The 57,671-nt window shown below is 58.3% G+C and carries 49 protein-coding genes (2 of these 49 cut by a window edge); 12 read left to right on the top strand and 37 right to left on the bottom strand.

Annotation, left to right across the window (positions count from 1 at the left end; genetic code table 11):
• From ndk to GVK32_RS11240, 3 genes are all read right to left on the bottom strand, one after another.
• Positions 1-138, bottom strand: partial view of a nucleoside-diphosphate kinase gene (gene ndk / locus GVK32_RS11230; RefSeq protein ID WP_041146713.1) — the start only. 294 nt of this gene lie to the left of the window's left edge; 138 of the gene's 432 nt are visible here — the first part of the coding sequence; it begins with the start codon at positions 136-138; its stop codon lies off the left edge, out of view.
• A 159-nt stretch (positions 139-297) separates the two neighbouring features.
• On the bottom strand, positions 298-2,622 hold the full coding sequence (gene pbpC, locus GVK32_RS11235) for a peptidoglycan glycosyltransferase PbpC (protein WP_159867912.1): 2,325 nt from the start codon (positions 2,620-2,622) through the stop codon (positions 298-300).
• Complete coding sequence (locus tag GVK32_RS11240; RefSeq protein WP_159867915.1) at positions 2,623-7,572, bottom strand: alpha-2-macroglobulin; 4,950 nt, start codon at positions 7,570-7,572, stop codon at positions 2,623-2,625.
• 626 nt (positions 7,573-8,198) lie between these two features.
• On the opposite strand from GVK32_RS11240, the gene GVK32_RS11245 reads away from it, so the two are divergent.
• From GVK32_RS11245 to sseA, 3 genes are all read left to right on the top strand, one after another.
• Positions 8,199-9,410: a hypothetical protein gene (locus GVK32_RS11245; RefSeq protein ID WP_159867918.1), complete on the top strand. Its 1,212-nt coding sequence runs from the start codon at positions 8,199-8,201 to the stop codon at positions 9,408-9,410.
• A gap of 37 nt (positions 9,411-9,447) precedes the next feature.
• Complete coding sequence (locus GVK32_RS11250; protein WP_159867921.1) at positions 9,448-10,632, top strand: amidohydrolase; 1,185 nt, start codon at positions 9,448-9,450, stop codon at positions 10,630-10,632.
• A 122-nt stretch (positions 10,633-10,754) separates the two neighbouring features.
• A complete protein-coding gene (gene sseA, locus GVK32_RS11255) occupies positions 10,755-11,600 on the top strand; it encodes a 3-mercaptopyruvate sulfurtransferase (protein ID WP_159867924.1) in 846 nt (281 codons plus the stop codon).
• Positions 11,601-11,630: 30 nt separating this feature from the next.
• Here sseA and sseB read toward each other — a convergent pair whose 3' ends face one another.
• The 11 genes from sseB to trmJ all read right to left on the bottom strand — a co-directional run bounded on the left by sseB (position 11,631) and on the right by trmJ (position 20,737).
• Entirely contained in the window at positions 11,631-12,407 is a 777-nt protein-coding gene (sseB, locus tag GVK32_RS11260) for an enhanced serine sensitivity protein SseB (RefSeq protein WP_159867927.1), read from the bottom strand.
• A gap of 83 nt (positions 12,408-12,490) precedes the next feature.
• Positions 12,491-13,777: an aminopeptidase PepB gene (gene pepB / locus GVK32_RS11265; protein ID WP_159867929.1), complete on the bottom strand. Its 1,287-nt coding sequence runs from the start codon at positions 13,775-13,777 to the stop codon at positions 12,491-12,493.
• Positions 13,778-13,956: 179 nt separating this feature from the next.
• Entirely contained in the window at positions 13,957-14,157 is a 201-nt protein-coding gene (gene iscX, locus GVK32_RS11270) for a Fe-S cluster assembly protein IscX (RefSeq protein ID WP_041146721.1), read from the bottom strand.
• 1 nt (position 14,158) lies between these two features.
• On the bottom strand, positions 14,159-14,494 hold the full coding sequence (gene fdx, locus GVK32_RS11275) for an ISC system 2Fe-2S type ferredoxin (protein ID WP_041146722.1): 336 nt from the start codon (positions 14,492-14,494) through the stop codon (positions 14,159-14,161).
• A 1-nt stretch (position 14,495) separates the two neighbouring features.
• A complete protein-coding gene (hscA, locus tag GVK32_RS11280; RefSeq protein ID WP_159867932.1) occupies positions 14,496-16,346 on the bottom strand; it encodes a Fe-S protein assembly chaperone HscA in 1,851 nt (616 codons plus the stop codon).
• Positions 16,347-16,421: 75 nt separating this feature from the next.
• On the bottom strand, positions 16,422-16,937 hold the full coding sequence (gene hscB, locus GVK32_RS11285) for a co-chaperone HscB (RefSeq protein WP_041146724.1): 516 nt from the start codon (positions 16,935-16,937) through the stop codon (positions 16,422-16,424).
• A 182-nt stretch (positions 16,938-17,119) separates the two neighbouring features.
• A complete protein-coding gene (gene iscA, locus GVK32_RS11290) occupies positions 17,120-17,443 on the bottom strand; it encodes an iron-sulfur cluster assembly protein IscA (protein ID WP_041146725.1) in 324 nt (107 codons plus the stop codon).
• A gap of 15 nt (positions 17,444-17,458) precedes the next feature.
• Positions 17,459-17,845: a Fe-S cluster assembly scaffold IscU gene (gene iscU / locus GVK32_RS11295; protein WP_004866383.1), complete on the bottom strand. Its 387-nt coding sequence runs from the start codon at positions 17,843-17,845 to the stop codon at positions 17,459-17,461.
• 26 nt (positions 17,846-17,871) lie between these two features.
• Entirely contained in the window at positions 17,872-19,086 is a 1,215-nt protein-coding gene (iscS, locus tag GVK32_RS11300) for a cysteine desulfurase (protein WP_041146726.1), read from the bottom strand.
• A gap of 173 nt (positions 19,087-19,259) precedes the next feature.
• Positions 19,260-19,751: a Fe-S cluster assembly transcriptional regulator IscR gene (gene iscR / locus GVK32_RS11305; protein WP_159867935.1), complete on the bottom strand. Its 492-nt coding sequence runs from the start codon at positions 19,749-19,751 to the stop codon at positions 19,260-19,262.
• A gap of 251 nt (positions 19,752-20,002) precedes the next feature.
• Complete coding sequence (trmJ, locus tag GVK32_RS11310) at positions 20,003-20,737, bottom strand: tRNA (cytosine(32)/uridine(32)-2'-O)-methyltransferase TrmJ (RefSeq protein ID WP_159867938.1); 735 nt, start codon at positions 20,735-20,737, stop codon at positions 20,003-20,005.
• A gap of 120 nt (positions 20,738-20,857) precedes the next feature.
• On the opposite strand from trmJ, the gene suhB reads away from it, so the two are divergent.
• Complete coding sequence (gene suhB, locus GVK32_RS11315) at positions 20,858-21,661, top strand: inositol-1-monophosphatase (protein WP_123710355.1); 804 nt, start codon at positions 20,858-20,860, stop codon at positions 21,659-21,661.
• Between the two features lie 43 nt (positions 21,662-21,704).
• Here suhB and GVK32_RS11320 read toward each other — a convergent pair whose 3' ends face one another.
• Both GVK32_RS11320 and GVK32_RS11325 read right to left on the bottom strand, forming a co-directional pair.
• A complete protein-coding gene (locus GVK32_RS11320) occupies positions 21,705-22,685 on the bottom strand; it encodes a nickel/cobalt transporter (protein WP_159867941.1) in 981 nt (326 codons plus the stop codon).
• Entirely contained in the window at positions 22,676-23,314 is a 639-nt protein-coding gene (locus GVK32_RS11325) for a DUF1007 family protein (protein WP_159867944.1), read from the bottom strand. Before GVK32_RS11325 ends, GVK32_RS11320 begins: the two co-directional genes overlap by 10 nt.
• A 124-nt stretch (positions 23,315-23,438) precedes the next feature.
• On the opposite strand from GVK32_RS11325, the gene csiE reads away from it, so the two are divergent.
• Positions 23,439-24,716, top strand: coding sequence for a stationary phase inducible protein CsiE (gene csiE / locus GVK32_RS11330; protein ID WP_159867947.1), 1,278 nt, complete (start codon positions 23,439-23,441; stop codon positions 24,714-24,716).
• On the opposite strand, the gene GVK32_RS11335 is transcribed toward csiE, so the two are convergent.
• The 7 genes from GVK32_RS11335 to GVK32_RS11365 all read right to left on the bottom strand — a co-directional run bounded on the left by GVK32_RS11335 (position 24,713) and on the right by GVK32_RS11365 (position 34,896).
• Positions 24,713-25,846, bottom strand: a complete 1,134-nt coding sequence (locus tag GVK32_RS11335; RefSeq protein ID WP_128877430.1) for a 3-phenylpropionate MFS transporter — start codon at positions 25,844-25,846, stop codon at positions 24,713-24,715. The genes csiE and GVK32_RS11335 overlap by 4 nt on opposite strands.
• Positions 25,847-25,937: 91 nt before the next feature.
• Positions 25,938-26,819 (bottom strand): aldose 1-epimerase, encoded by an 882-nt coding sequence (locus tag GVK32_RS11340; protein ID WP_159867950.1) that lies wholly within the window; start codon positions 26,817-26,819, stop codon positions 25,938-25,940.
• A 9-nt stretch (positions 26,820-26,828) separates the two neighbouring features.
• Positions 26,829-27,890, bottom strand: a complete 1,062-nt coding sequence (locus tag GVK32_RS11345) for a zinc-binding dehydrogenase (protein ID WP_159867953.1) — start codon at positions 27,888-27,890, stop codon at positions 26,829-26,831.
• 27 nt (positions 27,891-27,917) lie between these two features.
• Positions 27,918-28,916: an ABC transporter permease gene (locus GVK32_RS11350; RefSeq protein ID WP_132514325.1), complete on the bottom strand. Its 999-nt coding sequence runs from the start codon at positions 28,914-28,916 to the stop codon at positions 27,918-27,920.
• Positions 28,917-28,943: 27 nt separating this feature from the next.
• The gene (locus GVK32_RS11355; protein ID WP_159867956.1) at positions 28,944-30,458 is read right to left on the bottom strand and encodes a sugar ABC transporter ATP-binding protein; all 1,515 of its coding nucleotides are present in this window, start codon (positions 30,456-30,458) and stop codon (positions 28,944-28,946) included.
• 32 nt (positions 30,459-30,490) lie between these two features.
• Positions 30,491-31,474: a substrate-binding domain-containing protein gene (locus tag GVK32_RS11360; protein ID WP_159867959.1), complete on the bottom strand. Its 984-nt coding sequence runs from the start codon at positions 31,472-31,474 to the stop codon at positions 30,491-30,493.
• Positions 31,475-31,614: 140 nt separating this feature from the next.
• Complete coding sequence (locus GVK32_RS11365) at positions 31,615-34,896, bottom strand: DUF5107 domain-containing protein (protein ID WP_159867962.1); 3,282 nt, start codon at positions 34,894-34,896, stop codon at positions 31,615-31,617.
• A 115-nt stretch (positions 34,897-35,011) separates the two neighbouring features.
• Here GVK32_RS11365 and GVK32_RS11370 point away from each other — a divergent pair, with 115 nt between their 5' ends.
• From GVK32_RS11370 to tnpA, 3 genes are all read left to right on the top strand, one after another.
• Positions 35,012-36,205, top strand: coding sequence for an ROK family transcriptional regulator (locus tag GVK32_RS11370; protein ID WP_159867965.1), 1,194 nt, complete (start codon positions 35,012-35,014; stop codon positions 36,203-36,205).
• A gap of 74 nt (positions 36,206-36,279) precedes the next feature.
• Positions 36,280-36,702: a DoxX family protein gene (locus tag GVK32_RS11375; protein ID WP_159867968.1), complete on the top strand. Its 423-nt coding sequence runs from the start codon at positions 36,280-36,282 to the stop codon at positions 36,700-36,702.
• Positions 36,703-36,868: 166 nt separating this feature from the next.
• Positions 36,869-37,303 carry an IS200/IS605 family transposase gene (gene tnpA / locus GVK32_RS11380; RefSeq protein WP_041162689.1) on the top strand — a complete coding sequence of 145 codons (435 nt, stop codon included), beginning with the start codon at positions 36,869-36,871 and terminating at the stop codon, positions 37,301-37,303.
• 95 nt (positions 37,304-37,398) lie between these two features.
• Here tnpA and glyA read toward each other — a convergent pair whose 3' ends face one another.
• Complete coding sequence (gene glyA, locus GVK32_RS11385; RefSeq protein WP_041146738.1) at positions 37,399-38,652, bottom strand: serine hydroxymethyltransferase; 1,254 nt, start codon at positions 38,650-38,652, stop codon at positions 37,399-37,401.
• A gap of 322 nt (positions 38,653-38,974) precedes the next feature.
• Here glyA and hmpA point away from each other — a divergent pair, with 322 nt between their 5' ends.
• Positions 38,975-40,165 carry an NO-inducible flavohemoprotein gene (gene hmpA / locus GVK32_RS11390; protein ID WP_159867971.1) on the top strand — a complete coding sequence of 397 codons (1,191 nt, stop codon included), beginning with the start codon at positions 38,975-38,977 and terminating at the stop codon, positions 40,163-40,165.
• 37 nt (positions 40,166-40,202) lie between these two features.
• Here hmpA and glnB read toward each other — a convergent pair whose 3' ends face one another.
• From glnB to purL, 5 genes are all read right to left on the bottom strand, one after another.
• Positions 40,203-40,541: a nitrogen regulatory protein P-II gene (gene glnB, locus GVK32_RS11395; RefSeq protein WP_041146740.1), complete on the bottom strand. Its 339-nt coding sequence runs from the start codon at positions 40,539-40,541 to the stop codon at positions 40,203-40,205.
• 160 nt (positions 40,542-40,701) lie between these two features.
• Entirely contained in the window at positions 40,702-42,039 is a 1,338-nt protein-coding gene (gene glrR / locus GVK32_RS11400) for a two-component system response regulator GlrR (RefSeq protein WP_115192112.1), read from the bottom strand.
• Entirely contained in the window at positions 42,026-42,730 is a 705-nt protein-coding gene (gene qseG, locus GVK32_RS11405; protein WP_200842867.1) for a two-component system QseEF-associated lipoprotein QseG, read from the bottom strand. Before qseG ends, glrR begins: the two co-directional genes overlap by 14 nt.
• Before the next feature lie 17 nt (positions 42,731-42,747).
• The gene (locus GVK32_RS11410; RefSeq protein WP_159867977.1) at positions 42,748-44,184 is read right to left on the bottom strand and encodes a sensor histidine kinase KdpD; all 1,437 of its coding nucleotides are present in this window, start codon (positions 44,182-44,184) and stop codon (positions 42,748-42,750) included.
• 639 nt (positions 44,185-44,823) lie between these two features.
• The gene (purL, locus tag GVK32_RS11415) at positions 44,824-48,711 is read right to left on the bottom strand and encodes a phosphoribosylformylglycinamidine synthase (RefSeq protein WP_159867980.1); all 3,888 of its coding nucleotides are present in this window, start codon (positions 48,709-48,711) and stop codon (positions 44,824-44,826) included.
• Positions 48,712-48,885: 174 nt separating this feature from the next.
• Between purL and mltF the strand changes: the two genes are divergently transcribed.
• Complete coding sequence (gene mltF / locus GVK32_RS11420; protein WP_159867983.1) at positions 48,886-50,502, top strand: membrane-bound lytic murein transglycosylase MltF; 1,617 nt, start codon at positions 48,886-48,888, stop codon at positions 50,500-50,502.
• Here mltF and tadA read toward each other — a convergent pair.
• Positions 50,499-51,005 carry a tRNA adenosine(34) deaminase TadA gene (gene tadA / locus GVK32_RS11425; RefSeq protein WP_159867986.1) on the bottom strand — a complete coding sequence of 169 codons (507 nt, stop codon included), beginning with the start codon at positions 51,003-51,005 and terminating at the stop codon, positions 50,499-50,501. The two genes, mltF and tadA, sit on opposite strands and share 4 nt — an antisense overlap.
• A 60-nt stretch (positions 51,006-51,065) precedes the next feature.
• The gene (yfhb, locus tag GVK32_RS11430) at positions 51,066-51,689 is read right to left on the bottom strand and encodes a phosphatidylglycerophosphatase C (protein ID WP_165973086.1); all 624 of its coding nucleotides are present in this window, start codon (positions 51,687-51,689) and stop codon (positions 51,066-51,068) included.
• A 220-nt stretch (positions 51,690-51,909) separates the two neighbouring features.
• On the opposite strand from yfhb, the gene GVK32_RS11435 reads away from it, so the two are divergent.
• Complete coding sequence (locus tag GVK32_RS11435) at positions 51,910-52,758, top strand: MurR/RpiR family transcriptional regulator (RefSeq protein ID WP_159867989.1); 849 nt, start codon at positions 51,910-51,912, stop codon at positions 52,756-52,758.
• A gap of 56 nt (positions 52,759-52,814) precedes the next feature.
• Complete coding sequence (locus GVK32_RS11440; protein ID WP_041146749.1) at positions 52,815-53,075, top strand: YfhL family 4Fe-4S dicluster ferredoxin; 261 nt, start codon at positions 52,815-52,817, stop codon at positions 53,073-53,075.
• Here GVK32_RS11440 and acpS read toward each other — a convergent pair.
• From acpS to lepB, 6 genes are all read right to left on the bottom strand, one after another.
• Entirely contained in the window at positions 53,072-53,452 is a 381-nt protein-coding gene (acpS, locus tag GVK32_RS11445) for a holo-ACP synthase (RefSeq protein ID WP_123710377.1), read from the bottom strand. The genes GVK32_RS11440 and acpS overlap by 4 nt on opposite strands.
• Positions 53,452-54,183 (bottom strand): pyridoxine 5'-phosphate synthase, encoded by a 732-nt coding sequence (gene pdxJ, locus GVK32_RS11450; RefSeq protein WP_123710378.1) that lies wholly within the window; start codon positions 54,181-54,183, stop codon positions 53,452-53,454. Before pdxJ ends, acpS begins: the two co-directional genes overlap by 1 nt.
• A gap of 8 nt (positions 54,184-54,191) precedes the next feature.
• Positions 54,192-54,932 carry a DNA repair protein RecO gene (recO, locus tag GVK32_RS11455; RefSeq protein WP_159867992.1) on the bottom strand — a complete coding sequence of 247 codons (741 nt, stop codon included), beginning with the start codon at positions 54,930-54,932 and terminating at the stop codon, positions 54,192-54,194.
• 131 nt (positions 54,933-55,063) lie between these two features.
• The gene (gene era / locus GVK32_RS11460) at positions 55,064-55,969 is read right to left on the bottom strand and encodes a GTPase Era (protein WP_041146752.1); all 906 of its coding nucleotides are present in this window, start codon (positions 55,967-55,969) and stop codon (positions 55,064-55,066) included.
• Positions 55,966-56,646 (bottom strand): ribonuclease III, encoded by a 681-nt coding sequence (rnc, locus tag GVK32_RS11465; protein WP_041146753.1) that lies wholly within the window; start codon positions 56,644-56,646, stop codon positions 55,966-55,968. Before rnc ends, era begins: the two co-directional genes overlap by 4 nt.
• Positions 56,647-56,940: 294 nt before the next feature.
• Positions 56,941-57,671 carry the 3' portion of a signal peptidase I gene (gene lepB, locus GVK32_RS11470; protein ID WP_159867995.1) on the bottom strand. 244 nt of this gene lie beyond the right edge of the window, so 731 of the gene's 975 nt are visible here — the last part of the coding sequence; its start codon lies off the right edge, out of view — the gene reads right to left on this strand; it ends in the stop codon at positions 56,941-56,943.

Genomic DNA, 57,671 nt, shown 5'->3' on the forward strand with positions numbered 1-57,671 from the left:
CTGCTCAACGGTCAGGTGCAGCATTTTGGTGCCAACGATTTTGAACCCTGCCGCTTCGAAGCGAGAAAAGATGCCGCCAATAACGTTTTTTGCCACCGCGTTTGGTTTAATGATGGAAAAAGTACGTTCAATAGCCATGATTACCTCTAATAAAATTTTATGTTGTTGGGCATACGATCGTATGGCCTGGCGCGCATTATAAAGAGCAACTCAGGCGCTGCCTATGGATGAAGGTAACATTTTGTTAAAATAAGACGAGTTTTAGCAACACAAACCGCAGGGCCTTGTATCTCCGACTTATTGCAGAGTGAAATTCGCCGCCGCAACCTGCCCCGCCTCATCCATCACCACCAGCTGATAGCTATCCAGCCGCTCCAGCGTCAGGCTCGCACCGGCCCCCGCCGCGTCCAGCGGCTCGCCGTTGAGGAACCACCAGCGTCGCCCTGATCCGCCGGTGGTCTGCAGCGGTACCACCACCCGCGCCGCGCCGGGTAAACGTTTAATGACCGCGCCATCGCGAATGCCGGAAAGCACCAGCGGCGCGGCATCGGCGGCCTGCGGCGGCGGACACTGCGTCGATGCTGGGCCCAGCCTCGCCCGACGGCGTTCGTTTGCCGGCAGCCACGGCTCCAGCGGCAGCGGCCAGACGTCGACGGTTTTCTCCATCGCGCCCGGACAATCGGCCGCCACCCGCAGCCCTTGCTTATCTACCCATACCGGGAAACGGATACCGCGCACGTCCTCCTGACCCGGCAGCAGCAGCGTTGGCGGCTGGCTATCGTCGAGCAGCCAGGTGGTCAGCCGACGGCGGCAGTTGGCGTCTCCCGCCGGCAGGCTCTGCCCGCCGGGCCAGCAGACGGTGGCGGCCCTCACCGACGACGGGCGCGGATCGGCGGGCAGCCCGTCGCGCCCAGACATCGGCCGCGCCAGCAGCATATTGTTGACCTGATTGAGCAGCGGTACCGCGCTGGCGAAGCCAAACTGCCCGACCACCGGCGTACCGTCCGGCCGTCCGGTCCAGATCCCGATAAGATAGCGGGCGTTAACGCCAATCGCCCAGGCGTCGCGATAGCCGTAGCTGGTGCCGGTTTTCCACGCCAGCGGCACCACCTGAACCAGCGAGTCGTCGGGTACGGGCTGGGATTCACCGGCCAGAATTCGCCGCACTATCCACGCCGCCCCCGGCGACAGCAGCGGCCGCTCCACCAGCGGCGCCTCAGGCGTCATCCGCAGCCGCCCCGCCCTGCCGTGACGGGCAAACGCGCTATATGCCGCCACGATATCCGCCAGCCGGGCGCCGGCGCCGCCAAGGATCAGCGACAGGTTGGGCTCGGCGCCCGCCGGCAGCATCAGCGGCAGGCCAGCGTTACGCAGCGTGGCGGCAAACCGTTTTGGCCCGTAGGCTTCCAGCACCTGCACGGCAGGCAGGTTCAGAGAGCGCACCAGCGCGTCGCTGGCGCTGACCGGGCCGTGAAAGCCGCTGTCGAAGTTACCGGGCCGGTAATCGCTAAACCGTCGCGGGACATCCTGCAGTAAAGAGGCCGGATGAATCAGCCCCTCATCCAGCGCCATGCCGTAGACAAACGGCTTCAGTACCGAGCCCGGAGAGCGGATCGCCGATACCATATCGATGTGCCCGAAGCGGCTGTCGTCGCTAATATCAGCCGAGCCGACCCAGCCCCGCACGCGCATATCGGTATGATCGACGACGACGATCGCCAGCGAACTGCGCGGCGGCAGGCGCGATTTCCAGTTGAGGGCTAAATCCTCCAGCTGGCGCTGCAGCCCGGCATCAAGGGTCGTCACCACCTTGTCTTCGCGGCTGCTGGCCAGCATCCGCCGGGAAAACAGCGGCGCCAGCTGCGGCATCTGGCGGGGGAACAGCCAAACCGGCTCTTCCGTCGCCTCGCGCACCGTCTTCTCCGACCACACGCCCTGGGTTTGCATGCGCGCCAGCACCTTATCGCGTGCCGCCTGGGCCCGCTGCGGCCAGCGGTCAGGACGCAGACGGCTCGGCGCCTGCGGCAGCACCGCTAGCAGGGCCGCTTCGCCGTAGCTGAGCCGGGCCGGCGGTTTCCCGAGGTAAGCCCAGCTGGCGGCGCCGATCCCCTGCAGCGTGCCGCCGAACGGGGCGCGGTTGAGGTACAGGGTCAGGATCTCGTTTTTCGACAGATGCCACTCCAGCTGCAGCGCACGCCACAGCTGGCGCAGCTTGCCGCCGAAGGTTCGGGGATGAGGGTCGAGCAGGCGCGCAACCTGCATAGTCAGCGTGCTGCCGCCTGAGATGACGCGCCCGGAGGTGAGGTCCTGCCAGGCCGCGCGGGCAATGGCTAGCGGATTTACGCCGGGATGATCCCAGAACCAGCGGTCTTCATACTGGATCAGGGCCTGAAGATAGCGTGGCGACACATCATCTAGGGTCACCGGATAGCGCCAGACGCCCTGCTTATCGGCAAAGCGCCACAGCGGCGTACCGTCCTGCGCCACCACCACCCGGGCCGGAGCCACCTCGTGCAGCGGCAGGGGCCACAGGCGATCCGCCGCCAGCAGCGCCAGCCACAGCAGAAACGGCGTCGCCGCCAGCCATCGCCAGCGGCGCCTTATCTTCACCAACCGCCGCATTTACGGGGTAACGTTCAGCGGGCCGCTGGCCGTGCCGGTTGCCCGCCACTGCGGAACGTACATCGACTCCACCTGCGGCTGCGGCACCTGATAGGTTCCAGGCGTTACCGCCCGCGCCAGATAGACCAGCGTCACCGGCTGCCCTTCGTTTACCGCTACCGCAGCAACAAAGCGATCGTCGCGGAATTCGATATGCTGAATATCCGCCTGCTGCATCTGATTGAGCAGGTTCTGCACCGCCTCACCGTTCTCCTGCAGGCTGGCGCTGCTGTTTGCCAGGTTCTGATTTTCCAGCTCAAGCCCCGCCGGCAGCAGATCGACGACCAGCGCATCCGGCACGTTGCGCGTAGCGGTAATTTCCAGCTTCACCAGCACCAGCTCGCCGCTGCGCAGCGAGGTCAGCGATTTTTGCTGGCCGCGGGTGTCGAAGACGTGCCGTTCAATACCCAGCACGTTGCCCGCAGGCTGCGGGGCGCTAAGCGGATAGCCGCTGCTGTCAAGACGCAGCCAGAGCGGCTGGCTGCCGGTATTGCTGACCTGCAGCGCCGCCAGCTGGTCGCCGGTCAGGCTGCGGGTCTGCGCCTTATCCGCCGCCAGCGGCTGCGCCTGCAGCGAGGTTTGCGCCTGCCAGCTGCCGGGGAGATCCTGCAGCGTGCGGCCGGCAAGGAACAGGGCGTTGGTCTCCTGAGTAGAGAGCCAGCGCTGGCCGTAGGCCTCCTCGGCCAGGCTGCTCAGTAGCGCGGTTTGCGCCTCCGGCAGCAGCTTATTCTCCTCCAGCAGGGCCAGCTTCAGGGCATCATCGCGCAGCGCGCTGCCGTAATCCCCCAGCCAGCGGTCCCGGTCCTGGCGCGGCGTGGTCATCGCCAGCTGCAGCGCCTGCTCGCCGCGCGTCGCGTCGCCCATCGCCTTCAGGGCAATGCCGAGCTGCAGCAGCGGCAGGCCGGAACGCGCCTGCTGGTGGCGGGTCCAGATTTCACGCAGCGCGCCAAGCGGGGCCTTTTGCTGACGAGCCAGCACCAGAGCGGCGTAGGCCTGGGCGGCAAAGCGGCTGGCCGGCGCGTCATCGCTGTAGCGCACGGTCATCAGCCCCGGCTCCTGCAGATAGCGCAGCAGACGCTGGTTGCCGTTATTGATGGCGTTGGTCGGCACGCTGTAGCCCTGCTCGCCCGCGCGCACCAGGAAGTCCATGGCGTAGGCGGTGAGCCAGTACTCCTCCGGACCGTTTTTATCCCATAGTGCAAAGCCGCCGTCGTCGCGCTGCATTTGCAGCAGGCGTGCGATGCCGATATCCACCGCCGCGCGGCGTTTTTCATCGCTGTCGCCGGTAATGCCCAGCGTTTTTAGCTGCGCCGCGCTGGTGTAGAGCGACGGGAACAGTCCGCTGGCGGTCTGCTCCAGGCAGCCGTAAGGATAGGCCTTCAGGTCGCGAATATAGCGGGCCAGATTGAGCGGCGGCTTGCCGCTGAACACCAGCTGCCCCTGCAGGGTCGCCGGCGAGAAGCCGAGGGCTTGCTCCGGCGGCGCCTGCCAGCTTTCGCCAGGCTGCAGCACCGCGCCAGCGTTAACCGTCCGCGCCGGGAAGGCCGGACGGACGCCAATTTTCCACTGTTTCTGCATCGGGGTGAAGGTCTCCCCCGGCAGATTCAGGCCGCTAATGGTCGCACTGAGCTGACCGTCGCCAAACCCCTCTTTAGCGCTCACCGGCACAAACAGAGTGCGACGCGCGCCCGGCGCCAGCTGAACCGGTGGGATTTCCGCCTGCGCAAGCTGCAGCAGGCCGCCGGCGCTCAGCGCGACGTTCAGGGTTTGCGGCCTGTCGGTCAGGTTGCTGAGATCCAGCGCCAGCCGCGTGGTATCTCCGCTGGCGAGGAAGCGTGGCGTATTCAGCTCGGCAATCACCGGCGCGGCGACCACCACTTTGTTTTCACTGCTGCCAAAATCATCGGCGGTCCACGCCTGGGCCATCACCCGCAGCTCGCCGTTAAAATCACCGATCGGCAGCGTCACGGTGCCTTCGCCCTTGTCATCGAGCGCCACCGGCTGAGCCTGCTGGGCAATAATCGTCACGTGGTTAACCGGCGGCTTGCCGCCGCGCTTGAGCTCGTCACCGTCGCCGCCGAAGCGCAGGCTCGCCAGTCGTCCCTGCCCCTCAATGACCTGGCCGTAGATATCGTAAATATCCGCCCCGTAGCGCTTCTGACCAAAAAAGGCGTTCCACGGGTCCGGCGTCGCGTAGTCGGTAATGTTCAGTACTCCGCTATCCACCGCTGAGAGCAGGACATTCACCTGCTTCGGCGTCTCGCCCTCTTTGACGCTGGCCTTCACTTTGACCGTCAGCGGCCGGTTGGGACGCATTTTTTCCGGCGCATCCAGCGCCAGGGTCAGGCGGCGGTTTTCATCGCCGAGCGGCAGATGCAGTAGCCCCACCGCCCGTTTTGGCGTCGCGGAGCGCGATTTGTCGCCCGGGCGGATCACCAGCGTGCTGAGATAGAGATCGTGGCGGTTCCAGGCTTTATCGACCGGAATGGACAGATCCATCCCCGCGGCCGGAACGTCGATTTCCTGCCACCACAGCGGGCCTTCGCTGGACTCGACCAGCGCATAGCCTTTGCCTGCCGCCGGTGCGGCGATATGCAGCTTAATGGTGTCGCCGGGCTTGTAGGCCGGTTTATCCAGCTTCATGGTGACCCGGTCCGGACGCGCGGCTCCCGCGCCGTCGCTGTTATCCTGCCAGCTGTATCCGGCCCAGAAGCGCACGCTGCTGACCGCTCCGTCCGGATCCTTCACCTCCAGACGATAGGAGCCCCACTCCACCGGGAAGCTCACCTTCGCCGTTTGCCCGGCCTGCAGATCCAGCGACTCTTCGCCCTCCTGCAGATCTTTCTGATCGAACTGCGACTGCCAGCCTTCACTATCCGACCAGTTCCAGTAGTAGTCGCGGCGTTCGCGAATGAGGCGCACCTGCAGTCCGGAGACCGCTTTTTTGTCTCCGGCAGCGTCGGCGTAAACAATCTCAAATCCGGCGTTGCTGTTTTCATCCACCACCGGCTGCTTCACCGTGCTGTCGGTGCGGTAGTCGTACACGTCCTTCAGGGCGAACCCAGGACGGATGCCCGACAGCGCCTCGGCAGGCCAAATGGCCTGCTGCACGGTGCGGGTCACCGGACGACCGCCGGACTCCAGCAGGCTGGCCTGTAAAATCACCTGCAGCGGCGAATGGCTATCCTGCCACTGGCTGGCGGTCGTCACTTCCCCGTGTCCTTTTTCGTCCAGCGTCATCTGTACTTCATCGAGGCTGCGGGAGAGGTTTTCTTCAGCAATATCGCCAAACTGGAAGCCCGGCAGCGCGGCAACCGCATCGCGCAGCGGGCGCAGGAACAGTTTCCCCTGCAGCTGATTGCCGCTGGCAGGCGCGCCATATAGATAGGCCCCAGCGACGGCAAAGGTCACGTCGGCGTTCGGCGCCACGGCGCCCTTTTGCCCGCTCAGGTTCAGCGCCATACGCTCGGGCATAAAGTCTTCGACGTGGAAATCCCACTCGCGCGGCTGATTGTCGCCGGTGCTGGCGCGGATATGCCACATGCCGGTCGGCGCGCCAGCGTCGAGCGGCCAGGTAAACTGATACAGGCCGTTCACCGGCTGGCTCATCCGGGAGCTAATCACCTGGCCGTCCGGCTGAACCACCTCGAGCTTCACCGGCTGCTCGGCCAGCGGCCTGCCGTCGCCGTCGCGCAGCAGGGCATTGAGGATCACCGTCTCCCCAGGGCGGTAGAGATCCCGAGGGCCAAACATAAAGAACTGCTTGCTAAAGCCGGGGGCTCCGGCAATGGCGAACTCCGCCAGATCCAGCGCGGGCAGCTTGAGATCCAGCAGGGTAGTTTGCCCCTCTTTGCGCGCCAGCAGCAGCGCGGCCTCTTTATCGGTTTGCAGCGTCACGTGGCCCTGGCCGTCGCTTTTAGCCTGCGCCAGCGTCTGCCCTTTGGCGTTGAGCAGCTGAACCTCGATATCGGACTGCGCGGCGCCGTTTTCGAGACTTTGGGTGAAGACGTCCAGCCGGTTGTGGTAGCGATGCGCCGAGACGCCGATATCGCTGAGGGTAAACAGCGTCGCGGCGTTGCTGTAGCTATAGTGGCCCGCCTGGTTCATCACCGCCACGTAGACGCCCGGCTGCTGCAGCGGTTTGATATCCGCCAGCGGCAGCAGCAGCTTTTCCCGCGTATTGCGCGCCGGGTTGAGGTCAAAACGCCCGCTGTAGACCAGGTCGGCCATTTTCAGCAGCTCGTCGGACTCCCAGTTGCTTAGCGAATTCCGGTACTCCCACTGGCTAACGAAGGCGGACAGCGATTCGGGCTTGATGCGAAAGAAGTTAACGTCGACGTTATCAACGTTCAGGGCCATCACCGGCAGCCCGGCCACCACTTTACCCGGCAGCAGCGAGCCCCGGCTGGCAAAGCCGATGCTGGGAGCCACGTCGCGGGTGGCGATGGTTTTTTCAAAAGAGGTGCCGAAGGTCGCGGTATTCAGCGCGGTGAGCGTAGGGTCAACGGAGACAATCAGGTCGCGTTTCGGCTCAAGATGGCGCAGGCGCAGCTCTTTCAGGTTCGGCGCCAGCTCCCAGGCGCCGTCAACCTTACCGCTTTTTTTATCGACGAGGTGCACGCTGCGGGAGAAATCCTGATCCGGCTGCAGCGGAATGGAGAAGGTCAGGACCAGCGTCGCCGCCCCGTCCAGCTGGACCTCCGAGGCGTCGAGCAGCGTCAGCGCCTTGCCTTTACTTTTCTCCGCCAGCTTAGCAAGCTGGGCGCCGTCCGGCTTCGCCGCGTTCTGCTTATCCGCGGAAGAGGCGGCGGCTGGCCCGGCGGTCTGAGTTTTGCCGCCGTCGTCGCAGCCGGCAAGCGAAAGTGCGGCAAGCAGCGCCAGCGACAGCGTCGCTAAACGAAATGGTTTCATCCTTTAACCCCTCGGCCCAACGGCCTGATATCTGTAGTGAACATATTATTATGCGTCAACGGCGGAATTACCAGTTGCTTATAATATCCGCAGCGCGTCGACGGCCTGATTTCCCCGATGATATAATTTCAGCGATACATTTTACCCGGCAGATGAGAATAATAACGACGGCGTATTTAAGTCCAGTCAGTGCGAAAAATGACGGCGAAGTTCGCACGACAAATACAAAATACGCTGCAAATCGCACTTAAAAATAAGAGAGACTGATAATACACAGGCTTAATTATAATGTGAAAGCGCATACTTCCGCCCGGCTTAATTCTGAAATTAACATGAGTCCCCACCTATAAATTGACAACCAGCTGGTTTTCTTTTACTTGAACGCTATACCGTGATATGTCATGCCGCCCTTACCTTCGCGGCGGCCGTCCATTCTCAGCTTCAGATGGAGAAATGGTTTCATTGCCGCGGCCCGGCAGGCGCATGATTGACGGTATATATTAATGCCCACGTCGGCTAAAAAACTTCTGGTGGTAGCACTGACTGCCCGTTCTGCGGAATCAATAACGGCACAACAGTCATCCGTTCCGTATTGACATATAAAATAAGTAACATGGGAATTATCTATGTCACAAATGAGCGCTCTTTTAATTATTCTTTTCATTCTTTATACAGGCGATGTTATTTCGACCCGGACAAAAGCCTGGGTCCCTTCCGTCTTTGTGTGTGCGGTGCTGTTTCTGGGCGGATACTGGACATTTTTCCCGGCGGATATTATCAGCCGGGCGGGAATCACGGCGCCCGTCGCCATCATGCTGATGTATCTTCTGATTACCAATATGGGGACCTTGCTGTCGCTGAATGAGCTCATGCGTCAGTGGAAAACGGTGATCGTCGTGCTTACGGGTATCGCCGGGATAACGGTGGCCGTCTTCGCGGTGAGCCTGCTGCTGTTTGATCGCAACACCGCGCTGGTTACCATCCCGCCGCTGGTCGGCGGGATCGTTTCATCATTAATTATGTCGCAAGGCGCAAGCAACGCCGGGCTGGTGGATCTGTCGGTGCTGGCGATTCTGATTTACGTGATGCAGGGATTCGCCGGCTATCCCCTCACCGCCATCATGCTGCAACGCGAAGGAAAAGCGTTGCTTACGCGCTACCGCAGCGGCGAACATCATCCTGATAGCACAGAAGATGAACGGACCCTCCTCGCCTGCGGTGAAGAAATGATGCCGCGGTTGTTTAGCCGCATCCCCACAAGCTACAACAGTACCTATTTTAAATTCCTGCGCCTGGCGATGGTGGGCTGCCTGGCCTGGTTTGTCTCCGAGCTGGCAAAACCCATAATCAGCATCAGCCCGTTCGTACTGTGCCTGTTTTTTGGCGTGGTCTTTACTTCATTGGGCTTTCTTGAAAAACATACGCTGCAAAAAGCGAACGGGTTCGGCTTTGCCGTAATGGCATTGATGCTGTTTATCTTTGATACCTTGAACAAAGCCACGCCGGATATGCTGCTGCGCCTGCTTTATCCGATGGCGGTGCTCATCGCCACGGCGGTTATCGGCATGTTTATCGTTTCCTGGGCCGTAGGGAAAGCGATCGGCATCAGCGGCGCCATGTCATTCGCCATCTCCCTGACCGCGCTGTACGGCTTTCCGGCGGATTACATCATCACCAACGAAGCCATTAACTCCCTCACCCAGGATGAAAAAGAACGCCAGATGCTGACTCAGCACATGCTGGGGCCAATGCTGGTCGGCGGGTTTATCTCCGTGACGATTGTTTCCGTCATCCTGGCCGGAATACTGGTGGGCTATCTGGTGCCGGTTGTTGGCTGAACGCTTTCATTTTCTACGTACCTATGGAGTCCGTTTTATGATTAACCCCGCTATTACCGCCATCATCGCCAGAGAAGAGCAGGCGACAATCGCCTTTCGCCGCGATCTACACGCCCACCCGGAGCTGCCCTGGGAGGAACGGCGAACGACGGAGCGCGTCGTGGCGGAACTGGAGAGCATCGGTATCGCCTGCCGTCGCACCGTTCCGACCGGCGTCATTGCAGACATCACTGGCGGCAGGCCGGGCAAGACGGTCGCCCTGCGTGCCGATATGGATGCGCTGCCGGTGCAGGAACTCAACGATCGGCTCAGCTATAAATCGCAAATCGCCGGGAAAATGCACGCCTGCGGGCATGATTCCCATACCGCAATGCTGCTCACCGCCGCCCGCGCGTTGTATGAGGTTCGCGAGCAGATGGCCGGTAACGTGCGTTTAATTTTTCAGCCCGCCGAGGAGATTGCCGAGGGGGCGAAAGCCATGATCGACCAGGGCGCGCTCGATAGCGTCGACAACATTTTTGGCATGCACATCTGGTCCGGTTCGCCTGCCGGTAAAATCTCCTGCAACGTGGGGTCGTCGTTTGCCTCCGCGGATTTACTCAAAGTCACTTTTCGCGGTCGCGGCGGTCACGGTTCAATGCCGGAGGCCTGCATCGATGCGGCAGTCGTCGCCTCCGCCTTCGTGATAAATTTGCAGGCTATCGTGGCGCGTGAAACTTCGCCTCTGGAATCCGCGGTAGTCTCTATCGGCCGAATGGAAGTCGGCACCCGGTTCAACGTGATTGCCGAAAATGCCGTTCTTGACGGCACCGTGCGCTGTTTCAGCATCGAAACCCGCCAGCGCCTGGAGGCCGCAATAGCGCGCTATGCGCAGCATACCGCGGCGATGTATGGTGCCACCGTTGACGTCGACTACTGCTACGGCACGCTACCGGTGGTTAACGAAGAGCACAGCGCACGGTTGGCGCAATCGGTGATCCGCGAGGCCTTCGGCGACGACGTGCTATTCAGCGAACAGCCAACGACCGGCGGAGAGGATTTCAGCTTTTATATGCAGGACATTCCCGGCTGTTTTGCCCTGCTCGGCTCCGGCAATAAAGAGAAAGGGAGCGACTACGCCCACCATCACGGATGCTTCAATATTGATGAGCAGGTGATGAAAACAGGCGCCGGGCTGTACGCCCAGTACGCCTGGCGCTATCTGCATCAAAACCGCTTCTGATCGTTTCTCCCCGGCGTGCGCCGGGGACATATCACATTACGATATGTATTACGTGAAAATGCCTTGTCGGTAAGGGCAAAAGCATCAACAATCTATCTATTGTTGATGACACGGAGATAGCCATGTCCACTTCGTTTTTTGTCGCCGCCGACTGGTTAGCGGAACATATTGATGACCCGGAAATCCAGATTATCGATGCCCGAATGGCGCCGCCCGGGCAGGAAGATCGCGATTTGCACGCCGAATATCGTGCGGGTCATATTCCCAACGCCGTATTTTTCGATATTGAAGCCCTATCCGATCGCACCAGTCCGCTGCCGCATATGATGCCGCGGGCGGAAGCCTTCGCCGTGGCGATGCGCGAGCTGGGCGTCAGCAGCGATAAGCATCTGGTGGTTTACGATGAGGGCAATCTCTTCTCGGCGCCGCGCGCCTGGTGGATGCTGCGGACCTTCGGGGTCGAAAACGTCTCTATTCTCGCCGGCGGGCTGGCCGGCTGGCGGCGCGATGAGCTGCCGCTGGAGCAGGACGAGCCGCAGCTGCCGGAGGGCGAATTCGACGGCCGCTTCGATCCGCTGGTGGTTAAGCGGCTGACCGACGTGCTGCTGGTGAGCCATGAAGGATCGGCCCAGATCGTCGACGCGCGTCCGGCCGGGCGCTTTAACGGTCTCGTCGATGAGCCCCGTCCTGGCCTGCGCCGGGGGCATATTCCCGGGGCGCTGAACGTTCCGTGGACCGAGCTGGTGATTAACGGCGAGCTGAAAACTATCGACGAGCTGCACGATATTTTCCTGCGCCAGGGCGTGGACTTCGAGCGGCCAATTATCGCCAGCTGCGGATCCGGCGTCACGGCGGCGGTGGTGGTGCTGGCGCTGACAACGCTGGGTGTTAACGGCGTCAGCCTGTACGACGGTTCGTGGAGCGAATGGGGCGCCCGCGCCGATTTGCCGATAGAGCCGGCGCACTAAAACAGCGGCGGGGTTAGCACCCCGCCGTCATCAGATAATGCGGTTCTGCTTGAAATCGCGCAGGAAGCTGCCCCAGCGCTTTTCATAGAATGGCGTAATATGGGCAATCATAAAGTGGCTGATGCCCTTCTCCCCTTCGACCACCTGACAAATATCGATCGGTTCATCGCCGGGTAGCGTGTCGGTTGCCACGCTGCCGGTCGCCTGGATGATCTCTTCGATATCCCCCTCGGACTCAATGCCGATAAGCAGGTTCGCCGGCGCGTCCGGGCTATCTTTGATCGAGCACAGAAACGCCCGCTTCACGGTTTTCAGGGATTTAAATAGCGTGGTCAGCGAATCCACCATCTGCGCCGGCGGCTCGGCCACCTCAGAGAGCAGCAGCGACTCCCCGCCTTCCAGCACGGTTTGCGCGCTCAGCGGACCGCCCTCTTCACCCAGCAGATGCTTGATTTCGTTCGGCGTGAACTCTTTTCCGGCCGGCAGTTTGGCGTTGAGGAACAGCGTCTCGCCCAGGGTCATCGCCATCAGCGTACGCGCCGGCATCGCCACAAAAGACTGCTCGTCTTCGACCGCCTGCTGCAGGGCCTCCAGCGAGGTAAAAAAGGGAATGACCGAGGCGCCATCATCTTTTTCCCAGTGCTGCAGGTCGACGGCGCTCTCTTCCACAACCTGTTCACCTTCCGCCGCCGCGCCGGGCACCCAGACGGTGGACTCCAGCAGCGTACGGAAAAAAGCCGGGCGATGGCCGGGCTCAATCGCCGCCTTTTCCAGCAGCGTTTCTAATTCATTTTTAGTTTCGGACATGGCTCTCACAACATCAGAATCAGCAATCCCCCGGCCGCAGGCCGGGGTGAGACAATCCGGGGCGCCAGCGCCCCGCCATTTTTTTACTCTGCGGTTAACAGATTGGCAATCGTGCGCACGCCGAGCCCCGTCGCGCCGGCCGACCACTGCTCAACGGCGGATTTACGGTAGGTCGCGGAGCAGTCGATGTGCAGCCAGCCCTGATGATAGTTCTCAACGAAATGGGACAGGAACCCTGCCGCCGTGCTCGCGCCCGCCGGATAGGCGGCGCTGCCGGTATTGTTCAGCTCGGCGAAGTTCGACGGCAGCTGGCCACGGTGGAATTCCGCCAGCGGCAGGCGCCAGAAGGCTTCGTTTTCCGCCTGGGCGCTCGCCAGCAGGCGAGACGCCAGCGCGTCGTCGAAGCTGAACAGCGCGTGGTAGTCGTTGCCCAGGGCGGTTTTCGCCGCACCGGTCAGCGTAGCCGCGTCGATAATCAGCTCCGGCTTCTGCGCAGAGGCATCGATCAGGCCATCCGCCAGCACCAGACGGCCTTCGGCGTCGGTGTTCATAATTTCTACGGTTTTACCGTTACGGTAGCGAATGATATCGCCCAGCTTGAAGGCGTTGCCGCTGATCAGGTTGTCGGCGCAGCACAGGTAGAGCTTCACGCGCTTATTCAGGCCGCGGGTAATCGCAAACGCCAGCGCGCCGGTAACCGTTGCCGCGCCGCCCATGTCGGACTTCATCGAATCCATAAACGCGCTCTGCTTGATGCTGTAGCCGCCGGAATCGAAGGTGATGCCTTTCCCCACCAGGCAGGCGTAGACCGGCGCGTTTTTATCGCCGGTTGGGTTGTAGTCCAGCGCCAGCAGGACCGGCGGGCGTTCGGATCCGCGTCCGACGGTGTGCAGGCCAAGATAGTTCTGCTCGCGCAGATCTTCGCCTTTGGTGATACGGTAGGTCACATTGTCGCAGCCAACGCCGCACAGCAGGTCGACCGCGCGCTGGGCCAGCTGCTCCGGGCCGAGCTCTTCCGCCGGGGCGTTAATGGTGTCACGCACCCAGTCAATAATAGCCAGACGACTATCCAGCTCGCGCTTTTGCGCCTCGTCCAGCGCCGGCCACTCAACCTGGCGGCTGCCTTTCGGCCCTTTATAGCCTGCCCAGAACGCCCACGCGCGGTCGGTATTCCAACCTTCGCCATCGAGCGCAACGTGCCTGATACCCATCCCGTCAACTTTACGCGCCGCGCGCTGAATCAGACCCAGGTCGTCTTTACCGTTCAGATGCAGGGTGATGCCGTCGTTGTTAATGCTGTAAGCCGCTTTGTCCCCCCAGCGCGCGTCGGCGGGTTGGGTCGTCAGCGTAATCTTCATGGCTTCGGTCATTTTATTCATCCTTATTAGCAAACGGGCCACCCTATGGCAGCCCGTTAAAATTTTTCCGCTAAATGATTCGCGTTGCAGGAAGGCGGCAAGTAAGCAAATCCCCTGGAGCATAGATAACTATGCGACTGGGGTGAGCGAACGCGGCCAACGCATCTGCAACGTGGAGCATGACGCGAAAATTATTCTGCTTCGTCTAACCAGACTAGCAGAATTGCCTCCAGAATTTTTTCATTGGATGCGTTTGGATCGTCATTAAACTCTTCCAGCTCGCAAATCCACTGATGCAAATCGGTGAAGCGAACGGTTTTCGGGTCGAGATCCGGGAAGGCGTCATACAGCGCTTCGCCAATTTCACGACTGTCGGTCCATTTCAGTGCCATATTAATGCTCGCGTGCGTGGTTGATGGTGTAGCGCGGGATCTCGACGACCAGATCGTCGGCGGTCACGCGCGCCTGGCAGCTCAGACGGCTGTCGGGTTCCAGCCCCCAGGCCTTATCCAGCATATCGTCTTCATCTTCGGTACTTTCGGCCAGCGAGTCAAAACCTTCACGCACGATGCAGTGGCAGGTGGTGCAGGCACAGGATTTTTCACAGGCGTGTTCAATCTCAATTCCGCTACGCAGCGCGGCATCAAGAATGGTCTCACCGATCTCAGCTTCCACAACTACGCCATCCGGGCACAGGTCCTGGTGGGGTAGAAAAACGATCTTTGGCATATTAAACCTCGTCCACGGATTGGCCTTTCAGCGCGGTACGGACCGACTGGTCCATGCGGCGTGCGGCAAATTCCTGGGTTTGTGTGTCTGTATTTTTAATGGCTTCTTTAATTGCATCGGCGTCATCGCCTGCCGCTACCGCGCGTAGCTGCGCCGTTGCGTCATCGATAGCCTGACGTTCTGCGGCGCTTAGCAGCGCGGCATCGGTGGCCAGCGCGCTTTCCAGGCTTTCCAGAACGCGTGCGGCTTCGACTTTTTGTTCGGCCAGCATACGCGCCTTAACATCCTGCTCGGCGTGGCTCATCGAATCTTTGATCATGGTGGCGATTTCGCTGTCGCTCAGGCCGTAGGAGGGTTTCACCTGAATGGAGGCTTCGACCGCGGTCGATTTCTCCATGGCGGTGACGCTCAGCAGCCCGTCGGCATCGACCTGGAAGGTGACGCGAATATGCGCCCCGCCCGCCGGCATTGCCGGGATACCGCGCAGCGCAAAGCGCGCCAGCGAACGGCAGTCCTGCACCAGCTCGCGTTCGCCCTGCATGACGTGGATAGACATCGCCGTCTGACCGTCTTTAAAGGTGGTGAACTCCTGGGCGCGGGCCACCGGGATGGTGGTATTGCGCGGGATCACTTTCTCCACCAGGCCGCCCATCGTTTCCAGCCCCAGAGAGAGCGGGATAACGTCGAGCAGCAGCAGCTCGCTGTCCGGCTTGTTGCCGACCAGAATATCGGCCTGAATGGCGGCGCCGATGGCGACAACTTTATCCGGGTCGATAGTGGTCAGCGGGGTACGGCCAAAAAACTCGCCGACGCGCTCGCGCACCAGCGGCACGCGGGTTGAACCGCCCACCATCACCACTTCCAGCACCTCTTCCGCGCTCACGCCGGCGTCCTTCAACGCGCGACGACAGGCCTGCAGAGTGCGCTTAACCAGCGGAGCAATCAGCTCATTAAAGTGGCTACGGGTGATTTCACCCTGCCAGCCGCCGACGTCAACGCGGGCGGTTTCCGCCGCGCTAAGGGCAATTTTGGCCGCAATAGCCGCGTCCAGCAGCTCGCGCTGCAGGCGGTTATCGCTGCGATCGCTGAGGCCCGCCTGCTCGCGCAGATAGTCCGCCAGCAGATGGTCAAAATCGTCGCCGCCGAGCGCGGAGTCGCCGCCGGTGGCCAGAACTTCGAAGACGCCGCGGCTGAGGCGCAGAACAGAAATATCAAAGGTACCGCCGCCGAGATCGTAGACCGCGATAACCCCTTCCTGACCGGAGTCGAGGCCGTAGGCAATCGCCGCCGCCGTCGGTTCGTTCAGCAGGCGCAGCACGTGCAGGCCAGCCAGACGCGCGGCGTCTTTAGTGCCCTGGCGCTGCGCATCGTCGAAGTAGGCCGGGACGGTGATCACCACGCCGTCGAGGTCGCCGGCAAGGGCTTCCGTGGCGCGGGCGGCCAGCGCCTTGAGGATATCGGCAGAAACGCGTACCGGATTAAGCAGGCCGCCGGCGGTTTGAATCATGGGCAGGCCGTTTTCGCTGGCCTGCAGCTGATAAGGCAGATGCGGGTAGCGGGTCTGAATATCGACCAGCGAGCGCCCCATCATGCGCTTCACCGAGCTGATGGTGTTAACCGGATCCAGCGCCGCATTCTGTCGGGCATCATAGCCAACGCTGAGGCCGGAGGGCTGGTAGTTCACCACCGAAGGCAGCAGGTAGCGTCCCTGGCGATCGGGCAGTGTTTCAGCCTGGCCGCTACGCACGGTGGCGACCAGTGAATTGGTGGTACCCAGGTCAATACCCGCCGCCAGACGACGCTGGTGCGGCGCGGCACTCAGGCCAGGCTCACTAATTTGTAATAAGGCCATAATTGCTTCCGAATATTAATTTACTCGTCATAATCTGTGTTGCAGCTACGTTGGCTGCATGGCGACCCGAACAGGTTAGAGTGAAAAAAACTTTTCTTCGAGTTGTTCTGCAACATTCTGAAGTTTATCGAGAAAACGCAGCTTACGCACGGTATCCGCCGCTGTCTCCCACGCTTCGCTGTCTAACTGCTCAACGACCTGCCGCTGACGAACGTCGTACATCCCCTTCACGCGCTGAATAAACGCGGTCAAACGCGCTTCATCCTGCGATTTTTCGATCTCATCCAGCTCTTCGCGCAGCTCCAGCTGCTCCATCAGGAACGCGGTGTCGCGCACGGTGTGCTGCTCGCTGGCTAAATCGAAGCCGTGAAGCGAAAGGATATATTCGGCACGGGTCAGCGGATGACGCAGCGTTTGCCAGGCCTGATTGATCGTCGCGGAGTGCTGCACGGAGGCGAGCTGTTCGGCGGCGCTGGCGCTGGCGAACCGGTCGGGGTGATACTGGCGCTGTAAATCCTGGTACCGGACAGCCAGCTGTTCTTGCGAAAGGGTATAACTGACCGGTAACCCGAAGAGGGCAAAATAGTCCATAGTAACCTCAGGGTTAACGAGATAAAGCAAACCCCACGCACGGTACTCCGCAGTGGGGTTATATATCCACGCCTCTCAGGTCGCATCTTAACCGGCGGCGTTCGCCTACTGTCGTAAGCTTATCGGGAAACGCCCGCTTGCCGCCGCGATGCTGCGCCGAAATTCAGCGGATATTGTGCAGATTACACGTTGAAGCTTTCGCCGCAGCCGCACTCATCTTTGATGTTCGGGTTAGTAAACTTAAACCCTTCATTCAGGCCTTCTTTAACAAAGTCCAGCTGAGTGCCGTCGAGGAACTGCAGGCTTTTGCCGTCGATCACTACCTTGACGCCTTTATCTTCAAACACGGTGTCTTCTGCCGCCGGCTCGTCAACAAATTCCAGCACGTAGGCCATACCTGAACATCCGGAGGTGCGAACACCTAAGCGCAGGCCAAAGCCTTTGCCGCGGTTGGCCAAAAAGGTATTCACTCGCGACGCTGCGCTGTCGCTAAGAGTAATCGACATACAATAACCTCTTAATTATTTCGCTTCACGTTTGCTTTTGTAATCCGCAATCGCGGCTTTAATCGCGTCTTCCGCCAGGATAGAGCAGTGGATTTTTACCGGCGGCAGCTCGAGTTCATCGGCGATATCGGTGTTCTTGATAGCCTGAGCTTCGTCCAGAGACTTGCCCTTCACCCACTCGGTGACGAGGGAGCTGGAAGCGATAGCGGAACCGCAGCCGTAGGTCTTGAAACGTGCGTCTTCAATGATACCTTCATTGTTGACTTTGATCTGCAGTTTCATAACGTCGCCGCACGCCGGCGCACCGACCATGCCGCTACCGACGGAGTCGTCGCTGTTGTCAAAAGAGCCGACGTTGCGCGGATTCTCGTAATGATCGATAACTTTTTCGCTGTATGCCATGATTAATTCTCCTTAATGCCTACCGATTAATGATGTGACCATTCAATGCTGTTCAGATCCACGCCCTGCTTGAACATTTCCCACAGCGGAGAAAGATCGCGCAGACGACCAATGGAGTTGCGAACCAGGTTGATGGTGTAGTCAATCTCTTCTTCGGTAGTAAAACGACCTAAAGAGAAACGGATAGAACTGTGTGCCAGTTCATCAGTCATGCCCAGCGCGCGGAGCACGTAGGATGGCTCGAGGCTCGCTGAGGTACAAGCGGAACCGGAGGAAACGGCCAGGTCTTTCAGTGCCATAATCAGCGATTCGCCTTCAACATAGTTGAAGCTGACGTTGAGAATGTTCGGCGCGCCCTGCGCGAGGTCACCGTTCAGGTAAACCTCTTCCATATCTTTTACGCCTTCCCACAGACGGTTACGCAGACCGCGCAGGCGCGCCATCTCGGTTTCCATCTCTTCTTTCGCGATACGGTAAGCTTCACCCATACCGACGATCTGGTGGACAGGCAGTGTGCCTGAACGCATGCCGCGCTCGTGACCGCCGCCGTGCATCTGCGCTTCAATACGAATACGCGGTTTGCGACGGACGTACAGCGCGCCAATGCCTTTCGGGCCATAAATTTTGTGACCGGAGAAGGACATCAGGTCAACTTTCAGCTGGCTCAGGTCGATAGGCAGTTTGCCCACGCTCTGGGTGGCGTCAACGTGATAAATGATACCGCGCGCGCGGCACATTTCGCCGATGGTAGCGATGTCCTGCACCACGCCGATTTCGTTGTTCACGTGCATGATGGAGACCACGATGGTGTCATCACGCATCGCCGCTTCCAGCTCCTTCAGATCGATAATCCCGTTGCGCTGAGGCGCCAGGTAGGTTATCTCGAAGCCTTCACGTTCCAGCTGACGACAGGTGTCCAGCACGGCTTTGTGCTCGGTTTTGCTGGTGATAATGTGCTTGCCTTTTTTCTGATAAAAGTTGGCAGCACCTTTGATCGCCAGGTTGTCGGATTCCGTTGCGCCTGAGGTAAAGACGATTTCGCGCGGGTCGGCACCGACCAGCTCGGCAATCTGATTGCGGGCGATATCAACCGCCTCTTCAGCCTGCCAGCCAAAACGGTGTGAACGAGAGGCCGGGTTACCAAAGGTCCCGTCCAGGGTCAGAAACTGCATCATTTTCTCGGCAACACGCGGGTCCACCGGCGTTGTTGCGGAGTAATCGAGATAAATCGGTAATTTCATTGCTCTTTAACTCCGTACATCACTCAATGCAAGGAACCAGGCGGCCGGCTTGATGTACGACCGGGTATACGGGATGTCGCAACATCCCGGCCTGATTCGAAAATCTTTTATAATTGTTACCCTGAACGTTTCACCCTGCGGCGAACGGGCCGCAAGCTGAAACAGAACGAGTACTACGCACGCAGTTTGACGTCGATAGCGCCCTGAGTGCGGGTATTACGCTGGGATTCATGGCTGTGCTGACGGCCTGAAACATCGAGGATTTCCTGGTTGTTCACCAGTTCGCCCAGCGTGATGTTGTTCAGGAAGCTGGTCAGGCGCTCGCTCAGGTCGCGCCACAGCGCGTGGGTCAGGCATTTATCGCCGCCCTGGCAGCCGCCTTTACCCTGACAACGGGTGGCGTCAACGGACTCATCAACCGCGCTGATAACTTCGCCAACGGCGATGCTACCGGCTTCTTTACCTAATAAATAACCGCCGCCTGGACCGCGAACGCTCGATACCAGACCATTTTTACGCAGGCGGGAAAACAGCTGTTCCAGATAGGAAAGCGAAATCCCCTGACGCTCAGAAATATCAGCTAACGGAACCGGGCCCGATTCAGAGTTGAGCGCGACGTCCAGCATCGCGGTCACAGCATAACGCCCTTTAGATGTCAGTCTCATGTCTTACTTAACCTCAAACTCGCCCCTGCCCGGGCTTTTTATTAATATGGGTATTGCATAGCAGGGCCAAGTCTGACATTCCCGAGTAATTTGGTCAACTATTTACTTGACTGTTTTAGTCAGGTATTTGGCTATCTGTGCCCTTGCGTCCTGAGGACCATATTCCCGGCCGTTGAACCGGCTATTAAGACCACCGGTTCAACGGCTCGGCGCGCCCGTCTGCGGCCTTGATGCACCGCAAAGGGGCCGGTTTACTCTTTGTTCTTGTGCTGCTGCTCAATCGACGCCAGCATTCCGCGCAGGATATTCAGCTCCTGGCTTTCCGGGCGCGCGCGGGTAAACAGGCGACGCAGTTTGTTCATCACCTGTCCCGGATGGCTGGCGCGAATAAAGCCAGTCGCCAGCAGCGTCTGCTCGAGATGGCCGTAAAAGCGCTCTAAATCATCCACCAGCGGATACGGCGTCTCTTCCTGCTGTTCGACCTGCGGCTGCTCCTGAGTCGCCAGCCACGCCATCCGCACCTCATAAGCGATGACCTGCACCGCCATCGCCAGATTCAGCGAGCTATACTCCGGGTTGGCGGCAATCGCGACGTGGTAATGGCATTTCTGCAGCTCGTCGTTGGTCAAACCGACGCGCTCGCGGCCAAAGACCAGCGCCACCGGGGCGTGCTGGCCTTCTGAAACGCTCTTCAGGCCACACTCGCGCGGGTCGAGCATTGGCCACGGCAAAGTACGCGAACGGGCGCTGGTACCGACCACCAGGCTACATCCGGCCAGGGCTTCATCCAGCGTATCGACGATATGCGCATTGCCGATAACGTCGCTGGCGCCGGCCGCCAGGGCAATAGCCTGCGAGTCAGGCTTAACCAGCGGATTGACCAGCCACAGGTTTGTCAGGCCCATGGTTTTCATTGCCCGGGCCACGGAGCCCATATTGCCAGTGTGTGATGTTTCTACCAGTACGATTCGAATATTTTGCAGCATTAGTGTTCTTCGGCTAAAGATTATTCACGCATGCTATCATAAAACGAAGACATAGGCAGATTTCACTGTTACTATGTGCGCCGTTTTTTCCCGTTCTTTAACATCCAGTGAGAGAGACCGATGCATCCGATGCTGAATATCGCCGTGCGCGCAGCGCGCAAGGCGGGTAATTTAATTGCCAAGCACTACGAAACCCCAGACTCCGTAGAAACCAGCCAGAAAGGCAGCAATGATTTTGTGACTAACGTCGATAAGGCAGCCGAAGCGCTGATTATTGAAACGATTCGCAAATCTTACCCGCAGCACACTATTATCACCGAAGAAAGCGGTGAGCACGTAGGTGAAGATCAGGATGTTCAATGGGTTATCGATCCACTGGATGGCACCACCAACTTCGTAAAACGTCTGCCGCACTTCTCCGTATCCATTGCCGTACGCATTAAAGGCCGTACCGAAGTCGCCGTGGTTTACGATCCAATGCGCAACGAACTCTTCACCGCAACCCGCGGCCAGGGCGCTCAGCTGAACGGCTATCGTCTGCGCGGCAGCAGCGCTCGCGATCTGGATGGTACGATTATCGCCACCGGTTTCCCGTTCAAAGCGAAACAGCACGCCACCACTTACATGAATATTCTGGGCAAAATGTTTACCGAATGCGCTGACTTCCGCCGCACCGGTTCTGCTGCCCTGGATCTGGCCTACGTTGCCGCCGGCCGCGTTGATGGCTACTTCGAGATCGCGCTGAAGCCGTGGGATTTCGCTGCTGGCGAGCTGATCGCTCGTGAAGCGGGCGCTATCGTTTGCGACTTCACCGGTGGCCATAACCACCTGTACAGCGGCAACATCGTTGCCGGCAACCCGCGCGTCGTTAAAGCCATGCTGGCCAACATGCGCGAAGAGCTGAGCGAAGCGCTGAAGCGTTAATCTCTCTCACCTCACCCCGGTCCACCCGGGGTGAGAGTATCACTCAAAACGGCCGCAGTCCGCCGCCGCCCGGCACCGCACTGCTCCACATCACCACCGCCGCTGCCACTAAAATGACGCCGCCGGACAGCGCCAAAGTCGACCAGCCAATCTGCTGCCAAAGAGGCGGCGTTTTATTCGCGCTAAGCTTAACGGCCAGCTGACGAAAGCCGTGCACCAGCAGCGCCAGCCCGCTGATAGTCAGCGAGGTTCCCGCCGCCATTGCCAGCGCTGCCGCCATCCCCCAGCCAAAGACGCCAATCACCTTACTAAACAGCAGGACCATGATCGCCCCAGAACAGGGACGCATGCCCATCGACAGAACGATGGCCAGCCGCGCGCGCCAGTCGTCGCCGCTTTGCAGCTGTTCCGGCGCCGGCATATGCTGATGCCCGCAGCCGCAGTGCGCATGATGAACGTGATGGGGCGTAAAGGCGGTAAACGTTGGCCGACGCAGCTGCCCGCGCAGCTTTTTCAGCGCCCGCCAGCACAGCAGCAGGCCCAGCGCGCCGACCAGCAGATAGCTCCCCTTCTCCAGCCAGAAGCTGCTGAGATGAAGCTGCCTTGCGGGCAGCTGCAGCAGGGTCAGCACCACCACCACCAGCACAATCGCCACCGCGCCCTGCAGGAGCGAGGCGGCCAGCGTCAGCGCAATGCTCGAGCGGAGCTTCGCGGGATGCGTCGCCAGCCAGGTGGTAATCACAATCTTGCCGTGCCCCGGCCCCAGGGCGTGCAGGACGCCGTAGATAAAGCTAAACGCCAGCAGCGAAAGCCCCGCCGCTCGCGGATTTTCCGCCACCGCTTTCAGCAGGCCGCTGAGCTCAAAATTGAGCGTCCGCTGCCAGATAGCGCTTTGCAGCATCACCTCCGGCCAGGCCTGCCAGAGCCAGACGCCGGCGCCCGCTGCCAGCGCTAAAAACAGCGCCAGCGGCCACAGCTGGCGCAGGCGGGAAGCCCGGGAGGGGGTTGAGAATACTACTGACATGTCAGCGTCACCTTCTGAGCGAAATAGGTTCCGAGCGCCATATCTTCCGGCGGCGCGTCGGCTTTATCGAGCGACTGCGCAAAAGCCGTCATTTTATCATTCGGCTTTGGCGTCACCACCGTCACCTTGCATCCCGCGCGCAGCGCTGCAGGCAGGGTGACGTCGTCCGGCTTGTCATAGAACATATCGACGTAATAGGTCGGGTCGAAGGTCGAAAGCGTCAGGGTTTGTCCCGCCAGGGGCAGCGGTTTAGCCAGCGGCAGAGTAAAGGTCAGCACCGCCTGATGCCCGTCGCGCTCCAGACCGTAGCCGTCGGGGCGATTATCAAACTTCACGTGCTGGCCGTTATGCCAAAGCTCGCTGAAGTAGTGCTGCCCAAGGACGTTCGCCATCACCTCCGCCGCCAGCTTTTTCCACACTTCATCTCCCGGCTTCGCGCTGCCGGCATCGTAAAGCAGGTCTGAGGAGGTGATCTCATCCATCGTCCAGCGCATTTTGAAACCGGTGAGCTGCCCGCTATCGGCGATAACTTCCGTCCGCAGGCTGATAAAGCTATGCGGATGCGCTAGCACGCTAAATGATAAAACCATGAAAAATGCCGCACAGGTGCATTGTTTCACTCTCTTCATCCGTTCCTCACGTGAAAAATTCTGTGAACTTATCCAGCAATCCTGACGTAAAGACGCCAGCCTGCCCTTCTCTCTGTTCATCCATTGGCTATTCTTAGCGAAAACCCTAACTGGAACTTATCAGATGATGACCGTGATTGAACCACCATCTGCGCTTTCCAGTCCACAGCGCCGTAACCAGGTCCTGCTGATGTTTTATCTGCCCGGGCAGCCGGTCACCCCCGAGCGGCTTAGCGCGATCAACCTTGTTGATGAGGCGACGGCCCGGCAAGATATCGCGGAGACGGAACGTGACATTCAGCGTTACCACCGTTTGACCCTCGCGTCGCAGGTGGACGGCAGCTATCGGATTGAAGGCGCCGCAATCGATCAACGCCTGTGCCTGCTGCACGGTTTACGCCGGGCGCTGCGCCTGTGTCCGCATTTTATCAGGCACCATTTTACCCCGGCATTAAAAACGCAGCTTAAACTGCAGGGCGTTGCGCGCACCTTATATGACGACACCAATCTGCAGGCGCTGGTCAACCGCTGCGCCCGGACGCTTAACCGTCAGTTTGACTGTCGGGATATTCACTTCCTGCGTCTCTATCTGCAGTACTGCCTGCTTCAGCATCATCTCGGGCAGACGCCGACCTTTACCGAAGATCAGCAGCGCTGGACCCAGGAGGCGGCGGAGTCGATACTTGCCGCTGAGATTATCCGCCACTGGCAGCGCCGGGTCGCCACTGCGCCGCACGCGGGCGAGCAGCGCTTTCTGACCCTGCTATTCATGCTGCTCAAAACGCCCGATCCTATCCGCGATGGCCACCAGCAGGACCGACGCCTGCACCTGGCCATCTCCGGGCTGATCCACCGTTTCCAGGATCTATCCGGCCGGCCGTTTAGCGACGATCGGGGGCTGAGCGACCAGCTCTATATTCATCTCTCCCAGGCGCTAAACCGCAGCGTGTTCGCGATCGGTATCGATAATGCGCTGCCGGAGGAGATGAGCCGCCTCTATCCGCGCCTGATGCGCACCACCAAAACGGCGCTGGAGGAGTTCGAGAGCGCCTACAGGGTTCGCTTTAATCAGGAGGAAGTGGGGCTGATTGCGGTGATTTTTGGCGCATGGCTGATGCAGAAAAGCGAGCTGCACGAGAAGCAGGTGGTGCTGCTGACCCACGACAATCCCGACCTCGAGCAGGCGCTTGAGCTGCAGCTGCGCGAGCTGACCCTGCTGCCGCTCAATATCAAATATCAGAACGTTCACGCCTTTCAAAAGGAAGGCGCGCCGAAGGGCGTGGCGCTGGTGGTAACCCCTTATGCTACGGCGCTGCCGCTGTTTTCACCACCGCTGTTTCACGCTGAGGAGATGTTCAGCGATCACCAGCGGCAGCATATTTGTCAAATGCTCGAGGACTAAGATACCGCCTTCGGCCTCAGCACCAGCGCCGGCAGGGCAACCAGCGCCATCACCCAGAACACGCCCTGGTGCAGGTGCTGGTAGAGGAAGCCGGCAAATACCGTCATTACCGCAATGCTGCCCCCCATCGCCACCGCGGAGTAAACCGCCTGCAGACGAATCACCTCCCCGCCCTGACGCGCCGAAATATAGCGCATCGCCGCAAGGTGACATACCGTAAAGGTGCCGCAGTGCAGGATCTGCGCGACGATGAGCCACGGCAGCTCGGTGGTCCAGCCCATCAGCGTCCAGCGAACCAGCCCGCAAACGGCGGAGAGCAGCAGCAGATCCCGCGCGCTGAAGCGGCTAAAGGCTTTTTTGCTCAGCGCAAAGATAACCACCTCCGCGACCACTCCCAGCGACCACAGATAGCCGATCGCCGAAGCGGAATAGCCCGCCTCCTGCCAGTAAATCGCGCTGAAGCCATAGTAGGCGGCATGGGCGCCCTGTAGCAGGCAGACGCAGGCGAGGAAGCGCCAGCTTTGGCGCACCAGCTTTAGCCATGCCGGGAGCCCGGCCGCCTGCTGGTGACGAACTTCCCCCTGCGGCATCACCGAGGGTTTAAGCAGCATTCCCAGCAGCATTGAAGCGATACCGAGGCTTAGCAGCACCAGGATCGCCCGATAATCAAACAGGCTGACCAGCTTGCCGGTCAGCGCGGAGCCGATCACAAACGCCACCGATCCCCACAGACGCACACGCCCGTAGTCCATGGTTATCTGCTTTTGCCAGGTATTCGCCAGCGCATCGGTCAGCGGTACCAGCGGAGAGAAGAACAGATTGAAGCCGACCATCACCACCATCAGCCAGGCGACGCGGCTATCGGCCCAAAAGCCAAGGACAAACAGCAGCGCCAGTAGCGCCAGCACCCGCAGGGCGGAAATGAGCCGGGAAGGATCGCTTACCCGTGGCGCAATCAGCAGACTGCCGAGAAAACGCGCCACCAGTCCGGCACCGAGCAGCATACCGATGGTTTCCGGCGTCAGCCCCGCGCCAGCCAGCCAGACGCTCCAGAACGGCAGAAAGATGCCGTAGCTAAAGAAGTAGGTAAAGTAACTAAGCGCCAGCCAGCGCGTGGAGTGCAAGACCATGATTTCCTCCCGAATGGAGGCGACAGTCTGGCGACAAACCTGCAAAGCCGCAAGGTGAAGTTGTACCTGCCCGTCTCCGGGCAGGTTGGGCTTAAATCGGATGGACCTTCAGCACCATTTTTTGCCGCATGCTTTCACCGCGTGAAAGCAGAGTTAATTGACCAAATCCCGGACGATGATGATCGTCAGGCGCGTGGCTCATTGGCTCGAAACAGAAGAAATCAAATTCATAGCCTTTATCAAACGCCGGATCGGAAACAAAAACAAAATAGCATGGCGCCGGCGGCTCGGTGGTCATCGAGAGTTGATACCCCAGCCCCGGCTGTCGAATCGTCGCGATACCGTCCCAGCCGGAAAAGCCATTGTTTACCCAACGCCGGGGGAGCGGCGCGGGCTGATTGAAATCCAACGCCTGCGGTAAACTCTCCTGATGCTCTCCGGTTAGCCAACTTTCTCTCTCCAGCCAGTAGCCGGCGGTCTGCGCCTGCACCCGCGTGTCAGGCGACAGCGGTAAGTAGGGATGCCAGCCCAGGCCGAACGGCAGCGCGTCGCCATCATTCGTCACGCTCAGCTCCACCTCAACGCCGCTTTCGCTTAAGGTAAAGCGCTGCTGCGCGGTGTATTGATAGATGCCCTCGCGGTGGACATACTCTAACCTAAGCTGCGTGGGCGATTGTTCCTCACAGCACCAGCTATTCAGCCAGCCGTCGCCGTGAAGATAGTGGCGATCCCACTCAACGTTCGGCGCCAGCCGATGCTCTCCTGCCGGCGAAGAAAACTGGTTACCGCTCACCCGATTACCAAACGGCACCAGCGGAAAGCAAGAGGACTCCACCGCCACGCCGCTATTGAGACCCGGACGCAGCAACGGGATCGCTGTCCCCTGATGCTGCCACCATAGCCCCTCGATCGCGCCGCCGCGATCCGCAACCTGCAGCCGCAGCTGGCCGTTATCCAGTGTAAAAAGCGTCATCAGGGCTCCTTAATCGGGGAAATTAATCACCACTTTGCCACATTTACCGCTGGCCATAAGTGCGTAGGCCTCTCCCGCCTGAGCAAGAGAAAAACGATGGGTAATCGCGCTATGCGGCCACAGCTTCCAGTCGGTCAGATCGCGGGCGCACTTCTCCATATGGAACAAACTGGTCACCCAGGAGCCGATAATACGCCGCTGGTGGTGCATCAGATCGGCGCTAACCTCAAACTCAACCTTCCCCGTTTCACCGATGTACACCACTCTTCCCCAATCCGCCGTAGACTGTAGCGCTAGCAGACGCCCCGCGGCATTGCCAGAACAATCCAGCGCCACATCCGCCCCGCCGTGCGTCAGTTCGGCAATCCGCGCCGGAAGGTTTTCCGTTGTCGCAAGGAAACCGTTATCCATCACTCCCAGCTGTTTTGCCGTCGCCAGGCGCTCCGGCAGCATATCGACGCCGATAACGCGTTTCGCTCCACGTCCTTTCGCCAGCATCATCGCCATCATGCCTACGGGCCCTAACCCGACAACCAGAACGTTGTCGCTGCCGGAAACCTCGCCGCGCAAAATGCCTTCGTAGGCTGTCCCTACGCCGCAGCTAATAAATGCGCCATCTTCATAGCTAAGCAGATCTGGCAGATGAATCAGGTCCTTTTCCTCCGCCAGCAAATATTCCGCATGGCCGCCATCGCGCTGCCAGCCGTAGGCTGCTTTGCCCTCTCCGGTGCAGGAGATCGGAAAACCGCGACGGCAGTTGGAGCAAAAACCACAGCCGGAAATATGGTAAACCAGCACCCGATCGCCCGCTTTGAAGTGCCGGCAGCCGGCCCCCGTCTCCACAATTTGCCCACAGGGTTCATGGCCATTAATAAAACCCTGGTACAGCGGTTTATCCGGCGCGGCGGCGGTACCGCGATGCTGATGATAAATATAATGGACATCGCTACCGCAAATTCCTGAGGATTTCATTTTAATCAGGACCTGGTTAATCCCCGGGATTGGTACAGGAACCTCCCGCAGCTCAACGCTTGAGTTCCCCGGTAAAAAAGCAGCCAACATTGTTTTCATAATTCCCTCTATACAAATTAATGAATATTAATGTTTAAGTTTACTATTACGTTGGGTCAGCAATATATTCGCCAGTACAGCAACCACGATAATTAATCCGCGAACAACCTGCTGGAAAAATGAGTTAATGCCCAGAAGCACCAGCCCATTGCCAATAAGGGTAATAACCAGTACGCCTAATAATGTGCCGAATAGCGAACCGCGACCACCGGACAGCGCGGTACCTCCGACCACTACCGCGGCGATAACGTCGAACTCGAGGCCGTTGGCGGCACCCGCATTGCCCGATCCAAGTCGCGCTGCCAGCAAGATACCGGTAATCGCAGCCAGTAGCCCTGAAAGCGTAAAAATCAAAATACGCACCCGCCTGACGTTAATCCCGCAGAGCTGGGCCGCCGTCGCGTTACCGCCGGTGGCAAACACCGAGCGGCCAAAGGCGGTTTTGCGGCTGATAAAGACAAAGATGACGAACAGAACCAGCATAATGAGTGCCGAAACGGGGATGCCAAAGAGCTGCCCGCCGAGCCAGTCCAGGACCTCATTTTCATCGATGGGTACCGGTAGCGCATTGGTCATGAATAGCCCCATGCCGCGTAAGGCGCTCCATAAACCTAAGGTCGCGACAAAGCTGGGAACGCTAAATACGCCGCGTAGCACCCCTGCGAGGGTTCCTAACCCTGCGCCAAGGATTAGCACCAGCAGGCAGGCAATGCTAAGCGGCACCTGGAACTGCAGCAGGAAGGCCAGGCAAACGGAGATAAACGCAACCATTGGACCGACGCTGACGTCAATTTCGCCGGAGATAATAATCAGCGTCATGGCCCATGCAGCAATACCAATGGTCGCCGCATCGCGCAGTACGTTCATTTGATTGTTTAAAGAAATAAATCCCGGTGCGTTAAATGAAAACACCAGATACAAAATAGCGATCACCACCAGCAGGCCAATTTCATTAATGTGGCGACTGATAAACTGCTTAGGTGCGGCATTTTTGCCTTGCGGCAGCGTTAATGATGAGGCAGACATCTGTTAATTCCTCAATAAACGTTATGGCTAATGCGTGGATAGAATTGCCGACATTAATTCATCGACATTAACGGGAGCTAAAAGCTCGCGGGTAAATTCACCGTTTTGCAGCAGTAAAATACGATCGCAGACTAAAGGCAGCTCCTCTATTTCGCTGGAAATGAATACGACGCTTTTTCCTTCAGCCGCAAGCTCCCTCACAATACGATAAATCTGCTGCTTCGCTTCGATATCAACGCCGCGGGTGGGCTCATCAAGAAGCAAAATTTCGCTTCCGGCGTAAACCCAGCGGCCAATCACTACTTTTTGCTGGTTGCCACCCGATAGCGTCCCGATTGCGGTCTCCGTATTCGCCGCCTTGATCGTCATCCGGCTCATGACCGCGGCGGTCAGCTGCTGAATCCTCTGCCAGTTCAGTATGCCGCGCCGACTAACTTTGTGCCGGTTGGTCATCACCGTATTTTCATCCACGCCCAGAAGCGGAATGATACCCGCCTCCTTACGGTTTTCCGGGGTGTAGCCCACTCCGCTCTTGAGCATCGAGGTATACCGCGGACGCGAGATGCGCGTTCCATTCAGCGTGATTTCCCCCTCAGCAAACGTTTCTAAGCCGATAATAGCCTTGAGTAGTTCGCTACGCCCCGATCCCAGCAGGCCGGCGATACCCAGCACTTCGCCACGATGCAGGGTAAAATTAATGTCCTGAAGTTTGGGGGGATGACGCAGCCGGGCCACCTGCAGTACCGGGGTTGTCAGCACAATGTCAGATTTAACCAGCGGAAGATCGATATGCTCCCTTCCCAGCATTAGCGATACGATTTCCTGGGTTGTCGTCCTCTCCAGCGTGACGTCGCCTGCCACCTGGCCATCGCGCATGATGGTGGCACAGGAGGCAATACGGCGGATCTCCTCCATGCGATGGCTGACATAAATCACGGCAACGCCGAGAGCCGACATTCGCTTCACCGCGTTAATCACCAGCTCGACCTCTGCGTTGGCCAGCGAGCTGGTTGGCTCGTCAAGAATCACCACCCGCGGCTGACCTTTCATCACGCGGGCTATCTCTACCAGCTGCTTTTGCGCCGGGCTGAGCGTGTCGACCAGCGCATCTGGCGGAACATCAGCGCCAAGGGCGGCCAATGCCTCCCTGGCCTGGCGGGCCATAACGCTTTGGTCAACCATGCCATTGCGGCGTGGCCATTGGCCGAGGCAGAGGTTCTCTGCCACCGTTAATCCCTCGACCAGGCTTAACTCCTGGTATACGGCTCTGACCCCCAGCTCCGCTGCCCGGCGGGTTAGCGTTGCGTCGTTACCTTCAAGACGCGTGCCTGCCAGCAAAATCTCGCCGCTATCGGGGCTTTCGCTTCCGGTCAGCATGCGGATTAGGGTGGACTTGCCGGCGCCATTTTTCCCCAATAATGCCCGAACCTCACCCTTTGATAGCGTAAAATCAACGTTATCCAGCGCGACTACGCCGGGATAACGCTTATTTCCCCCTAAAATCTGTGCCACCGGCACCGCCGTTTTTTCTGTTGCCGTCATCGGGTCTTTACCTCAGCTTTTCGACAGGGGAATTAAGGCAAACCATCGACATGCGTAGCCAGCCACTGCTTACCGTCTTCAGATTTGGTATAGATATCGATAGCGACCGGGATAATCTTATTTGCTGGCGGGGTTTTATTAATCACATTCAGCGTTTGCGCAAATACGGCGTTACCCATCTTCTTACCGGAAATATCCACCACCGCTTTTAACACCTGATGGCTGTTTAACTCCTGGGCAATTTCGGTGGTCATATCGGAGCCAAATACGGCAATTTTACCGGTCTTATTTTGGTTGCGGACCGCTTTTACCGCCCCCAGCGTTGCGCCACCGGACTCTCCCATAATGGCATCCAGTTCAGGCGCAGAGATAATCAGCTTCTCGCCAACCGAAATAGCCTTATCCAGAACGGTTCCTTCCTGATTCGCAACGATCTGCATATCCGGAACGCGCGCCTTCAGCGCGGCCTCAAAACCTTTGCGCCGCTGTACGCACACTTCAAATGCTTCACAATTGATCACCGCAATTTTCGGCGCGCTAATTTTGTTGGCAATAAAATAATCCGCCGCCGCATCACCCAGCTTTTTGCCAAATTCAAGCGGGTCGCCGACCAGATAGGCAGAGACGTATTTGTCGACGCCTTTCTCATTAATGCAGGTGTTGTAGCAAATCACCGGAATGCCGGCTTCATTGGCCCGACGAACCGCGCGGCTGCTGCCATTTTCTGAAACGGCGGAAAGAATGATGGCGTCGACGTTACGCGCCACCAGCGTATCGATAAATGAACTCTCTTTAGAAATATCGCCCTGAGCGTTGGTTTCAATCAGCTGGATTTTCGCATCGGTGCTTTTTGCAGCATCCTGAACGCCCTGCCGCACGCCGGCGTAATAGCCCTGGGTATCGAGATAGATAGCACCAACGGTGATATCTTTTGCTGCGCTATAGCCGGGGAATGAAATACTCAACGACGTTAACAGTAAACAGAAAAAAAGTGAGACTGCCTTATTTTTAGACATACGTGCCTCCTGTAGGGTCAGGCATTTATTGTTGTTTGGCTTCTGCGGCAGGCGGGCCTGCCGCAGAACGATTTCACATATTCTAAACATCTCGATGAGAGCGGCGGGTCAGACCGCTCAAAAATTACAGTAAACTCTCTTTAGTTAATGAGATGCAGCACAAACGGCAGCGTTTTGCGGAATAACGCCGCTTTCGCCCAGGCTGGGTTTAGCGCTTCCAGTTCAGACAGCCCCTGTTCATACCGGGATCCGCCGCCTAATCCCGCGGTCGCCAGAACTCGTACCAAAAGGCACTTCTCCTGATGCTGCTTTTGGATATCGGCATATAGCGCCAGTAGGTCAGGCTGCGACACCGCAAAGAAATCGGCTTCTATCCGCGTCGTTTCCATATGCTCAGCCCACTGCAGCATTTCAGTGAAAAGACGTTCGCTGGTCAGACGATCGCCGAGCATCCTCAGAGCCACTCCTTGCCAGAAGAGGTAGTCCACCGGCTGATCGTTGTAGTAGCTATGAATATTGATCGTCCGCTCCCCCGACGCCGCCTTGCGGAAGCACTCGACCGCGCGTTCTTCCATGCCTTGCTGCCTGGCGCAAACGCCAAGCCAGAACCAGATATCGTTATCCGTCTGTCCCGGGAGACGCCCTTCGCTCAGGTTTTCTGGATAGTGCAGCGCCGATAGCAGCAGCGCTTCCGCCTGCTGTGGCTGCTGCTGGTGGAGATGCTGCCAGGCACGCAATAGCAGGTTAATAACAAACTGGCTCGTCGCTTTGCCTTCGCCGCCTTCCCAGGGGTGAAATTTACGCGCAGCGAGCACGTTTGCCGCCTGTTCAGCGTTGCCCGCCAGATGCCAAAGATGAAGCAGCTCCACCGTTAAATCATCGCGTTTCAAGGCGGTCACCAGGTTAGCCTCCAGCCGGGCAAGACGTTTTTCCGGCGCCACCGCGGTCAGCTTATCCAGCAGATCGCGTTCAAAAAGCAGACGGGCATCCTGCGGCTGTTGAGCGCAGGCTTTATCGAGATACTCTGCCGCCAGGCGGGCATCACTGCGTTTATTCCATGCATGAATCGCCAGCCCTCGCCAGGCATCGGCAAAATCAGGAACCATTTCAACGCAGCGATGCCACAGCTGCGTCGCTTTCTCATAGTTACGCCGGCTATAGTGGAAACAGGCAAGCAGATGCTGAGCAAAATAGCATTCGGTTATCTTCTCCAGCACGGCCACTTCCACCAGCAGATTGGGGAAACGCACGAAGTCAGGAAACGCCTCGCGAGCGCGGTTGATCAGCGCGATGCGCTCGCTTCCTTCGGCCAGGCTGGCCTGTAAATAGAGCGGTAACGTCTTCTTACAGTTAAGCGTCTCCAGTACGACTTTCGCCTGCCCCGGCACTCCCCAGCTCAGCATCAACCCGGCAGTCAGCAGCGCGTTAATATCCCGCGACTGGCATATTGCTAACCATCGCGCCGTATCCGCTTCAGCCCCTGATATTGTTGCATTGAGCCACCACAGGGTAGGATTTAGCGGATAGTCGACCAACAGCGTTTCAATCTGCCGTAGGGCCTGGCTGCGACGACCGGTGAGGTGCAGTAAGAAGACCTCTAGCGACAGCACATCCTGATTGGTGGGACACGCCAGCAGGCTCTGCCGACAAAATGCCAGCGCATCATCGTAGCGCTCGCTGCGCGTCGCCAGTCTGGCAAGTCCGTAATATCCCCCTGCCTTGCTATTACCACTCCACACCGCGCGCCAAAAATCCTCCTGCGCATCATGCCACTGCTGCAATTGCTCTCTGGCGCTGGCGCGAATCAAACTCGCCTGTCCACACTGCGGATTTTTGTTCAACCGATGCGCGCGTGACAGCGCCTGGGTCGCATACTCTACGGTTTGTGGGTAGTCAGAGCGGTTGTATTCCAGCATCGCCAGCGCCAGATTGCAGCGATAGTCCTGCGGGTCAAGCTCAACGCCGCGCAGGTAGTAGTCAAACGGCGAGCGGCTGGCGTGATGATACTGCTCCAGGTGCTGGCCGATAAACCACGCCTCATCCACGCTGTTTATCGCGCCGGCGCTCAAGGGTGTTACCGCCACTTCCGGCAACGGTAGCTCCTGCGGCTGATGTTCCTGATAGCGCAAAACGCATCTGCCGTGACTATCCAGCAGCTCCATCGTCAGGCGAGCAGGATCAATACCGGCCAGCGCCCCCTGAACGGCAGCGCATGGCGTCAGCTCAATCATTTCATCCAGCAGCGGCTGCGGGTTGCCCTCTTCTCTAACCCTGAGCCGATGGGCGAGCAGCGGCGAAATCGCATAGAGGCCCCATGCAATACCGCTCTCTTCGCGCTGCAGTTTGATCACCGCATCGCGCGAAGCGTTCTGTACCATGCCCAGCGTATGGTACGGCAGGAAGTATTGTTCAAATCTCTTTTCTTCAAATGGGTCGAGCCAGGTAAAATCCGGCTGGTTATCGGCGAAAATACCGGTCATCAGCTCGATATAGGGGCCATTCTCATCCGTCAGATTCTTGTCCCACGCCTGACCAAACTCGCTGTAACCCCAGCTCCACTGCTTTTTCCCCGGCGCAATGTGATGATCCGCGACGTGCAGCAGCCCGCCATCTTCATCATGGCACCAGGCGCCGACGAAATCGTACTCTGACTTTTCCGCCATATAGGAGGTCGGTACCGGGACATTTTTATAGCGCGAGATGTCGACGCCGGCCGAATAGTCCACCTTGTAATAGGTGCCGGTGGCGATTGGAAACGCTGAAACCGCGCGTTTGCCGTGATCAAACACCGCGGTAACATCCGGAGGAAATACGCTTTGATGTCCATCGCCGCCTTTAACCGCGGGATTCGCCCACCATAAGAAGTGGCGCGGAGTGGCGTTACAGTTGTAGACCCGGCTCCCAATCTCTAGCGCCGCACGCTGAGGACGCAGAGTAAACCCGGTCATCACCTGCAGCCCATGCATTGGTTCCGTCTCGCCAACCCAAACGGTTTTTGAGCCATCGTCGTTTTCGCCGATCGTAAAATCAACCGGCATATAGGTGGTGGGACGGTGGTGCTGCGGCCAGTTAAACTCAATCCCTCCGGAGATCCACGGGCCAAGCAGGCCAACCAGCGCGGGCTTGATAACATCATTGTGGTAAACGAAATCACGCTGTCTGACCTTATCCCACGCGCGGTGTACCCGACCTCCCAGCTGGGGCAGGATCATGATTTTGATGTAATCATTTTCCAGCCACACCGCCTGCCAGGCCTTCAGCGTTTTTTCCTCACTCAGCGTATCCGTCACGCCATAGGGATACACCGCCCCGGAAGAGCCTTGATAAACCCGATTTTCCAGAAACATGGGATGAACGTCCTGAGCCCCGGTTTCATAGGTTGGAATATGTACCGTTTCCTGCCAAACGTTTACTGAACTCATAATGCCCTCAAAGTTAACAAGACATACTGAAGTGAAATAATGAGAGCAGTTTAATAGACAGAACCAGCGCATTTACGCACAATAATCACGCAATTTAGTTAACAAGGTTTAGTATATGAAAGCCTGCATTAACAATCAGCAAATCCGCCATTACAACAAGGGCGTGCTGCTGGAGTATCTGTACCGTAAGAAACGGGCCAGCAAATCGACGCTCGCGCGACTGGCGCAAATTTCGATCCCCGCGGTCAGCAATATCCTCCAGGAGCTGGAAGAAGAAGGACGCGTCGTCAACGTGCAGGACGACCGCCTCACCCGCGGCCATAGCAGCGGCGCTTGGCTTATCGCGCCCGACGGCGACTGGACCCTATGCATGAACATCACGCCAACCAGTATCGAGTGTCAGCTTGGTAACGCCTGCCTGAGCGCGAAAGGTGATGTTGAATACCACGCCATCGACGCCCCGACGCCTCAGGCCCTGCTGGCCGCAATTGAGAAATGCTGGCATCAATACCGCAGAAACTGGCCCAGGCATAAAATCAATCTGGCGCTGGCGGTTCATGGGCAGGTTGATGCGGGAACGGGGGTCTCCCAGACCATGCCACAGGCTCCCTGGAAACAGCCCGTGGAGATGAAATATCTGCTGGAAGAAAAGCTCAACGTTCGCGTAATGGTCGATAACGACTGCGTGATGCTGGCGCTGGCGGAGAAATGGCAAAATGACGGGCAATATCGGGACTTCTGCGTTATCAACGTCGATTACGGTATTGGCTCCTCGTTTGTTATCAACGATCAGGTCTGGCGCGGGAGCCTTTACGGCAGCGGCCAGATTGGCCACACCATTATTAATCCTGACGGCGTAGCCTGCGACTGCGGCCGCTACGGCTGCCTGGAGACCGTGGCCTCCCTCAGCGCGTTACAAAAGCAGGCGCGGATATGGCGTAAAACGCAGCCCGATCCCACGAATAATCCAGAAGCGCAGACCATCGATGCCCTGATTGAAAAATGGCAGCAGGGTGACTCACGCCTGCATACATGGGTGGAAGATTCCGCAAACGCCATCGGGCTCAGCCTCTACAATTTTCTAAATATATTAAATATAAACAATATCTTATTGTATGGCCGCAGCTGCGGATTTGGCGAGGAGTGGCTAAATACCATCATCAGGCAGACCGGCTTTAATCCATTTGATCATCGGGATGCTCCTCGCACTCGCGCCACCCAAATCGGCTTTGGCCAGCTAACCCGGGCGCAGCAGTTGATGGGTATCGGCTATCTGTACATTGAGGAGCAGCTACAAACGCTGCGCTAATCGCGGGCGGCGCGTGGCAGGGAGCAAAATTGTGTATTACGTTTAAAGAACACGTCTTTCATAAGGTGCTGGTTATGAACGCATTACGCTATTTTGATTTTGGTTCCTCGCGCCACGTACTGCTCCTGATTGCACGAATTGCCGTGGTGCTGCTGTATATCATCTTTGGCTACCCTAAGCTGATGGGGTTTAGCGGCACCGTGCAGTATATGGCGTCATCCGGCGCGCCGCTGCCGACGCTGGCGGCCATTATCGCTATCGTGATGGAGGTTCCGGCGGCGATCCTGATTATTCTCGGCTTCTTCACGCGTCCGCTGGCGGTCATTTTTATTTTTTATACGCTGGGCACGGCGGTTATTGGCCATCACTACTGGGATATGTCCGGCGATGCGGTAATGCCGAATATGATTAACTTCTATAAAAACGTCAGCATTGCCGGCGCCTTCCTGCTGCTGGCTATAGTCGGCCCGGGTGCCATCTCCCTCGACCGCCGTTAATCATCGGGCAACAGACGTAAAAAAGGCCGCATTTGCGGCCTTTTATTGTTACCCCTAAACCACCTCCTAGGGAGGTGGTGATTGATCCTGTAAGGCTCTAGCCTGAAGAATGCCCATGCCGGAATATCTCTTCTTACTCACCACAAGTAAAAGGAGACAGACCGACATGGGGCTTTACAGGAGTTCATCACATGTATATTGGCGTTGCAAATACCACATAGTCTGGACGCCTAAGTACCGTTTCAGGATCCTGAAAGATAAGTTGGGCAAGGAACTTTACAGGACAATCTACATTCTCTGCGGAATAAAAGATTGTGAGGTTCTGGAGTTAAATGTTCAGCCAGATCATGTACATCTGGTTGTAATTGTCCCACCGAAAATCTCGATATCAACCCTGATGGGGCATCTGAAAGGCCGCAGCGCTATCAGGCTCTATAATCGTTTTCCACACATAAGAAAGAAGCTATGGGGCAACCATTTTTGGTCCCGTGGTTATTTTGTAGATACGGTGGGAGTGAACGAAGAAATAATCAGGCGATATGTGAGGCATCAGGAGAAAACGGAACAGACACATGAACAGCAGATGGAATTGCTGGAGTAGCAAGCGGAACGTGACAATAGCCCCCCTTACAGGGGGCATTCTCAAAAGCCACCTTCTAAGAAGGTGGTCTTTTACTCGCTTTCAACGGCTAAGCGTTATGCGTAAACCGGGAAGCGGGCGCAGATATCCAGAACTTTACCTTTAACGCGCTCGGTTACCGCTTCGTCATTGATATTGTCCAGAATGTCACACATCCAGCCGGCCAGCTCTTTCACTTCAGCTTCTTTGAAGCCGCGGCGAGTCACCGCCGGAGAACCGATACGGATACCGGAAGTCACAAACGGGCTCTTCGGATCGTTCGGCACGCTGTTTTTGTTCACGGTGATGTTGGCGCGGCCCAGGGCGGCGTCAGCTTCTTTACCGGTCAGGTTCTTATCAACCAGATCCAGCAGGAACAGGTGGTTTTCAGTACCGCCGGAGACCACTTTGTAGCCGCGGTTCAGGAACACTTCCACCATTGCTTTGGCATTCTTAGCGACCTGCTGCTGGTAGACTTTGAACTCAGGCTCCATTGCTTCTTTCAGCGCCACGGCTTTCGCAGCGATAACGTGCATCAGCGGGCCGCCCTGGGCGCTTGGGAAGACGGCAGAATTCAGCTTTTTGTACAGCTCTTCGCTACCGCCTTTCGCCAGGATCAGGCCGCCGCGCGGACCCGCCAGGGTTTTATGGGTAGTGGTGGTCACAACGTGAGCGTGCGGAACCGGGTTCGGATAGACGTCAGCGGCGATCAGGCCGGCCACGTGGGCCATATCAACGAACAGGTAAGCGCCGATGCTGTCGGCGATTTCACGCATTTTTGCCCAGTCAACGACGCCGGAATAGGCAGAGAAGCCGCCGATGATCATTTTCGGCTTGTGGGTCTGCGCCTGCTTCGCCATGTCTTCGTAGTCAATTTTACCGGACTCATCAATACCGTAAGGGATGATGTTGTACAGCTTGCCGGAGAAATTAACCGGGGAGCCGTGAGTCAGGTGGCCGCCCTGCGCGAGGTTCATACCGAGAACGGTATCGCCCGGCTGCAGCAGAGCGGTGTAAACCGCGAAGTTAGCCTGAGAACCGGAGTGCGGCTGCACGTTGGCGTAGTCGGCACCAAACAGCTCTTTTGCGCGATCGATAGCCAGCTGCTCGACGATGTCAACGTATTCGCAGCCGCCGTAGTAGCGCTTGCCCGGATAGCCTTCGGCATATTTGTTGGTCAGCTGAGAACCCTGTGCCTGCATCACGCGCGGGCTGGTGTAGTTCTCGGAGGCGATCAGTTCGATGTGCTCTTCCTGACGTACTTTTTCCTGCTCCATAGCCTGCCACAGTTCGGCATCATAATCGGCAATGTTCATTTCACGCTTTAACATCCGCATCTCCTGCTCAGCTAACAATAGATTACAGCTCTAAATGGGGGCCTTTTTGGGCGACGGGCCACAGTATAACTGAATCGTTCTGTGATAACAGGTCTTGACAAACGATTTTACGCAAACGTTTGGCTCCGCATGACACAAGGCTTTGAGCAATAACACCTCTACGATTATCAACGGATTTCTTTTCAGGTTTGTGATGCAAATTCTTCACGTTGTAACTGTTTTAATGCAGAGTGTTAAAGAACCATTTACATTGCAGGGTTATTTATATAAGATGCATTTGAAATGCATCATTAAGATAATACTAAAGGAAGCTGCTATGCTCGACGCTCAAACCATCGCTACGGTCAAAGCCACCATCCCCCTGCTGGTCGAAACGGGTCCTAAGCTGACCGCCCACTTCTACGATCGCATGTTTGCTCATAACCCCGAACTCAAAGAAATCTTCAATATGAGCAACCAGCGCAACGGCGATCAGCGTGAAGCGCTGTTTAACGCTATTGCTGCCTACGCGAGCAATATCGATAACCTCCCGGCCCTGCTGCCAGCGGTAGAGAAAATCGCGCAGAAGCACACCAGCTTCCAGATCCGTCCGGAGCAGTACAATATCGTCGGCGGCCACCTGCTGGCGACGCTGGATGAAATGTTCAGCCCGGGCCAGGAAGTCCTTGATGCGTGGGGCAAAGCCTACGGCGTGCTGGCAAACGTCTTTATTAATCGCGAAGCCGAAATATATCAGGATAGCGCCAGTAAGACCGGCGGCTGGGAAGGAACCCGCGCGTTCCGCATCGTGAAGAAAACCCCACGCAGCGCGCTGATCACCAGCTTCGAGATGGAGCCGGTGGACGGCCAGCCGGTTGCCGACTATCAGCCGGGCCAGTACCTGGCTATCTGGCTCAAGCCGGAGGCCTTTGAATATCAGGAAATTCGCCAGTACTCCCTGACGCGTAAAGCGGATGGCAAAGGCTATCGCATTGCCGTGAAGCGCGAGAACGGCGGCCAGGTTTCGAACTGGCTGCACAATGCGTCAAGCGAAGGGGACGTTGTGCACCTCGCGGCGCCGGCGGGCGACTTCTTCCTTACCGTTGATGCCGAAACCCCGGTAACGCTGCTCTCCGGCGGCGTCGGCCAGACGCCAATGCTGGCAATGCTGGATTCGCTGGCAAAAGCGCGGCATCCGGCGCAGGTTAACTGGTTCCACGCGGCGGAAAACGGCGAGGTTCACGCCTTTGCCGATGAGGTCAGCGCGCTGGGCGCGGCCCTGCCTAAGTTTGCGTCTCACGTCTGGTATCGCAGCCCAGGCGAAGAGGACCGTCAGGCGGCGCGTTTTAATAGCGAAGGTTTGATGGATTTGACCGCTCAGGCAGAGAGCCTGCGCGACCCGCTGATGCAGTTCTACCTCTGCGGCCCGGTCGCCTTTATGCAGCACGCGGCGAAGCAGCTGGTGGCGCTTGGGGTCAATAGCGAGCGCATTCATTACGAATGCTTTGGCCCGCACAAGGTACTGTAATTGATAACCCTCTCCCCGCAGGGGAGAGGGTTAAAACTTAAATCGCTTCGTCATCTTCTTCGCCGGTACGGATACGGATCACCCGCGCCACGTCAAAGACAAAGATTTTGCCATCGCCGATTTTACCGGTCTGCGCCGTGCGGATAATGGTATCGACGCAGGTATCGACGATATCATCCGTGACCACGATTTCGATTTTCACTTTTGGTAGAAAATCCACCATATACTCCGCACCGCGGTACAGCTCGGTATGGCCCTTCTGACGGCCAAAGCCCTTCACTTCCGTTACCGTCATCCCGGTGATGCCGACTTCCGCCAGCGCTTCACGCACGTCATCCAGCTTGAAAGGTTTAATAATCGCATCAATCTTTTTCATGGTTTTCCTGTCTTAGAGCCTATCCCACTAAGGCTATTTTACTTGCCATTTTGAACCTGGGCAGTGCTCAAACTGCCTGCGACAATAACGCCTACTGGGATAGGCTCTTAGTCGCGTAACCGGTTGCTTACCGTATCATAACTTGCGCTATGGCGCGGAGCTACTCTTTAAAGTCGTTGGCGTCGAGCTCGTGGCGCGACAGCAGTTTATAAAATTCGGTGCGGTTGCGCCCGGCCATTCTGGCCGCGTGCGTCACGTTACCTTTGGTAATTTGCAGCAGCTTGCGCAGGTAGTTCAGCTCAAACTGATTACGCGCCTCAACGAAGGTCGGCAGCGCGGTATTTTCGCCTTCCAGCGCCTGCTCCACCAGCGCATCGCTGATCACCGGCGAGGAGGTCAGCGCCACGCACTGCTCAATCACGTTCACCAGCTGACGCACGTTGCCCGGCCATTTGGCGGCCATCAGCCGCTTCATCGCGTCGGTCGAGAAGGCGCGAACAAACGGCTTATGTCGGTCGGCCGACTGCCGCAGCAGATGGTTAGCAAGAAGCGGAATATCCTCGGTGCGATCGGCGAGAGGCGGGATCTTGAGGTTCACCACGTTCAGGCGATAAAACAGATCTTCGCGAAACTCGCCGCGGGCCATCGCCTTAGGCAGGTCGCGGTGGGTGGCGGAGACGATGCGCACGTCGATATCGATGTCGCGGTTGCTGCCCAGCGGGCGAACCTTGCGCTCCTGCAGGACGCGCAGCAGTTTGACCTGCAGGGCCACCGGCATATCGCCGATCTCATCGAGAAACAGCGTGCCCCCTTCGGCGGCCTGGAACAGCCCTTCCCGATTGCTGACCGCGCCGGTAAAGGCGCCGCGGGCGTGTCCAAACAGCTCAGACTCCAGCAGCTGCTCCGGCAGGGCGCCGCAGTTAATGGCGACAAAGGGCTTCGCGTGGCGCGGGCTGGCGTTATGAATCGCCTGGGCGACGATCTCTTTGCCGGTGCCGCTCTGGCCGTTAATCAGCACGCTGACGTCCGACTGCGCCACCATGCCCGCCTGCTCCAGCAGGCGCTGCATCAGCGGGCTACGGGTCACAATCGCCTGACGCCAGCGCTCATCCGTCGCCGGCGCGCTGTGCTCCAGCGCGTCATCAATGGCTTTGTACAGCGCGTCTTTGTCCACCGGCTTGGTCAGGAAGCTGAACACTCCCTGCTGGGTCGCGGCCACCGCATCAGGAATCGAGCCGTGGGCGGTGAGAATAATCACCGGCATTCCCGGCTGCACCTTCTGGATTTCGGCAAACAGCTGCAGGCCGTCCATTTCATCCATGCGCAAATCGCTGACCACCAGGTCGACCTTATCGCGCCCCAGTACGCGCAGCGCCTCCGGGCCGCTTTCGGCAGTGGTCACGCTGTATCCTTCGCTGACAAGGCGCATCCCCAGCAGCTTCAGCAGCCCTGGATCATCGTCCACCAGCAGCAGGCGCGCGGGTTTACGGCTCGTCATGATTGGCCTCCGGGACTTTATCGCTACCGTGCCCGACGTCAGAATTAAAATTTCCTCCCGGCTTGCGGGTGGAGAGCTGACGCTCGATATCGGTGAGGTTTTCCAGCTTACGCGTGGTGAGCTCCAGCTCGCCGCGCAGCTGCTGCTCCTGCTGGCGCAGCGCGTCGAGTTCGGCATCGCTGGTCTGCTGTAGCTTCGCGTAGCGGGAGCGTTCGTCCACCAGCTGCAGCTGTCGGCTCTGGCCGTCGCGCCAGAGCTGATAAAGCGGGCGCACCTGCACGGCTATTTGCGCGCTGAAGGTGTCCAGGCGAGAAACCAGCTCGCGCCGCTCGTCGGGGGTAATTTTGGCGTCCGCCAGCAAAATGCCGCGCTTAAACGCATCCTGCCAGCGGTCGTCATCGTGCTGCCGGGCTTCCGCCCGCGCCTGCGCCGGAGAAAGGCGATCGGCGCAGTCAATTCCGCGCAGCCAGTAGAGCGGATTTTTGTCGCTGATATCCCCGTTCAGGGACCAGATATCCGCGCACTCAACCGAGAGGAAATCCGCCACCTGGTGCTGCGGCAGCTCGGGCTGCGCTTTGTCGCTTGCCGTGTGCGGTGATAAAGCCGTGGAACATCCGGCCAGCGCCAGGCAGGAAATGCCGGTCAGCAGCCAGACCTTGACGGGACGAACCCATGCGAAAAAGTGGGACATAGTCACCCATTGTTGATTCATGTATTGATTTTTCCCGGCTCAGCGGCGGGAAGCGTGATGCGAAAACAGATAAGCCCGGGTAGATCGTCGACCAGGCTTAGCTCGCCCTGCATTTGTCGAACGCAGTCCCGCGCAATGCTTAACCCGAGGCCGCTGCCTTTTACCGCCCCTTTACGCTGGTGACTTCCCTGATAAAAGGGCTCAAAAATCATTTTTCTTTCCACTGGCGGTATCGGCTCGCCGCTGTTGCTTACGTCGATGCGCACCTGCTCGCCGTGCCGGTAGCTATGAATATGAATGTTACCGGATTCAGCACCATAGTGCACCGCATTGGAGTAGAGATTATCCAGCACACTCGCCAGCAAAGCCGGCTCCGCCTGGCAGAATCGGGCCTCCAGGCTGAGATCCGTGCGCATCAGTTTAGCTCTTGCCGGCAGGCTGTGGGCAGAGACAACGCTTTCGACCAGCTCAGCGAGGTTAACGGTCTCGCGCGCCACCGGGCCGTCGGCCTGTTTACGGTTGTAATCAAGCAGCTGTTCAATCAGCTTTTGCAGGTTGCGGCTGCTGGCGTCGAGGATCTCGACAATCTCCTGCTGCTCGGCGGTCAAAGGCCCGGCAACGCGGTCGGCAAGCAGCTCCGTACCTTCGCGCATGCTGGCTAAGGGCGTTTTCAGCTCATGGGAGAGATGGCGTAAAAACTGATGCCGCTGCGACTCCAGCCAGGCCAGGCGCTCGCTCAGCCAGATGATGCGTTCGCCGACCGAGCGCAGCTCGCGTGGCCCGGTGAACAGCGCCGCGTTATCCAGCGACTTCCCCTCCCCCAGCCGGTTAATCATCTTCTCAATCCCTTTTACCGGGCCGATGATCATTCGGGTAAACAGCAGCACCAGCGCCAGGCTCAGCAGAAACAGTACCAGCGCCTGCCAGCCGAAGAACTGCCCGCGTTCGGCGATCTCCTGCTGCAGCTGCTGCCCGCGCGAATAGACGACCGTTCGGGTGGCCTGCACCATGACGCTGTTGGCCGTAGCGAAGGCTTCCAGGCTCTCAGCCGACTTCCCGTCGGGGCTGCTGTTTTTGCACCTCAGCTGCGCCAGGTCGCTCAAATCCTGGCTCAGGACCTGCCAAATTTTCTCATCCGGCAGCACGCCGGCGTGCGCGTCCAGCATTTCGCTGTAGCGCTGGCGCTGATTTTGATAAACCTTCGCCAGCGTCGGATCGTCCAGCACGCAGTACTGGCGGTAGCTGCGCTCCATTTCCAGCGAAGCGTTAACCATCGCCTCGCTGCGCCGGGCGTCAACCAGGGTGGTGCGGTTAATGTGCGCGGCCTGGGCGCTGAGAGCGTTCAGGCTCTGCCACGCCTGCCAGGCCAGAACCAGCAGCGGTAGCAGGATCAGCACAAAGGAGAGCGTCACCAGCTGGCGCAACGAGCGGGGGAAAAGGGAGAGTCGCTTCAAGTATATAGCCTCAAACATTCGCTTAAGACGATGCTAACCGAGGACGCCGCGGAGTAACAGGTGCAATCAGCAGTTCTGCCGCACGAAAGGCGACGGGTCAGCGGCGAAGATTATCACGCCGATGGCCTGCCATAGAGCGGAAATAATAAAGCCAGGCATTTGCCTGGCTTTATTAAGAAATAAGGCGGTGCCTAACTCGACGTTTCGCCCGATGGCTGATAAAGCAGAGCTATTATCAGGAGTTGGACGGCAGGCACCTTGTTGTGCGTCATTCGAAGTTTATGTAGCGCGTCCCGAAGGGGCTGACATAAGAAGGTGAATGAGCCACTGCATATTATTATGCATGTTCTATGCCACATTACAAAACGTTTTATTAACACAATGAAATATAAATGGTTTCCTATATTTTGGCCCCCTGACGGTGATGTCTGTTTTTTAGACACAGTGTCGCTATTTGGCAACACTTAAACCCTGGATTATAAACAACCTTTAAAATCAAATGGTTAAATGTCTCCTTTTGGAGACACGCCTCCCCGGCGTTTGTCGGTAAATCCCGACACCCTGCAGCGATAGCCATCACAAACAAAAAGGCCCCCCGCTTTCGCGGGAGGCCTTTCAGAACATCAGCCAGGTCTCGGTTTAGCCGAGCTGCTTACGCGCGTTGCGGAAAATACGCATCCACGGGCTGTCCTCGCCCCAGTTTTCCGGGTGCCAGGAGTTTGCCACGCTGCGGAAGACGCGCTCAGGGTGCGGCATCATGATGGTGGCGCGGCCGCTTTCGCTGGTAACGGCGGTAATCCCGTTCGGCGAGCCGTTCGGGTTCGCCGGGTAGCTTTCGGTCACTTTACCGAAGTTATCGACGAAACGCAGCGCGACCAGGCCTTTACTCTCAAGCTGCGCCAGATGCGCGCCGTCGCGAACCTCCACCTGCCCTTCACCGTGAGACACGGCGATAGGCATCATTGAGCCGACCATCCCCTGCAGCAGCAGAGACGGGCTTTGCGTAACTTCAACCAGGCTGAAGCGCGCCTCAAAGCGGTCAGAATAGTTACGTACGAAGCGCGGCCACAGGTCGCTTCCCGGGATCAGCTCCCGCAGGTTGGACATCATCTGACAGCCGTTACACACGCCCAGCGCCAGGGTCTGCGGACGATGGAAGAAGGTCGCAAACTCATCGCGCACGCGGTCGTTGAACAGAATCGATTTCGCCCAGCCTTCGCCCGCCCCCAGCACATCGCCGTAGGAGAAGCCGCCGCAGGCCACCAGCGCCTGGAAGTCGGCAAGGCCGGTACGGCCCGCAAGCAGGTCGCTCATGTGCACGTCAACGGCATCAAAGCCCGCGCGATGGAAGGCCGCGGCCATCTCAACGTGCGAGTTAACGCCCTGCTCGCGCAGTACCGCCACCTTCGGACGCGCGCCGGTCGCAATGTACGGCGCGGCGATATCTTCGTTGATATCGAAAGAGAGCTTAACGTTGAGGCCAGGATCGCTGTCGTTGCTTTTCGCGGCGTGCTCGCTATCGGCACACTCGGGGTTATCGCGCAGACGCTGCATCTGCCAGGTGGTTTCTGCCCACCACATACGCAGCGTAGAACGGCTTTCGCTGAATACCGGGCTGCCGTCGGCGGTGATGACGAAGCGATCGCTCGCCGTTGCCTGGCCCAGGTAGTGGGTGCAATCCGCCAGACCGTGGGAGGCCAGCAGCGATTCAACCGCCTCGCGATCCGCGGCGCGAACCTGAATAACCGCCCCGAGCTCTTCGTTGAACAGCGCCGCCAGGCTATCGTCGCCCAGCGCAGCAATATCCACATCCACGCCGCAGTGGCCGGTAAAGGCCATCTCGGCCAGCGTCACCAGCAGACCGCCATCGGAACGGTCGTGGTATGCCAGCAGCTTACGTTCAGCCACCAGCGCCTGCATTGCGTCCCAGAAGCCTTTCAGCTGCGCGACGTCGCGAACGTCCGCCGGGGTATCGCCCAGTTGGCGATAAACCTGCGCCAGCGCGGTCGCACCCAGCGCGTTGCGGCCGTTGCCTAAATCAATCAGCAGCAGGGCATTGTCTTCGGTCAAGAGCTGTGGCGTCACGGTGCGACGCACGTCTTCCACGCGGGCAAAGGCGGTGATCACCAGCGACAGCGGAGAGGTCATCTCGCGCTGCTCGCTGCCTTCCTGCCAGCGGGTTTTCATCGACATAGAATCTTTGCCGACCGGGATAGTCAGGCCCAGAGCCGGACACAGCTCTTCGCCAACCGCTTTCACCGCTTCGTACAGACCGGCATCTTCGCCCGGGTGTCCGGCCGCTGCCATCCAGTTTGCCGAAAGCTTCACGCGATTCAGCGCACCAATTTGCGTTGCCGCCACGTTGGTCAGCGCTTCCCCGACCGCCAGGCGGGCGGAGGCGGCAAAATCGAGTAATGCCACCGGAGAACGTTCGCCAAGGGCCATCGCTTCGCCGTAGTAGCTATCGAGGCTGGCGGTGGTGACCGCGCAGTTCGCTACCGGGATCTGCCATGGGCCAACCATCTGATCGCGCGCTACCATGCCGGTAACGGTGCGGTCGCCGATGGTGACGAGGAAGGTTTTCTCCGCCACCGCCGGCAGGTGCAGAACGCGATTTACCGCGTCGGCAACGGTCATTCCCTGGCGATTCAGCGCTTCACCTTTGGCCTTCAGGGTCTGCACGTCGCGGGTCATTTTCGGCGTTTTGCCCAACAGCACGTCCAGCGGCAGATCGATCGGCTGGTCGTTGAAATGGCTGTCGCTCATATTCAGATGCAGCTCTTCGGTGGCGTCACCAATCACAGCGTAAGGCGCGCGCTCGCGGCGGCACAGCTCGTCAAACAGCGGCAGCTGGTCCGGCGCCACCGCCAGCACGTAGCGCTCCTGGGATTCGTTACACCAGATTTCCAGCGGGCTCATGCCCGGCTCGTCGCTGAGGATATCACGCAGCTGGAATTTACCGCCGCGGCCGCCGTCGCTCACCAGCTCCGGCATGGCGTTCGAAAGGCCGCCCGCGCCGACGTCGTGGATAAACAGAATCGGGTTAGCGTCGCCCAGCTGCCAGCAGCGGTCAATGACCTCCTGACAGCGGCGCTCCATTTCAGGGTTGTCGCGCTGGACGGAGGCGAAATCGAGATCCGCATCAGACTGACCGGATGCCATAGACGAGGCCGCACCGCCGCCGAGGCCAATGTTCATCGCCGGGCCGCCGAGTACGATAAGCTTCGCCCCAACGATAATTTCGCCTTTCTGGACATGATCGGCGCGGATGTTGCCGATGCCGCCAGCCAGCATGATCGGCTTGTGGTAGCCGCGCAGCTCTTCACCGTTGTGGCTGGTAACCTTTTCTTCATAGGTGCGGAAGTAGCCGTTCAGCGCCGGACGACCAAATTCGTTGTTAAACGCCGCGCCGCCCAGCGGACCGTCGGTCATGATATCCAGCGCGGTCACGATGCGGTCCGGTTTGCCAAAGTCTTCTTCCCACGGCTGTTCAAAGCCAGGGATGCGCAGGTTAGATACCGAGAACCCGACCAGGCCCGCTTTGGGTTTCGCCCCGCGTCCGGTTGCGCCTTCATCGCGGATTTCACCGCCGGAACCGGTCGCTGCGCCCGGCCACGGAGAAATCGCCGTCGGGTGGTTGTGCGTTTCTACCTTCATCAGGATATGCGCCGCTTCCTGATGGTAGTCATAAATCCCGTCCTGATGGCTGGCGAAGAAACGCCCGACCTCTGAACCTTCCATGACCGCGGCGTTGTCTTTGTAAGCGGACAGAACGTAGTCCGGGGTCTTCTCAAAGGTATTTTTGATCATCTTAAACAGCGACTTCGGCTGCTGTTCGCCGTCGATGACCCAATCGGCGTTAAAAATCTTGTGGCGGCAGTGCTCGGAGTTAGCCTGCGCGAACATATACAGTTCGATATCGTTCGGGTTACGGCCCAGCGTTTTGAACGCATCCTGCAGGTAGTCGATTTCGTCGTCCGCCAGCGCTAACCCCAGACGGAGGTTAGCGTCAATGAGCGCCTGACGGCCCTGGCCCAGCAGATCGACGCTGGTGACCGGCTTAGGCTGATGCTGAGCGAACAGCTTCGCGCCCTCTTCCAGCGCGTCGAATACGCTTTCCATCATTCGGTCGTGCAGCTCGTCTGCAACGACGGCCCACTGCTCTGCGCTCAGCGTGCCGGCTTCAACGTAGTACGCTACGCCGCGCTCGAGGCGCACAACCTGTGCCAGGCCGCAGTTATGGGCGATATCGGTAGCTTTAGAAGACCAGGGGGAGATGGTGCCAGGGCGGGGGGTGACGAGCAGTAATTTACCGGTTGGGGTATGGCTACTTAAGCTTGGGCCATACTTGAGCAGTCGTGCCAGCCTCTCGCGATCCTCGCCGCCGAGCGGGGCGTTCAGGTCGGCAAAATGAACATACTCTGCATATATTGTGCTTACCGGTATGTTGGCCGCCTGGAAACGTGCCAGCAGTTTATTGATACGAAATGCCGACAGTGCAGGTGAACCACGCAAAATTTCCATCATAAGTCTCTCGTCTTCGAAGCTTTCAATATGAGCCAGGGGGGAAACGGGCGCTATTATAGTGAATCCTGCGCCCTGACGAAACCGTTTGCGTGGAAATAAAATCATTCGCCGCGTTTATCATTAAATGTGACCTCTATCGCGAATAAGTTGCCAACTGGCGCATTCTTAAGCAAAATGCCGCTCATTCACCGACAACCTTTTACTTTTTCCGGTCATAGTCTGCTGAGGAACACAGAGCTGCAGAAGATTAACTATCTGAAAAAACTAAAGATTAATTATCTGCTCATCGGCATTGTTACCTTATTGCTGGCGGCTGCCCTGTGGCCGTCGATCCCGTGGTCGGGAAAACCAGAGAACCGCGTGGCGGGAATTATGTCGCGCGGGGAGCTACGCATCAGCACCATCAACTCACCGATGACCTTTGCGACCATCAATGACAAAACCTACGGCCTTGATTACGAGCTGGCGCAGCAGTTCGCCGACTACCTCGGCGTCAAGCTGAAGGTCACCGTCCGGCAGAATATCAGCCAGCTGTTTGACGATCTGGATGACGGCAAGGCCGACATGCTCGGCGCAGGGCTGGTCTATAACTCCGAGCGGGTGAAGAACTATCAGCCGGGACCGAGCTACTACTCCGTATCGCAGCAGCTGGTCTACCGGGTCGGCAGCACTCGCCCGCGCACCCTTGCTAACCTCAATGCCGACCAGCTGGTTATCGCGCCGGGCCATGTCGCCATTAACGACCTGCAGAACCTAAAGGGCAGTAAATATCCCGATCTCAGCTGGCGCGTCGATGAAAAGCGCGGCACCACGGCGCTGATGCAGGCGGTCATCGATGGCGACCTGGACTACACCATCGCCGATTCCGTAGCGGTCAGCCTGTTTCAGCGCGTTCATCCTGAGCTGGCGGTCGCGCTGGACATCACCGATGAGCAGCCGGTGACCTGGTTTAGCGTAAAGAGCGATGACAATTCGCTATCGGCGGCGATGCTCGATTTCTTCAACAACATTAATGAAGACGGCACCCTGGCGCGGCTGGAAGAGAAGTATCTCGGGCACGGCAACGATTTCGATTATGTCGACACGCGAACCTTCCTGCGGGCGGTAGAGAATATCCTGCCGGACCTGCAGCCGATGTTTGAAAAGTACGCCCGCCAGATCGACTGGCGTCTGCTGGCGGCTATTTCATGGCAGGAGTCGCACTGGGACCCGCAGGCGACCTCGCCGACCGGAGTTCGCGGGATGATGATGCTCACCAGAAACACCGCCCAGAGCCTGGGATTAACCGACCGCACCGATGCCGAACAGAGCGTCAACGGCGGTATGCGCTATCTGCAGGATATGATGAATAAGGTCCCGGATTCGGTCCCCAAAGATGAGCGGATCTGGTTTGCGCTGGCGGCGTACAATATGGGCTACGCGCATATTCTCGACGCCATCGCCCTGACGAAAAAACAGCAAGGGAACCCCAACAGCTGGGCGGACGTGAAGCAGCGCCTGCCGCTTCTCAGCCAAAAATCCTACTACAGCAGGCTGAAATACGGCTATGCGCGGGGCCATGAAGCGTACGCTTACGTCGAGAACATTCGCAAATACCACATTAGCCTGGTCGGCTATCTGTCCGAGAAGGAGAGGAAGGACCAGCAGGCGCTGGCGATGGCCGGTGACTATCCGGCGGTTATGCCGGATGAGGTAGATAAAAAGGAAGAGCAGACGCTACCGTTTTTCAAATTCCGCGCCGAAGCGCTGGTCGATAACGCCAAATTCAAAATCCCCGGGCTGGGCCACTAGCCCTCGCCCGCCTGGCGCGCCTTTTTTAGCGCCTTTTTCTCTTCCCGCCGCCAGCGGAAAAAATCGCTCAGCATGGCCGAACACGACTCGGCGAGAACGCCTTCAGCGATCTCAACCCGATGGTTCATCCCCGGATGATGCAGCACGTCGATAAGCGATCCGGCGGCGCCGGTTTTCGCATCCCGGGCGCCAAATACCAGTCGCGAGATCCGGCTATGCACCATCGCCCCGGCGCACATCACGCACGGCTCGAGGGTCACGTACAGCGTGGCGTCAATCAGGCGGTAGTTTTGCAGCGCCAGCCCGCCCTGGCGTATGGCCATGATCTCGGCGTGTGCGGTCGGATCGTGACGGCCGATCGGACGATTCCAGCCCTCGCCGATGACCTGATTATTGTGTACCAGCACGGCGCCCACCGGCACCTCGCCCTCTTCCCAGGCGCGTTTAGCCAGCGTCAAAGCGTGACGCATCCAGTATTCATCATTGCGTTCATGGTCAGACAAAGTGGGACTCCTGTGCAAAAGCGGGGCGCATTATACATGCCGGCCGCGCATTAGACACTATCACTCTAGCTGATGCAGATCGCCCTGCGGCGTCACCCGCCAGCGATGCTGGCAAAAGCAAAGCAGCGGATTATCCTGCTCGCTGTCGCTGTAGCCGCTATACAGCCGCAGCGGCGCGCCAATTTTTTGCTCCAGCTGCACCACTTTTTCATGCCCCAGGCAGCGCAGAGTCAGGACCCAGCCGCCGTAGCGGCGCGCCATTCTGCTGGCGATGAGGTTCACTCTGGGTAGCCAGGGCGTATCAAAATAGACCTGCTCCACCAGCGACTGCGGCGAACCGGTGATCAGCCAGACGTCGGCATCGGTGCTGGTCAAATAGCCCGTTAGCCGGGCATGCACCACCGGGAACGCCGTCACGTGCTGGCGAAACCAGCGGGCAAAGTTCGCCTCAAGACGCTTGAGCTTCGCCTCGCTGCGCCCGCAGGTGGAGGCCCACAGCAGCAGGCTCATCGGCCAGCGCGCCGCCCTGCCGTTGACCAGCAGTCCGCCGAGGATAACCGGCAGCAAAAGCAGTACCGGCAGCAGATTCAGGGGCTGATGACGCAGGACGTAGCGTATGAAGCTGCCAAACATATCCTGCTGGTGCAGAGTTCCATCAAGATCAAAAAAGACCACCCGACGCATAGCGCTATTCAAACTCAACCTCTTCTTTTCGTCATTCCGGTTGCCCGCTAGCTTACCAGCCTTGCACCCTTAATATTAAAAACATCTGCGAGCGTTGAATTTAGGTTAAGGTCGTTGATTAATAAATCTCAGCGCCAGAATTTTTAATTCGCCATAATCCTCTTATAATCGAATACAAAATTCTTTCAGCAGAGGGTGAAGGCTGTCCTCAGGAAAACCTATGAACTGTTTAATCCGCATTCGCCAGCGCTACCCGTCGCTGGCGGCAAGCGATAAAAAGCTGGCTGATTTTATCCTCGCCGAGCCGGACCAGACCCGGCACCTCAGCTCGCAGCAGCTGGCGGGTGAAGCGGGCGTCAGCCAGTCCAGCGTGGTGAAATTCGCCCAGAAGATGGGCTTCAAAGGTTTCCCGGCCCTGAAGCTGGCGCTGAGCGAAGCACTGGCCAGCGCGCCCGACCCGCAGTCGGTCCCGGTGCATAACCAGATCCTCGGCGACGATCCGCTGCGTCTGGTGGGCGAAAAGCTGATTAAGGATAACGTGGCGGCGATGCACGCCTCGCTGGACGTTAACAGCGAAGAGAAGCTGCTGGAGGCCGTTGCGCTGCTGCGCACCGCTCGCCGGGTCATTATTACCGGCATCGGCGCCTCGGGCCTGGTGGCGCGTAACTTCAGCTGGAAGCTGATGAAGATTGGCATCAACGCCGTCGCCGAACAGGATATGCACGCCCTGCTGGCCACAGTCCAGGCAATGTCGCCTGACGATCTGCTGTTCGCCATCTCCTACTCCGGCGAGCGGCGGGAAATCAACATGGCGGCGGCAGAAGCCCTGCGCGTTGGCTGTCGGATCCTGGCGATCACCGGCTTCAGCCCCAACGCGCTGCAGCAGCAGGCCTCCCAGTGCCTGTACACCATTGCCGAAGAGCAGGCGACGCGCAGCGCGGCTATCTCCTCAACCAGCGCGCAGATGATGCTGACGGATCTGCTGTTTATGGCGCTGGTACAGCAGGATCTTGAGCATGCGCCGGACCGTATTCGCCACAGCGAGGCGCTGGTGAAAAAGCTGGTGTGAGCAGAAAATGGGCGTATAATGCCCGCCCTGTTTGTGTTGTTTCTGAGAATTACCTGATGGCGCTGTTAATTACCAAAAAATGCATCAACTGCGATATGTGCGAACCGGAGTGTCCGAACGAGGCCATTTCGATGGGTGATAGCATTTATGAAATTAACAGCGATCGCTGCACAGAATGCGTGGGTCATTACGAAACGCCCACCTGTCAAAAAGTGTGCCCGATCCCCAATACGATCCTTAAAGATCCGGCGCACCCCGAGAACGAAGAGCAGCTGTGGGATAAGTTTGTGCTGATGCACCACGCGGATAAAATCTAGCTTTCGATAATGACCGTTGCGCAGGCGTAGTGGCGCTCATCGGCCAGCGTGACGTGAACGGCGCTAACCCCCAGGCGCTCCGCCAGATTCCTGGCCTCGCCCCACAGGCGCAGCTTCGGTTTACCCAGCTCGTCGTTATAAACCTCAAACTGATTAAAAGCCAAACCGTTACGAATGCCGGTGCCCAGCGCTTTTGCCGCCGCCTCTTTCACCGCGAAGCGCTTGGCCAGAAAACGCACCGGCTGCTGATGCTGCTCCCAGATTGCCCACTCGCTATCGCTTAATACGCGTCGGGCAAGGCGATCGCCGCTACGGGCGATCACCGCTTCAATGCGGGCAATTTCAACGATATCCGTGCCCAGCCCGAGAATAGCCATTAAGGACGGGCTTCCTGCATCAGGCGTTTCATTTCAGCAACCGCTTCCTTCAGGCCGCTCATCACCGCGCGACCGATAATCGCGTGGCCAATATTCAGCTCATGCATTTCCGGCAGCCGGGCAATGGCCTTGACGTTGTGGTAGGTCAGACCGTGTCCGGCATTGACCTTCAGGCCAAGGCTGGCGGCGTAGGTGGCCGCTTTGGCAATGCGCTCGAGTTCTTTGGCCTGCTGCGCGTCGCTTTCGGCATCTGCGTAGCAGCCGGTATGAATTTCGATATAGGGCGCGCCCACTTCCGCCGCCGCCTCAATTTGCGCAAAATCAGCATCAATGAACAGCGAAACCAGAATGCCGGCATCGGCAAGACGCTGGCAGGCGTCGCGCATTTTTTCACGCTGGCCGGCCACGTCCAGGCCGCCTTCGGTGGTCACTTCCTGACGCTTTTCCGGCACCAGGCAGCAGAAATGCGGTTTGGTTTCGCAGGCGATCGCCAGCATCTCTTCGGTTACCGCCATTTCGAGGTTCATGCGGGTATCCAGCGTCTGGCGCAGGACGCGCACGTCGCGGTCGGTGATATGGCGGCGGTCTTCACGCAGATGCACGGTGATACCGTCGGCGCCGGCCTGCTCGGCGATAAACGCGGCCTGTACCGGGTCCGGGTATGCGGTGCCGCGAGCGTTACGTAGCGTAGCGATATGGTCAATGTTGACCCCTAACAGTAATTCAGCCATGACAATCCTCATTGTTCATTATTTGTTTTATCTGCTCGCGCCGCTCTGGCGGGAATAAACTGGCGAAACAGCTCCCGGCTCTTTAGCGGCTTGCCGCCAAGATACGGCTTCAGGGCGATACGGGTAAAGCGTTTGGCAGCACGTAAGGCATCGCTATCCGGGAATTCACGGTTAGCCAGCGCCTTCAAATGGTGCCCGGTAAAGCTGTTGTTATCAATAACCAGGCTGGCGATAAAGCCTTTTTCTTCGCGGTAGCGATAGGTCATGGTATCGGAGACCGCTTCGCCGCTGCCGGCGCAGTGCAGGAAATCGACGCCGTAGCCCAGATGCCCGAGCAGGGCCAGCTCGAAGCGGCGTAAAGCCGGCTCCGGCGTACCGCTCGCGCCGGCGAGCGCCTGGAGGCAGTACAGGTAGTCGAAAAAGAGTTCAGAGAAACGGGTTTCGTGTTCGAGCACCCGGGAGAGCAGCTCGTTGACGTAGAGGCCGCTATAGAGCGTAATTCCGCTAAGCGGTAGCGCCAGCGAGACGGCTTCGGCGCTGCGCAGCGTTTTGACTTCGCCACGGCCGCCAAAGCGCAGCAGTAAGGGGGTAAATGGCTGGAGAGCACCTTTGAGGCTGGAGCGTTTGGAACGCGCGCCTTTGGCAACAAGGCGCACGCGGCCCGACTCTTCCGTGAAGACGTCCAGCATCAGGCTGGTTTCGCTCCACGGGCGGCTATGCAGGACGAAAGCGCGCTGCCAGCCTTCCATTATACTCGTCGTCTTTCAGGTTGCAGGCGCGCCGGCTGCGTCCAGTCACCCCGGTCGCTTACGACAGTAAGCTCCCGGAGACTCGCGGTCTCGCCGCCTGCCTGCACCTCGAAAGCCATGGAGTAGCAAACTCAGAGATCGTCAACGTAACCGAGGCTGCGCAGAGCGCGCTCGTCGTCGGCCCAGCCGGATTTGACCTTCACCCACAGTTCGAGGTGAACCGGTGCTTCGAACATATCCTGCATGTCTTTACGTGCTTCAATACCGATGGTTTTGATTTTGGCGCCTTTGTTGCCAATAACCATCTTCTTCTGACCTTCGCGCTCAACCAGGATCAGGCCGTTAATGTCATAACCGCCGCGTTCGTTGGTCTGGAAACGCTCGATCTCTACCGTTACGGAGTACGGCAGCTCGGCCCCGAGGAAGCGCATCAGCTTCTCACGGATGATTTCAGAAGCCATAAAGCGCTGGGAGCGATCGGTAATGTAATCTTCCGGGAAGTGATGAATCGCTTCCGGCAGATGCTTGCGCACGATCCCGGCGATGGTATCGACGTTAGTTCCGGTTTCCGCGGAAATCGGCACGATATCGAGGAAGTTCATCTGGCTTGCCAGGAACTGCAGGTGCGGCAGCAGATCGGCCTTCTCCTGCACGTTATCGACTTTGTTCACCGCAAGAATAACCGGCGCCCTGGCGTCGCGCAGCTTGCCCAGCACCATTTCGTCGTCCGCGGTCCAGCGGGTGCCTTCAACAACGAAGATCACCAGCTCAACGTCGCCAATCGAGCTGCTCGCCGCTTTGTTCATCAGGCGGTTGATCGCCCGCTTCTCTTCCATATGCAGGCCCGGGGTATCAACGTAGATTGCCTGATACGGCCCTTCGGTATGGATGCCGACGATGCGGTGACGGGTGGTCTGCGCTTTACGAGAAGTAATCGAAATCTTCTGCCCAAGCAGCTTGTTCAACAGCGTGGATTTACCCACGTTCGGGCGGCCAACGATGGCAACAAACCCGCAATAATTTTTTTCTTCGCTCATTCCAGCTCCAGCTTTTTCAGCGCCTGTTCGGCGGCAGCCTGCTCCGCCTTGCGACGGCTGGAACCCGTGCCGACCACCGGTTCACTCAGGCCGCTAACCTGGCAGTGGATAGTAAATTCCTGATCGTGTGCTTCCCCGCGCACCTGAACTACCAAATAAGATGGCAGCGGCAGATGGCGACCCTGCAGATACTCCTGCAGGCGAGTCTTCGGATCTTTTTGCTTATCGCCCGGGCTAATTTCGTCCAGACGAGTTTGGTACCAGGAGAGGATCAGACGTTCGATATTCTGAATATCGCTGTCGAGGAAGACTCCGCCAATTAACGCTTCGACGGTATCAGCCAGAATCGATTCACGACGGAAGCCACCGCTTTTCAATTCACCCGGCCCCAGACGCAGACATTCACCCAGCTCGAACTCGCGAGCGATTTCCGCCAGCGTGTTGCCTCGTACCAGCGTCGCGCGCATGCGGCTCATATCGCCTTCGTCAACCCGAGGGAAACGATGGTAGAGCGCATTCGCGATCACAAAACTCAAAATAGAGTCGCCTAAGAATTCCAGGCGCTCATTGTGTTTGCTGCTGGCACTGCGGTGAGTTAATGCCTGTTGCAACAGCTCCTGATGATTAAAAGTGTAGCCCAGCTTCCGTTGAAGCCGATTAATTACGATGGGGTTCATGCGTTACCAATAGATGAATGCGTCAAAAATGCAGCACACGAAACCGACCTGAGCATTCTCGCCAACTTCACGTTGCATGCGCGCTTGCTTGTCGCCTTTCTGCAACCCAAATTATTGAGAGAATAAACAACCAACGCGGTTTCGTGTGCAGTGTCACTCTTACGAGAGACAACCAAAACTTCGGGGGGATATTCTATACGCAACGACAGGGGATGTCGTTAGTTTGGATAGATTTAAATATTAAATAATTCACGCTGCCGATATTGCAGCGGCAGCGTGAATCGGGCAGGGAAATTAGTGGATGCTGCCGATGCGCGATAAACGCACGCCGGTTGGCCACTCGCCTTCCTGTTTTTCGAAGCTCATCCAGATAGCCGTGGCTTTACCCACCAGGTTGGCTTCCGGCACGAAGCCCCAGTAGCGGCTATCCGCGCTATTATCGCGGTTGTCGCCCATCATGAAATAGTGGCCCGGCGGCACAATCCAGGTCGCCAGCGGCAGACCGGACTGATGGTAGTACATCCCCACCTGATCCTGGGCAATCGGCACGGTCAGAATACGGTGGGTAACGTCACCCAGCGTCTCTTTGCGCTCGGTCAGACGGATACCGTCCGCCTTGCTCTCGCCCTTCGGCAGCTGCCAGAATCCGCTGGTCGCTTCACCGCCGTTGCTGCGAGAGAAGGTCTGGACGAAATCGCTCGGCTCAACGTTAGAGTAAGTGACCGGCAGCGCGTTGCCGCACGCCTGTCCGGAACTGCATCCCGGCTGGATAGTGACCTGCTTGGCTAACGGATCGTAGGTGACTTTATCACCCGGTAAACCCACCGCGCGCTTGATGTAGTCGAGGCGCGGATCTTCCGGGTATTTAAACACCACGATATCGCCACGCTTCGGATGCCCGGTTTCGATCAGCGTTTTCTGATAGATAGGATCTTTAATCCCGTAGGCAAACTTCTCTACCAGAATAAAATCGCCGATCAGCAGCGTCGGCATCATTGAGCCTGACGGGATCTGGAAGGGTTCGT

Source organism: Klebsiella sp. 18074 (assembly GCF_902705905.1).
In the GTDB taxonomy this organism is placed as follows: Bacteria; Pseudomonadota; Gammaproteobacteria; order Enterobacterales; family Enterobacteriaceae; genus Klebsiella; species Klebsiella terrigena.

Excerpts from the sequence above, each read along its gene's own strand:
- pbpC (WP_159867912.1), bottom strand. The coding sequence starts at position 2,622 with ATGCGGCGGTTGGTGAAGATAAGGCGCCGCTGGCGATGGCTGGCGGCG.
- GVK32_RS11240 (WP_159867915.1), bottom strand. The coding sequence starts at position 7,572 with ATGAAACCATTTCGTTTAGCGACGCTGTCGCTGGCGCTGCTTGCCGCA.
- GVK32_RS11245 (WP_159867918.1), top strand. The coding sequence starts at position 8,199 with ATGTCACAAATGAGCGCTCTTTTAATTATTCTTTTCATTCTTTATACA.
- GVK32_RS11250 (WP_159867921.1), top strand. The coding sequence starts at position 9,448 with ATGATTAACCCCGCTATTACCGCCATCATCGCCAGAGAAGAGCAGGCG.
- sseA (WP_159867924.1), top strand. The coding sequence starts at position 10,755 with ATGTCCACTTCGTTTTTTGTCGCCGCCGACTGGTTAGCGGAACATATT.
- sseB (WP_159867927.1), bottom strand. The coding sequence starts at position 12,407 with ATGTCCGAAACTAAAAATGAATTAGAAACGCTGCTGGAAAAGGCGGCG.
- pepB (WP_159867929.1), bottom strand. The coding sequence starts at position 13,777 with ATGACCGAAGCCATGAAGATTACGCTGACGACCCAACCCGCCGACGCG.
- iscX (WP_041146721.1), bottom strand. The coding sequence starts at position 14,157 with ATGGCACTGAAATGGACCGACAGTCGTGAAATTGGCGAAGCGCTGTAT.
- fdx (WP_041146722.1), bottom strand. The coding sequence starts at position 14,494 with ATGCCAAAGATCGTTTTTCTACCCCACCAGGACCTGTGCCCGGATGGC.
- hscA (WP_159867932.1), bottom strand. The coding sequence starts at position 16,346 with ATGGCCTTATTACAAATTAGTGAGCCTGGCCTGAGTGCCGCGCCGCAC.
- hscB (WP_041146724.1), bottom strand. The coding sequence starts at position 16,937 with ATGGACTATTTTGCCCTCTTCGGGTTACCGGTCAGTTATACCCTTTCG.
- iscA (WP_041146725.1), bottom strand. The coding sequence starts at position 17,443 with ATGTCGATTACTCTTAGCGACAGCGCAGCGTCGCGAGTGAATACCTTT.
- iscU (WP_004866383.1), bottom strand. The coding sequence starts at position 17,845 with ATGGCATACAGCGAAAAAGTTATCGATCATTACGAGAATCCGCGCAAC.
- iscS (WP_041146726.1), bottom strand. The coding sequence starts at position 19,086 with ATGAAATTACCGATTTATCTCGATTACTCCGCAACAACGCCGGTGGAC.
- iscR (WP_159867935.1), bottom strand. The coding sequence starts at position 19,751 with ATGAGACTGACATCTAAAGGGCGTTATGCTGTGACCGCGATGCTGGAC.
- trmJ (WP_159867938.1), bottom strand. The coding sequence starts at position 20,737 with ATGCTGCAAAATATTCGAATCGTACTGGTAGAAACATCACACACTGGC.
- suhB (WP_123710355.1), top strand. The coding sequence starts at position 20,858 with ATGCATCCGATGCTGAATATCGCCGTGCGCGCAGCGCGCAAGGCGGGT.
- GVK32_RS11320 (WP_159867941.1), bottom strand. The coding sequence starts at position 22,685 with ATGTCAGTAGTATTCTCAACCCCCTCCCGGGCTTCCCGCCTGCGCCAG.
- GVK32_RS11325 (WP_159867944.1), bottom strand. The coding sequence starts at position 23,314 with ATGAAGAGAGTGAAACAATGCACCTGTGCGGCATTTTTCATGGTTTTA.
- csiE (WP_159867947.1), top strand. The coding sequence starts at position 23,439 with ATGATGACCGTGATTGAACCACCATCTGCGCTTTCCAGTCCACAGCGC.
- GVK32_RS11335 (WP_128877430.1), bottom strand. The coding sequence starts at position 25,846 with ATGGTCTTGCACTCCACGCGCTGGCTGGCGCTTAGTTACTTTACCTAC.
- GVK32_RS11340 (WP_159867950.1), bottom strand. The coding sequence starts at position 26,819 with ATGACGCTTTTTACACTGGATAACGGCCAGCTGCGGCTGCAGGTTGCG.
- GVK32_RS11345 (WP_159867953.1), bottom strand. The coding sequence starts at position 27,890 with ATGAAAACAATGTTGGCTGCTTTTTTACCGGGGAACTCAAGCGTTGAG.
- GVK32_RS11350 (WP_132514325.1), bottom strand. The coding sequence starts at position 28,916 with ATGTCTGCCTCATCATTAACGCTGCCGCAAGGCAAAAATGCCGCACCT.
- GVK32_RS11355 (WP_159867956.1), bottom strand. The coding sequence starts at position 30,458 with ATGACGGCAACAGAAAAAACGGCGGTGCCGGTGGCACAGATTTTAGGG.
- GVK32_RS11360 (WP_159867959.1), bottom strand. The coding sequence starts at position 31,474 with ATGTCTAAAAATAAGGCAGTCTCACTTTTTTTCTGTTTACTGTTAACG.
- GVK32_RS11365 (WP_159867962.1), bottom strand. The coding sequence starts at position 34,896 with ATGAGTTCAGTAAACGTTTGGCAGGAAACGGTACATATTCCAACCTAT.
- GVK32_RS11370 (WP_159867965.1), top strand. The coding sequence starts at position 35,012 with ATGAAAGCCTGCATTAACAATCAGCAAATCCGCCATTACAACAAGGGC.
- GVK32_RS11375 (WP_159867968.1), top strand. The coding sequence starts at position 36,280 with ATGAACGCATTACGCTATTTTGATTTTGGTTCCTCGCGCCACGTACTG.
- tnpA (WP_041162689.1), top strand. The coding sequence starts at position 36,869 with ATGGGGCTTTACAGGAGTTCATCACATGTATATTGGCGTTGCAAATAC.
- glyA (WP_041146738.1), bottom strand. The coding sequence starts at position 38,652 with ATGTTAAAGCGTGAAATGAACATTGCCGATTATGATGCCGAACTGTGG.
- hmpA (WP_159867971.1), top strand. The coding sequence starts at position 38,975 with ATGCTCGACGCTCAAACCATCGCTACGGTCAAAGCCACCATCCCCCTG.
- glnB (WP_041146740.1), bottom strand. The coding sequence starts at position 40,541 with ATGAAAAAGATTGATGCGATTATTAAACCTTTCAAGCTGGATGACGTG.
- glrR (WP_115192112.1), bottom strand. The coding sequence starts at position 42,039 with ATGACGAGCCGTAAACCCGCGCGCCTGCTGCTGGTGGACGATGATCCA.
- qseG (WP_200842867.1), bottom strand. The coding sequence starts at position 42,730 with ATGTCCCACTTTTTCGCATGGGTTCGTCCCGTCAAGGTCTGGCTGCTG.
- purL (WP_159867980.1), bottom strand. The coding sequence starts at position 48,711 with ATGATGGAAATTTTGCGTGGTTCACCTGCACTGTCGGCATTTCGTATC.
- mltF (WP_159867983.1), top strand. The coding sequence starts at position 48,886 with ATGCCGCTCATTCACCGACAACCTTTTACTTTTTCCGGTCATAGTCTG.
- yfhb (WP_165973086.1), bottom strand. The coding sequence starts at position 51,689 with ATGCGTCGGGTGGTCTTTTTTGATCTTGATGGAACTCTGCACCAGCAG.
- GVK32_RS11435 (WP_159867989.1), top strand. The coding sequence starts at position 51,910 with ATGAACTGTTTAATCCGCATTCGCCAGCGCTACCCGTCGCTGGCGGCA.
- GVK32_RS11440 (WP_041146749.1), top strand. The coding sequence starts at position 52,815 with ATGGCGCTGTTAATTACCAAAAAATGCATCAACTGCGATATGTGCGAA.
- acpS (WP_123710377.1), bottom strand. The coding sequence starts at position 53,452 with ATGGCTATTCTCGGGCTGGGCACGGATATCGTTGAAATTGCCCGCATT.
- pdxJ (WP_123710378.1), bottom strand. The coding sequence starts at position 54,183 with ATGGCTGAATTACTGTTAGGGGTCAACATTGACCATATCGCTACGCTA.
- recO (WP_159867992.1), bottom strand. The coding sequence starts at position 54,932 with ATGGAAGGCTGGCAGCGCGCTTTCGTCCTGCATAGCCGCCCGTGGAGC.
- era (WP_041146752.1), bottom strand. The coding sequence starts at position 55,969 with ATGAGCGAAGAAAAAAATTATTGCGGGTTTGTTGCCATCGTTGGCCGC.
- rnc (WP_041146753.1), bottom strand. The coding sequence starts at position 56,646 with ATGAACCCCATCGTAATTAATCGGCTTCAACGGAAGCTGGGCTACACT.